Origin of the sequence: Anabaena sp. UHCC 0399 (assembly GCF_034931465.1) — a bacterium.
GTDB lineage: Bacteria > Cyanobacteriota > Cyanobacteriia > Cyanobacteriales > Nostocaceae > Trichormus > Trichormus minutissimus.
In genome coordinates, this window is record NZ_JAYGGZ010000016.1 from 1 (window position 1) to 57,671 (window position 57,671).

Genomic DNA, 57,671 nt, shown 5'->3' on the forward strand with positions numbered 1-57,671 from the left:
CACCCCTAAACCGTGCTTTTTACGTTCAGCAATGATAACTATTTTATCTCAGTTATATCTCCTATAATCCCTTCACAGTCAGCTTTTTATCTTTTATAGACAAGTCTAATAGATAAAAATTAGCCAGTTGTCAGATAAAAAACTTTCTGAATCCAAAAAATATATTGAAGTGATATTTATTCATGCAACTATAGTTTTTTAGCAAGTAAGTATTTATAAGTGACTTGGCTTACTTACTTCCATAGCATTACATATCAATGTTTGAATTTAAGTCTTATCTCCAGGTTGAGACGTATAAGATCAATGTATAACGTTTGATTTTGCTACAAATGTTAAAAAAATTGAGAGTAACTCTTGAATTTTGTATAATTTTAATCAAGGGAAAAGTTTTTATCACAGAAAAAGCTCTAAGATTAAAAGTGTTAATAAAACTTTAATTTGTTGATTTTATGATTAAGTTTTTGTCCTATGGTCAAGCGATCGCTACAAGCATCAATCAGTGGGATTCAAGAGGCTAAAAAAGCATTCGCTCGCAAGGGGTGGACACAAGAGAATCTAGCAGAAGAAGTCAACATCAAGACTAGACAACCAATTTGGCGGTTTTTCAGTGGTCGTCCGGTTGAGCGTCATACCTTTATGGAAATTTGTGCGGTATTGGAACTGAATTGGCGGGAGATTGCAACTAATCCCCCGGCAGAATTTGTTGACCGAGAAGAACTCACCCAGCCCCCTGTCTTGGATATTGAGGCATTAGTGCAGCAAGTGCGATCGCAACGCTTCGACAAAATTCAAGACCAGTGCGGTATTTTGCAGTTATTGGACATCAGCCGTCCTGTTGCGATCGATGACATATATATTGATGTGAATATTTTGGAGGAAATTGCCAGCTTTCAGTCGTTAGAAATTACTGATCTGCAAAACCTTGATCCCAAAGAATTTGACCGTTTTGGCTTAGGTGAGGTTGACCAAAAACATATACCCGGTATACGGGCAGTTGCAACATACTCCAAGCTCAGGGTACTTGGCAAACCAGGGGTAGGTAAAACCACCTTTTTGCAACATCTCGCTATTCAGTGTAACCAAGGCGCATTTGCAGAGAATCAAGTGCCAATCTTCATCACCCTGAAAAATTTTGCCCAAGAGTCTAAGTTGACTAACGAGTTCAACCTATTAAACTACATCCACCAAGAGTTTGTCTCATCTGGCATTACCGATCTCTCAATCATAGAAACCTTACTAAATGCCGGCAGAGTATTACTGTTGCTGGATGGGATGGATGAAGTTCTTCACCAACAAAGTAATGCTCTGTTAAGCGAAATTCGCAGATTTTCAGATAAGTATCACAAAAATCAGTTTGTAGCGACCTGTCGAACAGCAGCTCAAAGACTCAGACTCCGAGGCTTTACCGATGTTGAAATTGCCCCATTTACCTCAGAACAAATCCGAGCCTTCGCCCAAAAATGGTTTGTGGCTTTTACCAAGACTAACGCTCAAGATGGTCAATCCCAGTCCGTTGAGTTTATTCAGAAGCTGGACTTAGATGAAAACTGGCAATTTCGCCAACTTGTCGTCACACCCCTATTTCTGCATCTTGCCTGCTGGGTGTTTCACGGTCAAGAAAAATTTCCGACTAAGCGCACTGACTTTTATAAGCAAGGTCTAGACCTGCTGTTGGGTAAATGGGATGAAGCCAGAGGTGTTGAACGGGATGAGGTTTACCGGGGGTTTTTATTACCCCAAAAGCTCAAATTATTGAGTCAGATTGCAGCCGCAACATTTGAACAAGGGCAGTATTTTTTTGAGCAACGCATGGTTGAGCAATATATTGGTGACTACATTCAGAATCTGACAAACCTGCCAATGGATGCAGAGGAACTGCAAATAGAAAGTGAAGCCGCTCTGAAGGCCATCGAAGCCCAACATGGCCTACTTGCAGAACGGGCGCGGGGAATTTTCTCCTTTTCATATCTGGCGTTTCAAGAATACTTCACAGCGAGAAAAATCGTTGCTAGCCATAACCTAGAGGCATTAGAGCAAGCAATGGGAGGCCTGGTCAGTCACATCACTGACCCGCACTGGCGCGAAATCTTCTTGTTGACAGCTACCATGCTGCGGAGTGCAGATTCTTTGGTGCAGTTGATGAAGCAACAAATTGATGCACTAGTTGCCCAAGACCCTTATCTACAAGAGTTTTTGACCTGGGCTAGCCAAAAATCCCGCACTATTCCCACCCAACCAAAAGATGCGACAATTCGAGCATTTTACCTGGGCTTGAGTCAGAATCCTCGCGTAGCTCCTCACTTTGCTTTAGCCAGCAGCCTTGATCAAGGGATGTTTCTCGATGCAGCATTAGATAACCTCCTAGTGGAGTGTGCAATTGATAAGAGCCAGGACTTTGCCCACATCCACGTCTGTGGCGATGCTCTCTCGAACATTCTGGGTATTGTTCTAGATATTGGACTCTATAAATCCCTGCAACAACTCTCAGACCAATTACCAAATTCTCGTCAAAATCAAGAACGGTTTCGGCTATGGTGTCAAACGAGTTACTCAGCCTGGGCTGAACAGTTAAAAATGACGGTCATGAACTATCGCAATATTAATCACCAGTGGGAGTTTAGCCTTGAGCAACAGCAAGTGCTGCAACGCTACTACGATGCCAATCAGCTACTACTCGATTGTCTGCATAGCAATTGTGAAGTGACGGCTGCTATTAGGCAGGAAATTGAAGCCACATTATTATTGCCTCAGAAGGAACTTGAGGATAGGGAATGGCAATAGCTCTCTTGCTTAACTCCTCAAAGATGTTTGTATGGCAAAAATAATTTTTTAACTACATTTTATTTCGTAATTAATCAACTCATTCACGAAATGAAACAGTCCCAATTTATAGTACAAAGGATAGAATATTTCATCTGCACCTGATGGTAAACTTTCCACTTAGTTTAAACCGTAGCTTTATTTGCGACGTATCGTCATAGAAATGGAGAAAAAGACTGGATGATTTGGTATTTATAACTATTGTATATCAGTTTTTGTTGTTATCAATCAATTCATGCACCAAATCAAACAACACAAAATTTTACTATGGAAACAGAACATTCCATCTGCACCATTTTCAGTTATTTTCCCCTGCTGTTGATGCAAATACCCAATTATTCATCCTCCTTGTAATTACAGTTGTTTCAACCCCATTGTGTGCTTAAATACTAATCGCAGGTTTTGTTATGAATTTAACGATTGCTGGTACTTCTGAGGTTGAGATCCTCAAAGGTGTGCAAATACTAGTTGTAGATAACGATCTCGATAGTGGAGTGCTATATAGTATCTTTCTCGAAGATTTTGGTGCAAATGTCATAGCATCTGGTTCTATCAAAGAAGCTTTAGAAATTCTCAGTTGGTTTGTTCCCAACATGATAATTTGTGAAATTACTTTTTTAGGTGAAAGTATTTATACATTGCTTAACAAATTAAATGCTATGGAAGCAGACAATGGGAATCATATTCCAATTATTGTTACTTCAACGTGTACCAGAAGTAGTATCACCACAATTCCAGAGATAGAGTTTGAAAGATATTTACTGAAACCAATCGATCTTGATCAATTGATTTTAATCATTAATAACTTAGTATTGTCTAACGAAAATAATTCATCAGTTTCTGTGATAGAAAAACGATGTAGTAATTTGATGGCAGTTAAAGATGTCTTAGTGCTAGAAGCAGAGGTTGCATAAATACATAAAAATCATGAGGAATAGTAGCTATTTTCAGGGTGAGTTACGTTAAAGGCTAAGAGGATGTTAAAAAAGTCCCTGGTAGTTTAGCAAATACTTTTTTAACATCCTTTAATGCACTTTATTTTTTGTTCAAAAATCAAATATTAATCCTATATATATGCCCCAAAATTTTGAAATTGCAAATATTAGAAACGATATAAGAGACTTAGCTGTCTTGAAAGGATTTACAATCCTCGCAGTAGATAATGATCAAGATATCCTGGTATTAATTACTGATATTCTTGAAGCCTATGGTATTCAAGTGCTGACGGCATTATCAGCTATATCTGCCTTGGAGATGATTAAACAATTCCCCGTGGATCTTTTAATTAGCGATATTAATATGCCAGGAGAAGACGGCTATTGGTTAATACAGAAAGTCAGAATGCTTACGCCTCCTCAAAAAAGAGAAATTCCAGCGATCGCTTTTACTGGCAATGCCAAAGATAAGGTAGATCAGAAAGCTCGTGAGTCTGGGTTTCAAACTTATCTCCAAAAGCCTTCGACCGTGGATAAGTTAGTCACAGAAATAGCAAAATTGCTGCAATACTCTGGTAAAAGTAGTCCACTTTGACACTCACCGCACTTTTAGGGCGGTGATTCTTGGGCTGAATTAACTACTCTCATGAAAGCTACTCTTGAGAAAAACCAATCTTTAGTTCTCATGTCACCCTGACTGCTGGGTTATCTACAGTAATTCCTGAACCTGGTTCTAGTTTTGAAGAAATAATTGTGGCGGCGGATCTGGCATTGTATCAAGCCAAGACAGACGGGCGCGATCGCTTTTTACCGCATATAGGATGAAAACAACAGTAAAAATATCTATGCCTAATGACTAAGACAGTAGGCGGAGGTTCATTCTATCCCTAGAAATATCAGACTTTCTCACCATTTTTCTGTATTTTTCTGGATGAAATTATTTCCCAACCACAGTTATATTTGATTTCTACAAAACCGGTTGAAATTTCGTTATTTGTCTGTTTCTACCATGAAAAGATTAAGTTCTCACGACTGGACACGCCACTTAAAACTATTTCTGGCTGGTGCAGCATTGTCATTAAGTACAATTAGCATCAGTTCGGGTACAGTTTGGGCTAGTTCAATTAACCCCAAAATTGCTGAAAGTATCCAAACCCTACAAAAATCAGAGGAACGCTGGATTCAGATTAATCTCTCAACGCAGAGATTAATCGCTTGGGAAGGAAAAAAACCAGTGTATGCGATCGTTATTTCCTCTGGTAAAAAAGCCACACCTACGCGCATAGGTACTTTTAAAATTCAATCCAAGCACAAGTCTACCCGTATGCGTGGTAGAACTTATGATGTTCCCAACGTTCCCCATGCCATGTTTTATCAAGGTAATTACGGAATTCATGGTGCTTATTGGCATAAAAGATTTGGTACACCAGTCAGCCACGGCTGTGTAAATCTCGCCCCCAATCATGCTAAATGGCTATTTAATTGGGCTTCTTTAGGTACACCAGTCGTTATTCATAAGTGAAGGGGTGATGAGACGCAATAAATTGCGTCTCATCAAATGGGTTTTGAGCTTATTGAAACTGTATTAGCCAATCAGCATAAATTTTTATATATAAGTTTAAAAATAATTCTTGAGTATATAAGTAGCTATCATGTATTCTTCATTAGCATCTAATTGTTCATAGCTTTGGGCTAATTGCCGAGAGGATATTCATACACTTATACAATTATTTGACAACAGTATGATAACTGTATTAACGAGTGGAATCATCAATTAACCCTCTATGATATTTGGAAAGCTTGACTGACTATAAAAATATAGGGATTTTGCACAACTAGCGAACAATTTTAGCCGATTTAAAGTAATGCCTTTTACAGCATTCAAGACTGCTAATCATTTATTAGTAATTAAGAATGCGTAAATGAATAATAGGGGGAGATTGTGGATAAAAATCTAGTCAGCTTGATCAGTTTTATAGCTGCGATAGGTTTCAGTATTGGAGCAATCACCATAATTCAATCGATGAATGTACCTATTTTAATTACTCTTAGTGTTTCTATATTCACCAGTTTTGCTTTTATAATTTTTATTTTTATACATAGTTTAATATCTCATTTTAAATAATGAATGGCAAAAGTTAAGGTTATAGTCATGAACTTAGAAAGGCGATCGCTATAATTATTTACTATACTTAGGTGTAGCTAGTTTTAGGCGATCGCCTGGATTATTTGGGTGTAGAACTTAAACATTTAGCTGATTTTAATTATACCCCTATCAAAAACTCGATGATTAGTACCAATAGCACTAACCTCGATTCTATCGGGATACACTTCATAGGTAGCAAAGCTTAAATTACTAGTGGAATATTCCGTCCATTCTGAACGTCCTACAGGACGATTACCTGCACCTGCACCACAAATTAAGTAAGTTGTCCCATCTATAGCGCGGGTACGTTCGTAACTGTGTTCATGACCATTGATATACAATTGCACACCATATTTTTTAAACATTGGCGTGAAGGTTTTAATAAAAGCTTGATTATTACCGTAGACACCAGATGAATAAATTGGGTGATGTCCAAAAATCACTTTCCAAGTAGCATTACTACTACTTAACTCTTTTTCTAACCAAGTTAATTGATTTTGCCAATCAGCATTACTGTTAGTATCTAAAGCAAAAAATTGCACGCGATCACGGCGAAAAGTATAATATCTTTGCCCGTTCATATTAAAGCCTGGATATTTCAATTGTGGCTCACCGTTATCAGTGCGAATATCATGATTACCTAAACAAGCTTGAAATTTCACACCTCGTTTGAGTAAATCTTGATAGGGACGCTCAAAAACAGCCTGAATTTTCTCAATTTCGCCGTTGTTGTAAATATTGTCTCCAGCCAAAACTACCAAATCATAAGGATTTCGCTGGTGATGAAGCGTCATCGCCTTAGCTACAGCATACTGTCCTTTTGCTCCAGTCCCAGTATCGGCTACAGATATAAACCGCAAGAGTAAGTCTTTTTTAATCGGGGTGGCGGCGGTTGCTACATCTATGAGTTTACTTTGGCCATTTTGATGAATCAATGTCCAACTTAAAACACCAGTCCCAAGGGTGCTGACACTACTTAACAATAAAAATTGTCGGCGGGTTAGTTTCATCACTTTCTAAATTCAATAATTGATAATTCGTTATTGTATTCTGTAAGCACAGCTTTACCACAGGGTATTACATAATGCAATTACTCATGATTTTGCTCTACGAAGTGATACATTAAGGCACAAGAGGCAGTAGTAGCAATAATGCTCACCACTCGTCTTTGATTCTCTGTTGTTGGTGAAAGTTCCATGTCAGAAGACAATTCCCCTGAACCCCAAGCGAATCAACCAGAACCGACAAATGAATCGAGAAATCAACCCCGCCAAAGGAGAGTACAGCCTGTTTGGAAGGGGACAATCATTCAACTTCTCAGGGGAGCGATCGCAGTTTTAGAAACCACCGTAGACAAACTAGAGACAGCACCGCCTCCAGATACTGAAGCAACACCGGGATTTTGGCGATCGCTTCCATCTCAATGGAGTAGATTTTTACTTAGACAAGTTCGTCCTTTTTTACCATCTAATTTGTCTATCAAGTTGACGGATGACGCTTTGACAGGCATCATCGCTACCATCGCCGTGATTTTAGTGTGGACAACTGCAACTGTCTTCACTAATAAACCCACAGAGATAGCCACAGTTCCCCCAGTGGAAGAAGTTCCCGCACCAACGCCAACGCCAACAATAACTACGCCACCGGAATCACCCGCACCAACACCAGAGCCACCAGAGGAAATTACACCACCTCCTGAACCAGAACCAACACCGACTCCCACACCAACACCAACACCAAAACTAGAGCTAACCCCAGAACAAAGATTAATTGCAGCCATTGAAAATCAAGTCTCAGAAATTAGCGAGCGCATTGCCTCTGGCATCATAAAATCAATTCAAGCTAACTTCCGCACCAGTAGCCTGACTGTGAAAATCAATGATGATTGGTACACTCTCAAAGCATCTGAGCAAAATCAACTAGCAGCTGAAATATTACAACGTTCGCAAGAATTAGATTTTGCTCATTTAGAAATTATCGACTCTCAAGATAGGTTAGTAGCGCGTAACCCTGTTGTTGGTAATGAGATGATTATTTTTCAACGCAAGACAACTATTTAAATGGATTTGAGGGCAATTCTGATATAGAGACGTGATTTATTACCTCTAACAACAAACCGGATTTTATGGGAGCGATGGCGTAACCGCCCAGCGTAGCTGATGACCTCCGGTCGGTCGGAGACCATCGCCTACCGTAGCTAAAAATTTTATATTGATACTCATTTCGCATCCTGTTCAAGCAACACAAGTAGCTTACGCAGCATGGGGATAGATAGTTGCAATTCATCAGCTGTGAATTGAGATAACAGCTGTTTCTCTTTCTCAAACAAAATAGGCATCACAGTATCCGCAAGCTGTATTCCTTTGGGAGTCAGTTGCACCATGACGCTGCGCCGATCCTCTGCATCACGGACACGCGTTACTATGCCATCTTGTTCTAGGCGGTCAATCCGGTTTGTCATTGCGCCTGAAGACAGCATGAGCAAACTATAGAGTTCAGTCGGTTTCAATCGAAAAGGTTGTCCCTGTCGTCGCAGTGTGGCTAATACATCAAATGACCACACGTTCAAGCCATACTCAACCAGTATACTTTCTCGGTGCTTTTCCAGAAGACGGGCAATTCGTAGTATCCGCCCAATTATCCCTACGGCTGAGGTATCCAACTGCGGCAATTCCTGTTGCCATTCCTCAAGAATGATGTCAATTCGATCTTTGTTCATATTGCCATTTTATCTTGACATCGAGATTCTTGACTTTTACCTTTATCTTAAGTATCTTGATATAAAGATACTTTCTTGATCACCCTCTATCCTCCTCACAAAACAATAGCTATGACACCAATACGTCTAGGTTTCCAGGGGTCTGTCCCTAATAGTCCAAGCTACTTATATATTCTGCTGGCATTGGTAAATGGTGCTGTATTGCCGATTCAAAGCAATCTCAATGCTCAATTAGCGCGATCGCTCAATTCTGTACCCCTAGCCGCAGATATTTCTTACCTTGTTGGCTCAATTGCGTTGATTAGTTTGTTATGCACAGGTTGGTTTGGTCATCCAGATTGGTCTGCTTTAACCAAAGCTCCCCGATGGAGTCTGATGGGTGGTTTATTCGGAGTTTGGTATATTACCTCCAGTACTTACTTCACCTCTATTTTGGGGACTACTTTGACCCAGGGGTTAATTATCTGTGGACAAGCGATCGCTGGCTTGGTGACTGACCATTTTGGCTGGTTGGGAGTTAATCGTCGTCGCCTGACAGCTAATCGTCGCCTTGTGATGGGATTGTTAATTGTGGCAATTTTTTTGCTTTCGCTACCAACCTAATACTTTTCAGTATCATCTTATGGAAATCTTCTTAGCATTGCTTGGTGCTGGCTCGGCTGGTGGCTTTTCAACAATTGGCGCAGCTGCTAATGCTCGATTAAAGACAATACTCCACTCTCCAATAGCCGCAGCAACAATTAATTTCGTAGTTGGGTTTAGTATCCTTACATTGCTGCTAGTGCTTGGTATTTTCAAACCCTACAAGCTTGACTTACTTTCTATTACTCCTTGGTGGGCATTTTTAGGTGGTTTATTAGGTGCAATCTTCGTAACATTAAGTAGCTTAATAGTTCCTAAATTGGGTTTAACAACAACAACTTTAGTTGTCGTCTTTAGCCAGATGTTTATGTCACTGGTAATTGATCAGTTGGGATGGTTCGGTGCTATTAAATATCCGATTACCACACCCAAGATATTAGGTATAGCCACATTAGTAGTAGCAATTGTAATTAATCAATTGGACAAAAACTATTCTGATCAGAACTTCAATTAGTGCCTTAAATAAGGTTGAACAACTGGTATTTTTTTAAATCAGTTACTCACAGTGAAATTCCACAACCACACAGGAACATGGTTTCTCCCTCTATTCCCTTACATCTAAAATTGCAACAAAAACTATGGAATGGCTTAATGAACCTTCTAATTGGTCGCATTCGGATCAGCGAATCATCGTTACAACCGCCCCAAAAACCGATTTTTGGCGTATGACTCACTATGGTTTTATTCGTGATAGTGGACATTTCTACTTTGACCAAGTGAGTACAGATTTTGTTGTAGATGTCCAGATAAAAGGGAACTATAAAGACTTATACGATCAAGCAGGAATTATGATTCGTGCTGACGAGAAACATTGGATCAAAACTGGGATTGAGTATGTAGATGGAGTACAAAATCTGAGTGCTGTTGTCACTCACAACTATTCAGATTGGTCATTCACACCTCTGCTAAATCCTCCTAACATTTTTCAGCTACGGGTTGAGCGATGCCAAGAGGCAATTCATATTGCTTATTTAGATGAATATGACCGCTATGTTCCATTTAGAATGGCTTATTTTCCAGTCAAGCAAGACATTCAAGTCGGAATGATGTGTGCATCTCCACAAGGAAATGGATATGAGGTAATTTTTGATGATTATAAATTAACTAAAAAAGCGATCGGTAATGATGAATATTAAAGATTTAGCTGATTCTATTCTCCAAAAGCAATCAAAATTGTCAGTAGATAGAGGTTTTTTAGTTGCTGTCAGTGGTATTGATGGTTCTGGCAAAGGTTATATTACAGAAAAATTAATAACTGCTCTCAATGAGCAAAATATTCATGCTATCTCCATTAATTTAGATGCTTGGCATAAGCTCCCGACTGAGAGATTTAATTCTGAGCATCCAGCCCTACATTTTTACCATCATGCTTTTCATTTTGATGCTCTATTCCAGCAATTGATACTGCCGTTAAAAAGTCAGCGTATGATTAATTTAACGATGGTTTTAACAGGAATTACAGGTATACCACAAACCTATCATTATCAATTTCAAAGCGTGGATGTAATTGTTCTTGAAGGAATATTTTTGCTGAAGCGATCGCTGCAATATTGCTATGATTTTAAAATTTGGATTGATTGTTCATTTGAAACTGCTTTGGAAAGAGCCATCCAGCGAAACCAAGAAGGCATTTCACCAGAACAGATAATTGAGGATTACCAAAAAATTTATTTTCCTGCCCAGAAGGCTCATTTGGCAATTGACAATCCCAAATCAAGTACAGATGTGATTTATATTAATGATCCCAAGTTTGTTTAATTTTTATTTTAACAAGATAACTAGTCATGAATCAATTATTTTGGACGAATGATTAATGTAGAAATGTGATATATCTCATCTCTACTCAGCACTCAGCACTCTCATGGGTTGAGATGGTATCCAGACTGTAAAAATTGAGCCAATTCCTACTGTAGATTCTACTTCAATACGACCTCGATGTAGTTCTACTAATTGTTTAGTTAAAGCTAAACCTAACCCTGTACCTTCGTAACGGCGACGATAGGGTGTATCTAGTTGTTGAAATTTTTCAAATAATAGTGGTAATTTATTTTCGGGAATCCCAATACCTGTATCTTCAATTTGAAAAATAGCAGTGTCATCTTCAACCCACAAACGCAAAGTTACATTGCCACCTTCAGGGGTAAATTTAATTGCATTAGTTAATAAATTCCAGAGGACTTGTTCTACTCGTCCTACATCAGCAGTGAAGCGATCACGGCTTGGATCAATTTGCAAATCAAGTTTTAGACTAATTTGCTCAGTTTGAGCTTTGTCTAATAATGATTCTATTGTGTTTTCTGCAATTTTGACTAAAGAAAATTCTCCAATATTTAATACGGCTTTACCAGCCTCAATTTGAGATAAATCAAGGATGTCGTTAATCATTTCTAAGAGATGTTCGCCGCTATCGTGGATTGTTTGCAAATAATCCCGTTGGCGTTGACTCAATTCACCCAAAGGCCAGCGTAATAATGTAGATGACATCCCAATTACGTAAGTCAGAGGTGTGAGCAGTTCATGGCTAATAGTTGCTAAAAATTCATTTCTGAGGCGGCTAGCAACTTCCGCCGCGAGTAACGCATCCCGTAAGGCCATTGTGCGCTCAATGACACGTTGTTCGAGAGTTTGTTTCTCTTGAGTGAGCGATCGCATTAATTCGGACTGATGAATGGCGATCGCTAATTGTTCAGCTATTGAAGTCAACAAACTTTTTTCGCTCTCAGTCCATTGATGGGGACTGTAACATTGATGAGCAATTAGCAAACCCCATAGTTTATCTTCAAACACAATTGGTGCTACTAACTTGGCTCTGACTTGGCTTTGTTTTAAAAAATTCAATAAACACTCTTCGAGAGCGTAAGTTTTTTCAATATCGTCTACAACTAAAGTAAAACCTTGACGATATTTCTCCCAACATGAGGAAGTTATAGCAAAACAACTTTTTTCCTGGTAATGTAATATTGATGGCATCGTATCTGTGGCACGAGCTTCATAAACTATACAACCCCCATATTTTTGCAAGTCTGAAATTGAGGGGCGTAGGGAATTATGATTATTGACTCGTGAACTCTCAAATTTATATATTACTAATCTGTCTAATTGCAAAAATTCCCTGACTTGCGCAATTGCCGTCGTCATAATTACCGACAAGTCTAGGCTTTTGCGAATTTGGGTTGTTACCTGATTCAGTAGTCGCTCTTGGGAAATTTGTTTTTTTAAAGCATCTTCTACTGGTTGACAGCTATAAATTTCAGGCACACTAACAACGGTAGATGTTGCTAATTCCTCGGCTGGCTGTGGTAAGAGATATTCTAATAATAATAAAGAAAATTGACTTTGCAGAGTAGCATCATTAGGTTTGGGAATTTGACGATAGTGTTCCAGATGTTGGTAGGTGTCAGAATCACAACTAAACAAATCTTGCAATTTCGAGATAAAGGAGGCGATCGCTTCTGCATCAAATGTCAACCTAGTATAAAGTAATGAGTCTGTATAATTATCTCCTACCTGGTTTAAAGGAATAATTGTTTCCCACAACAGACTCTGTTGTTCTTGCTCACCTACCATCAGCGCACTAAATCGCTCAGAAACTACCAATGTAAATCTCTGCCTTTCCCACTCTACAGGTACACGAATCCTAGACAAAATGGTTTCTGTGAGTACCAAAGCAGCAGTTTCTACTGCATGAGCCATGTGCTGCAACAATTCCCCAAGTTGATTAAATACAACTAAAGGTAAATTTCGAGAAAAGCTCAAATCAGGAGAACTAAGCATTTTCAATGGTTTTCTAAGAAGGATAGGGTTCTGGGCTGAAATATTGTTTGATTATGTTCTAATTAACAGTTTAAAGCGGTAATACAGGATTATGCATCGTTTAAGTACCACATCGGTAGGATTAAATCAGTCAGAAGGTGTTATTTTTCTAGAACAAACTCCAGCTAGCTTTGTATTTATTACGGCTGCTGATACCGACATTCAAACCCTGGCTGCTACAGTCCCCCAATTACCTGCAACATTTCCTACCTTGAGAGTGGCGAATTTATTGCTGTTGCAGCAACAAATAAGCATTGATACTTACGCCGAACAAGTTTTAGAACTTGCCCAAGTCATCATTTTGCGCCTGATAGGAGGACGTTCCTATTGGGCTTATGGTTTAGAAATAGTGCAAGAAATTGTGCAACGTAACGGTATACACCTAATTGTAATGCCAGGGGACGATGCACTCGATCCTGAATTGTTTTCTCAGTCTACCTTGCCTGTGGCTACTGTTAACCAAATATGGCAGTATTTCAATGAAGGTGGTGTAGAGAACTTTGTTAACGCTCTCCAGTTTATCAGTGATAAATGTCTAGTAACTGCATATAACCCAGCACCACCGCAACGAGTTCCCCGTGTGGGGGTATATGTAGGGGACAGGTTACAGGTGACAGGTGACAGTGGTTTAGGGGAGCAGGGGAGCAGGGGAGCAGAGGAGCAGGGGAGCAGGGGAGCAGAGGAGCAGGGGAGTTTTTACCCCAATGCGCCATGTTCAATTCCCAAAGTTGGTATATTGTTTTACCGCGCCCACTATTTGGCAGGAAATACTAAAGTTATTGACGCGTTGTGTGCGGCTTTGGCGCAAAGAAACTTACAACCTTTGCCGGTGTTTGTTTCTTCTTTGCGTGACCCTGATGTGCAAACAGAGTTAATGGAGTTTTTTCAAGGTCAGAACTCGGAGCAAGTTGCAGTATTACTCAATACCACTAGCTTTTCCTTGGCACGATTAGATACAGAAACACCCCAGACTGAACTGTGGGAAAAATTAGATGTGCCTGTATTGCAAGTTATCCTCAGTGGCGGATTTTTAGAGCAGTGGGAAGAACTATCACAAGGACTTTCTCCCCGCGACATTGCGATGAATGTTGCTCTACCGGAAGTAGATGGCAGAATTATTAGTCGTGCTGTGTCCTTTAAGGCGGTACAAACACATCATCCTGACTTAGAAACAGATGTGGTAGTTTATGAACCAGTGAGCGATCGCATTGAGTTTGTTGCTGAACTGGCAGCGAATTGGGTTAAACTACGCGCCAAACCACCCCAGGAGCGCAAAATAGCCCTGATATTAGCTAATTACCCCAACCGCGATGGACGTTTAGCCAACGGTGTGGGACTAGATACCCCAGCTAGTTGTATCGAAATCCTCAAAGCATTACAAGCAGAAGGGTATTTAGTAGAAAATCCCCCCACTAATAGCGATGAATTAATCGCACGTTTGACTGCTGGTGTTACCAATGATCCAGAAGGTAGAGACTGGCGACAAGTACAGCAAAGTTTATCAACTGCTGAATATCAAGAATATTTTGCCTCTTTACCAGAAGCAATACAGCAGGGTATTGGGGAACGTTGGGGACTGGGGACTGGGGACTGGGGATTGGGGAGACAAGAAAGCAATTCCCAATTCCCAATTCCCGGTATTCAACTAGGTAACGTATTTGTAGGTATTCAACCATCACGGGGTTATGACCTTGACCCTAGTTTGAATTATCATGCACCGGATTTAGAGCCAACCCATAACTATTTAGCTTTTTATTATTGGGTGCGGGAATGTTTTGGATCTGATGCGATTGTCCACGTGGGGAAACATGGAAATTTGGAATGGCTTCCCGGTAAGAGTTTAGCTTTATCTAGCACTTGCTATCCCGAAGTAGCCTTTGGTGCAATGCCGCACTTATACCCATTTATTGTCAATGACCCCGGTGAAGGTTCACAAGCCAAGCGTCGCGCCCAAGCGGTGATCATAGATCATCTTACTCCACCGATGACCCGCGCAGAACTCTATGGGGCTTTGCAAAAGCTAGAAAATTTAATTGATGAATATTATGAAGCGGAAAGTTTAGATCCTTCCCGCTTACCAGCCTTGCGCGATCGCATCCGAGAATTAGTCATCCAAGAAAATCTTTACAAAGATTTAGGCATTCAGGACGAGCAAGAAATTTTGAATTTTGAGTCTTTAATTTTAAATTCCTTAGATGGCTATCTATGCGAATTAAAAGAAGCACAAATTCGGGATGGGTTGCACATTTTTGGACAATGTCCCCAAGATAGACAATTACGGGACTTAATTGTGGCGATCGCCCGCATTCCCAACCGCTATTCTCCAGGAATTACCAGAGCCTTAGCCGATGATTGGGGTTTAGACCTCGATCCGCTCACCGCCGATTTCAGCAGTGAATTATCCCCAAACGACAAACAAATTTTAGCCCAAAAAACTCAAAATCCCTGTTACACCGCAGGCGATGCCGTCACCACCTTAGAAGAAAACGCAGCCTCACTAGTAGAACAACTCATTACAAATTTAAAATTAATTCCCCCAATCCCCAGTCCCCAATCCCCAGTTCCCAACTTCCTCAACTGGATTAACGCCAAACTCCTCCCTGCACTGCAACAAACCGAGATGGAAATCACCCATCTGTTGCGGGGACTTAATGGGAAATACATCCCCAGCGCACCATCAGGCGCACCCACACGGGGAAGACCAGAAGTTTTACCCACAGGGAGGAATTTTTACTCAGTAGATATTCGCGCTATTCCTACAGAAACCGCTTGGGATGTGGGTAGAAAAGCAGCCGAAAACCTGATTGAATGCTACACCCAAGAACATGGCGAGTATCCCAAGACCCTAGGCTTATCTGTCTGGGGAACGGCGACAATGCGGACAGGTGGAGACGACATTGCTGAGGCGTTAGCGTTACTGGGTGTAAGACCCGTGTGGGATGGCGCAGCGCGGCGCGTCATCGATTTAGAAATTTTGCCTTTGAGCATTTTGGCAAGACCTCGTGTAGATGTCACCTTACGCATTTCAGGATTTTTCCGCGATGCTTTTCCTAATTTGATGGATTTATTTGAGCAAGCCGTCAACGCAGTCGCCGCCCTAGATGAACCACCAGATCAAAACCCCATAGCAGCGCAAGTTAGGCAAGATACTGATTTTTGGTTGCAACAAGGTTTAACTTCAGAAACGGCTTTAGCGCGATCGCTTTATCGTATCTTTGGCTCAAAACCAGGTGCTTACGGTGCTGGACTCCAAGGCTTAGTGGAATCACAAAACTGGCAAGATGACCAAGATTTAGCCCAAGCCTATATTAATTGGAGTTGTTACGCCTATTCTTCAGGTGACAGGTTACAGGTGACAGGTGACAGAAGAGCAGGGAGCAGGGAGCAGGAAGCAGGGAGCAGGGAGCAAGGTAGAATTTCTCAGCACTCAGCACTCACCACTCAGCACTCAGCACTCACCACTCCCCACTCCCCACTCCCCAATCCCGAAGCCTTCACCCAGCGATTAGCCCAAATGCAAATCGTCCTGCAAAACCAAGACAACCGCGAACATGATTTGCTGGATTCTGATGATTATTATCAATTTCAGGGTGGTCTAACGGCGGCGGTGCGGTCTATTCAAGGTAAAAATCCTGAAACTTATTTTGGTGATAATTCCATTCCATCTCAACCACGCGTCCGCCAACTCAAATCAGAAATTGCACGGGTGTATCGTTCTCGTGTGGTGAATCCTAAATGGATTGAGGGTATGATGCGCCACGGCTATAAAGGTGCATTTGAAATGTCAGCAACCGTAGATTTTTTATTTGCCTATGATGCTACGGCCAGATGTGTGGAAAACTATATGTATCAGGGCGTAATGCAAGCTTATTTGCTTGATTCAGTGGTTTGTGACTTTATTCAAGAGAAAAATCCCCATGCTCTACGTGATATTGCGGAAAAATTATTAGAAGCACACAAGCGCGGTTTATGGCAGGATGTAAATATACAAACATTAGATACTTTACGCAACTTAGTACATCAAGCTGAAGCAGCTATTGAAGAAAAGTAAGTGGTGTAGGAAATATGGACAACATCGCGTATTTACATCTAGCTTTCGCCTACGAAGGTAGCGAAGCCAATGAGTTAGTTTCTTTTGACCCGTTATTAGATCAAGCTACCCTACCAGACTGGAAACGTCTCTCTAGTAAGGCTTGGAAGTATATGCTACCCCTTGCTCTCACACTATCAGTCCTCGGTAGCGTTAGTAGTGTTTGGGCATTAGAAAGAGGAGATCAAGGCCCCTCTGTCAGAAATCTCCAACAAAAACTGCAAAATGCAGGTTTTTATCAAGCACCCATTACTCAAGTCTATGATTTCCCCACAGAAGACGCTGTGCGGCGTTTTCAAGCAGCTGCTGGGTTACCTGTAGATGGTATTGTCGGGGCTAGCACGTTAGAAAAATTAGATAGTTGGCGTGGAGCTACTGTAATTAGCCAACCGCCAACAGCTACTCTTGTCAGTAATCAAACAACACTGAGACAAACTAGCACGAACGCTACTACCAGTACAAAACCGAAACAAACTAGCACTACTAATACACAGCCCAGACAAACTAGCACTGCTAATACACAAACGCGTACCAACGCTACTACCAGCACACAACCCAGACAAACGGTAGCGGCTAATTCAGTTGACAAGAAGCGTCAAAGCCCTGACTATCTAGCTAAAGGCGATGAAGGTGAACAGGTGAGAGTTTTGCAAGAACGCTTGCGAGTGGCAGGGTTTTATTACGGTAACGCTACCGGAATCTTTGGGCCGATCACTGAAGAATCTGTAAAAAGGTTTCAAACTGCTTATAAATTGGATAGTGACGGCATTGTTGGCCCTGCAACAATGGCAAAATTACCCCCATTGGGTATAGGTGGAAGAACTTCTCAGCCTCAGCAAGCAGCTAATAAAGATCAACTCCGTCTAGGCGATCGCGGCGAAGCTGTGCGAGTGCTACAAGAACAATTAATCAAAGCGGGGTATTTACAAGGACAACCCAACGGCTATTTTGGCTCTTACACAGCAGATGCAGTCAAAAGATTTCAAGCCGGTAATTATTTAGCCGTCAGTGGAATTGCTGGGCCTACTACTAGGGCTAAATTACATAGCTTAGTTAGTAAAACACCCAAAAGCGATTTCAATGTTTTAGAGATCCAAAGACGACTGCAAGTAAGAGGATTTTATAAAGGGCAATTAAATGGCTTAATGGCAGAAGATACTAAAAAAGCCATCAAGCAAGCACAGGAATTTTACGGTATCAGCCTGACTGATATTAGAAGCGGAAGCTTTTAGCCCCCGCTTCAGCATTTGCTCAGTGTAATTCAGTAACAGGTAATTTACCTCCCAATAGCAGCAACCATTCCAAATAAGCGAAAAGCCTATGCTATAAGCTTTCTAACTTTTGACTTCATGATGAGACTAGTATGGCGTGGCGGAAATAAAGATATCATTTTCAATTGTTCAAAGCCTGAAAATACAGGTACTTTTGACTTTTGACTTTGACCTTTTGACTTCCGCGTAGCGATACTTGGGGTTAAAGTGGCATCAACGCCCGTTGGCATTTAGGACATACTGCATGGATTGTCATTTGACAGTCAAGTAGATGGAAACCTTCTTTTTGAGCAGTTTTAGCCCCAATTTTTAAAATCGAGTCATTTTTGAACTCAATGGTTGAGTTGCAACGCACACAAATCAAGTGATGATGGTGATGGGGATAAGGTTGGTTAATTTCGTAGTGCTTATGCCCTTCTCCGAGTTCAAGTTCCCTTAATATCCCCATCCGCGCCATCAATTTCAAAGTCCGGTAGATAGTTGAAAGGCTAATTCCTTCACCTTCACCTTCTAAGCGGTGATATAAATCCTCAGCACTCAGATGTTCGCCTTGAGGCAGTTCTTGAAAAATGTGTAATATAGTTTCTCTTTGGGGAGTTAAACGCCAACCACGTTCGTTTAATTCAGCCTTGAGTGAAGTATTTGTGTAGACAGTCATACTAATTTTTCTCAACAAAGCTTATTAATTGAGAATATAGCAAATATTTGGACTCATTGGCAACAACTGTTGCTTATTGCGAATATTTATTAAATTTTAAAAATAATTGATGAGCTTAGAAAGATGGATCTAATAATTTACGATCTCTACTTTGATAATGTCTGCCAAAATGGCTCATAAGATAATGCTATCACTAATTGCCAAAATTTCTTATAAAGAATAGATGTCTGGAGTAGTAGTGATCAAACAATTGGTAAGCAAATAAATAGTCCAGAGTCAACAATCTATAGTTGAGATTTTGTTTACTATTAACCATTAACTATTGACTGTTGACTATTGACTATTTCAACTAGCTCAACGACTCTAAATAGTCGCGGATGAGGTTGCGACGCTTGGGTTGGCGCAGCTTCTGTAAAGCCTTTGATTCAATTTGGCGAACTCGTTCCCGTGATAAATCAAGAGCGCGGCCAATTTCTGCTAATGAGTAGGGATGACCATCAGCCAAACCAAACCGCATCAGAATCACATCCCGTTCACGGGTGGTTAAATCTGCTAACAAATTTTGCAAGTCTCTTTGTAAAGATTCTCGCATTAGCATTTCTTCAGGGGTAACACCGTCGGTCTCTAATAATTCGCCTAACTCGGTATCTTTATCTTTACCGACTTTAGTTTCTAAAGAAACAGAACGAGGTACTCTCAACAAAACTTCCCGTACTTGAGTCGGTGTCATTTCTAACTCAATTGCTAGGTCTTCTAAAGTAGGAGTGCGACCTTTTTCTTGAGCAATTTTGCGTTGAGCTTTTTTAATTTTGTTAAGTTTTTCTGTGATATGGACAGGAAGGCGAATCGTGCGGCTAGAAGTTGCGATCGCTCTCGTAATTCCCTGACGAATCCACCAGTAAGCATAGGTACTAAAACGGTATCCCTTGGTAGGATCAAATTTTTCTACAGCCCTTTCTAAACCAAGAGTTCCTTCTTGAACTAAATCCAATAATTCCAAACCGCGATTTTGATACTTCTTAGCAACGGACACAACCAAGCGCAAATTCGCCTTGATCATGTGTTCTTTTGCGTGTAAACCGTTGGATTGAACTTTCTCTAATTCTTCTACAGTCAATTTGGCAATTTCTGCCCAACGACGCTTACCTTCTGACAAAATCGGCTTAAGGTCAGATAACTGAACACCAGCCGTACTAGCCCACCGTTCCAAAGAAGGGCGATGTCCTAACTCTGATGCTAAACGTTCCTGAACTTCAATTAAGTTGAGATAAGGGGTAGCTACTGCATCTCCTTGTTTAGCTGCATTGGCTAGCACTATCCGCAATCTTAGATAACGCTGGACTTTTTGGGCTTCGGAAACCTCTTCATCGCGTCCTAACAACCGAACTCGGCCTATTTCCTGAAGATATAGACGTACTAAGTCTGTACTGCGACGGTTGCCATTAGCGGCAAAGTTATTGGGATCAGCCGCAGCGATTTCCAACTCTTGGAGATCATCCACCGAAAATTCACCGTCATCAGCAGTAAGATCAGGGTCTAAAACCTGGCGGGATTTTTGGGTATTGTAGGCGGCATCTGCATAAAAAGAAGTTGCTGGCATAAAATCGTCTCTATGGCTCCAGGTAACAATAGATTGCGGTCAGCTATTTAACTGTTGCTATTATTCCCGTGATTTTAGATGAACTAACACGGTTGAGAATTCCAGTAATGTTTTTTTGCAAAACAATTTACTGGTTCTGTGTCAAGCATTAAAACCGAACTAGGCTCGGCTGCCGAACTTTTGATTGAACCAATAGCTATTTAAGTACACAATTAGGATTTAAATTCCGAACTACCGAGTCAGCATTTCAAAATTGATAGATATTAATTGCTACTTTGGTATTTTGTATAAACATATTTCAGTGGAAATCATGTTCCTCATCGGTATAGTCACATCTACATGGATATGAAACTGATTTCCTGACGATTTTCTAATTTTTTCTAGGGATTTTTGGGAATAATTCGAGGTATATAGATGATCATAGGTGGTTGGGTGGTCTGTTACAAGTGATACTTTCAACTATTAAATTGTTCACAATTAGCACTTTTTCATCAACACTTCACACTTAGTTAGCATTCGCTCAACCTGTCTTCATATTTCCGACTAGGGATGTAGGGGTCTAAGGGTATAGAGATATAAAAAAATACAAATGTACGGCTATGCGGGTATAAGTGTGTGGCTTATATATGATCTGTCACCTGTCACCTGTCACCTGTCACCTATCACCTGTCACCTATTCACTGGTACTCTGGTTTGATATCTCTTAGCATAAGTTCATCAAGGGCTTGTTTAGGAGTGACTTCACCTTGTAATAATCGATAAACTTGCTCGGTAATCGGGATAACTATATTTTTTTGCCTCGCCAGTTGTACTAATACCTGACAAGTATTGACCCCTTCGGCAGTTCCTGGTAACTTAGCCAGAATTTCTACAAGTGACTTACCACCAGCTAGCTGATAGCCAACTTGGTAATTACGACTTAAAGGACTATTACAGGTAGCTAACAAATCTCCTAGACCCGATAAACCATAAAAGGTTTCCGTTTTCGCACCCCAGCAGTTGCCAATGCGAACCATTTCTGTGAGTCCGCGAGTTACTAAAGCGGCTTTGGCATTAGTGCCTAAATGTAAGCCATCACACACACCAGATGCGATCGCCATCACGTTCTTGAGTGTCCCACCTAGTTCCACTCCCACCGGATCAGGATTTGTATAGACTCGAAACCGAGAGGAAGAAAATACTAGTTGCACCGTTTCGGCGGCTGTAGATTCATGACTGGCTACCACCGTGGCGGCTGGTAATGACTGTTCAATTTCTTTAGATAAATTTGGCCCTGACAGCACAACTACTGCATTGTCGGAAAATGTTGATTGCCAAATTTGTGACGGCGTACAGATAGTTTGTGGTTCTAATCCTTTTGTTGCTGTCACAAATATAGTTTCTGATGAAGGGGTGAAAGAATGTACTTGAGATGCAACTTCTCTCACCCCTTTCATGGAGATAGCAGACAGAACTATTTGAGCATCTTGTACAACATTTGCCAATGTTGTAGATCCTTGGCGTGACCACACACGCACCCTATGACCATTCTCTGCTGCTAGCTTTGCCAAAGCTGCACCCCAAGCACCTGCACCCAAAATTGCTACTATATTTCCTTGCACCACTCAAAAATTCAAAATTCAAATTAAAACTACTCACTACTCACCACTCACTACTCAGCACTCACCACTCTCTTTCGTGGGTAAAGTTTCATGAGTTCTCGCACTTGTTCAGCATGGTAAGAACTTCTAGTTAAAGGTGAGGAAACCACTTGTAAATATCCTAACCCTTCACCGTAAGCTTGCCATGCAGCAAATTGTTCTGGAGTAATAAAACTTTGTACTTGTAAATGTTTTTGGCTGGGTTGGAGATATTGCCCGATGGTCAAGATATCACAATCTACAGAGCGTAGGTCTTGCATAACTTGCCGAATTTCGGCATCGGTTTCACCAAGCCCAACCATAATCCCGGATTTAGTGTACACCCAAGGGGCTATTTGGCGGCTTAGTTTGAGTAATTCGATACTGCGATCGTAGTTCCCTTGGGGTCGCACCCGTCGATATAAACTTGGTACTGTTTCGGTATTGTGGTTTAATACCTCTGGAGCAGCTTGCAAAATTATCTCTAAAGCATCCCAGTTACCACATAAATCAGGAATCAGTACCTCGATTGTAGTGTGTGGTGAAACTGTCCGCACTGCTTCAATGCACCGCACAAATTGAGTAGCACCACCATCTACTAAGTCATCTCTGTTAACAGAGGTAATCACTACATGATTAAGTTTCATCCGGCGTACAGCTTCTGCTAACCGTGATGGTTCTGTGGGGTCTAAAGCTTTGGGTTTTTTGTCAAAATCAATATCACAGTAAGGACAAGCACGAGTGCAAGCTGGCCCCATAATCAAAAATGTAGCTGTACCTGCTTGGAAGCATTCCCCAATATTTGGACAGGACGCTTCTTCGCAAACTGTGTTCAGTGCTAAATCGCGTAAAATCTCTTTAACATTACCAACGCGCTCCCATTGAGGTGCTTTAACTCGTAACCAGTCTGGTTTAACAGTCACAATCCACTCTTACCACTGAAGGTTGTACAAATCTAATCCTAGCAAGCAAATCCTTCGCTGAATTAATCAGCTTTCAGAGCTAAGAACTTGGGTTAATCAAATTTTTAGCATGGCTCATAATTTGTGCTATGTTTAGGCATATGTGTAAATTTACGGGATGTGGCGCAGCTTGGTAGCGCACTTCGTTCGGGACGAAGGGGCCGCTGGTTCGAATCCAGTCATCCCGATTTGTTGTTGTAGAGCGACAAATAATTTGTCGCTCTACACTCGTTCTGAGACACTTCATGATCGCAGTTTAGTATAACTAGATGTTAAGACGATAATTGACACTTTTGCTCCGCAATGCTAGCACAAACAGCACGCTACACTTATTTTTTGGTAAAGTCTGGGGATTATTAGTTTCACTATCTCACCTAAGCTAGACCATTTACTATTTTTTTGTGTTGCTAAATACACAAAAATAACAAGATTTTATTTGAAATATCAAACAATAAAAACGAACACAATAGATCCATATTTGTGTTTTCAATTACTGCATGGGTTCTTTTTTCAGAGATAGAATATGTGTCTCAGCAGTTCGTAACAACGGATAAATATATTGTTAATGCTTTTGTAGCTAAAGTTTCAAAACTCACTTCATTCTCCCAGCTATTTTTGCACCGTCTTAGGTATTTATATGACTTACAACTCAGAACAAATGCAACAGATTCTCCAAAAAGCTTTTGCTCGTCAGCAACAGGGAGAAATTTCCCGGCAGCAGATTATAGAAATCGCCTCAGAACTAGGAGTTTCATCGGCATCGCTCCAAGCTGCTGAACAAGAATGGTTGACCCAAGAAATAGGAGAAAAAAAGCGGCAGAGATTTCATGCCCAACGACGTGATGATTTTAAATCACACCTAATTGCTTTTATTGGTGTCAATGGATTTTTGATTGTATTAAATCTTTGGACAAGCCCTTCATATTTCTGGGCTATTTTTCCCCTATTGGGTTGGGGATTAGGTTTGTTCTTTTCTGGTATGAAGGCTTATAAAACTAGTGGAGAAGCATATGAAAATGATTTTTATGAATGGTCTAAAAAACTGCCGAAATAGATTACCCACACATAACTAAAAATTTAAGGGGTAGTTTTACAACCACCCCTATATTCCCCTCATATTTAGAATTTACTTTTCGTTCCCTGATTGGGACGTATATTTACTTTGAAATATTAACTAAACTTTCAACTTGAGCCGAAGCTAGTGTTGGTGCAGTGAAAATCTGTGAGTAAAGACTTGTTGGTTGTTGTCCACCCACAACTGGTAATACTTGACGAGCATGGGCTGCAACTTCTACTGTCTTCACATCATAGGTCTGTGTTACCAACTTGGGATACAAACCGATACCAATGATGGGAAGAATCAAACAAGCGGTGATGAACAACTCGCGGGGATTCACATCAGCAATTACAGCATCTAAATGTAATTCTTCACTTTGCTTACCGTAGAACACTTGACGCAGCATGGACAGTAGGTAAATCGGTGTCAGAATCACACCCACTGCTGACAGCAGGATAACTACAACTTTGAAGCTGGAACTGTAAACATCACTGCTAGCAATACCGAGGAATACCATCAACTCACCTACAAAGCCACTCATACCAGGTAAGGCGAGAGAAGCCATTGCGCCGGCGGTGTAGAGTGCGAAGGTTTTGGGCATTACTTTACCCATACCGCCTATTTTGTCCATCAACAAGGTGTGGGTACGTTCGTAAGTCACACCAGTTAAGAAGAATAAGCTAGCAGCAATTAAACCGTGGGAAACCATCTGTAGCATAGCTCCACTGACACCAATTTCTGTGTAGGAAGCTAGACCAATGAGTACAAAACCCATGTGGGCGATTGAAGAGTAAGCTAGGCGGCGTTTGAGGTTGGTTTGAGCAAAGGCACAACAAGCACCGTAGACAATGTTAACTACACCCAAGATTGCTAAAACTGGCGCAAAGTAAACATGGGCATCAGGTAACATCTCCATATTGAAGCGGATGAGAGAATAACCACCCATTTTCAACAACACACCAGCCAAAATCATTGAACCAGGTGCAGACGCTTCACCGTGAGCATCAGGTAGCCAGGTATGTAGAGGGAAAATTGGCAGTTTTACACCGAAGGCAATTAAGAATCCTGCATAAGCTAATAATTCAACCGCTTTGGGATATTCTTTCATTCCCAAGGATGCAATGTCGAAAGTAAATGTATCTCCAGAGAATGCTAGTGCAAAACCGGCGATGAGAATAAATATAGAGGCAGCAGCTGTGTAAAGAATAAACTTGGTAGCTGCATAACGGCGTTTTGGGCCTCCCCAGATGGCAATCAGCAAGTATACGGGAACTAGCTCGATTTCCCACATCAGGAAGAATAACAGCAAGTCTTGGGCAAGAAACACACCCAACTGTGCGCTGTACATCGCCAACATCAAACCATAAAATAATCGCGGCTTGTTGGTTACTTTCCAAGCCGCGAAGATTGCTAGTGTGTTAATTAAGCCTGTGAGCAAGATGAGAGGCATTGATAAGCCGTCAACGGCTACAGACCAATTCAAGCCTATTTGGGGTATCCAAGAATATTTTTCTACAAATTGGTAAGTTGAGTTTTGAAAATCGTAATGTTGCCAAAAGGCGTAAATCATTAAGGCAAAATCAGCGATCGCAACTCCTAAACCATACCAACGAACTGTTTTACCTTCTTTATCTGGAATTATCGGGATGGCTAGGGATGCCACCAACGGTAAGGCAATTATGGCTGTTAGCCAGGGAAATTCAACTGGATTCATCACTTCTAACAATCTTTTTTTGTGTCCGCTTTTGATTACATTATATTAAGGAATTCGTACTTTTGTAAACGTTATTTATCCCTATAAAAATAAAATTCCGGTGATTTATAGGAATATATACTCAGCAAAATCACGATGATCAGCATAAAACAGAATAAATACTTATACAATTTGGCTGCCAGTCCATCCTAAATGTAAACTTTTGCAACGTCAATAAAAAACGGCAACTTTAAATGCCGTTACAAAAGTTGATGGAATTGGGGAAAAGAAAGCAGGGGGAGCAGGGGGAGAAAAATACAATGCCCACTCACTACTCCCAACTCATTACTCAGCACTCCTGCACTCCCCCACTTCTAAATAATGCGATTGACAATCATCCATACTTCCCCATCTGAACGTACATAAGGGACTGAGATGGTTTTAAATCCAGTGATGAATGGTTTGTAATACACCTGCCAATACAAAGGACTTAGATGATCAGCACAAGCTTTTAAGCTGCGGATTTCTTTTGCTAGTTCGCCGGCGAGTTCATTAATGCGTTCAGCATGGATTTGCGCCAGTTCTTTGGCTTCTTCTAACTGTTGTTGTTGCCTAATTAGTTGTGTTTTCCTAGGTAACTGGGCTAATTCAGTTTGTTTATGCTGTACCTGTGAATTTAAAGCCGCGATCGCATCATCTATACCTTTGAGTTCCGCCGATAATTGGGGATTTTCTCTGGCTTGCAGACGGTAAGCTTGTACCATAGCCAAAGGTGAATCATATTCACTAGCCATGACATTATTATTAATAGTCAGGTCAGCACGTTCTTGCTGAAGCACTTGAATTTCCGAGTTGAGTGCTGTGATCTCCGACTGAATTTGCTCCAAAGGCCAGCCAGGGTTAAGTTGTTTCATTTTTAATTTTTAATTTTTAATTTTCAAATTGCGCCTTGGGTATCGAGACAAAGCGATCGCACTACAGCATTAATTCCTGTTTCTTTCCAGGCTGTAGACATCGCTGCTTCCACTGCTGGGGCGTGAGACACATCTGCTAAAGCCAACAGTGTCGGGCCCGCACCACTAATCACCATCCCGTAAGCACCAGCCGCCACCGCCGCCGCATTCACAGCATCGTAACCAGGAATTAAAGCTTGACGATAAGGCTGATGTAACTTATCTTGCAGGGCTGCCTTTAACCATTGTCCCTTACCAGTTTCCAAGCCGCGTAACAATAACCCTAAATGAGCCGTGTTGAAAATTGCATCTGCACGACTAAATTCTGTGGGTAAAACTCGCCGCGCCTCCGCAGTTGATAATTCAAAATCAGGAATTGCTACCACTGGGACAATATCACTATGCCAAGGAACATCACAAATTTCCCAACCTGTTTGACTAGTAGCCGCCAGCCGACATCCCCCCAACAAAGCTGGAACTACATTATCAGGATGTCCTTCCATTGCGATCGCTAATTCCATCACCTGCGTTTGAGATAAAGGCTCACCCGCCAATTGATTTCCTGCAACTAAACCACCAACAATCGCTGTGGCGGAACTCCCCAAACCCCTGGACAGGGGTACACCTAAATTAATCTCAATTTTCACAGGTGGCGGTGTCTGATCTATATATTGATATAACTTGACAAACGCCTGATAAAGTAAATTACTCTCATCAGTTTGTACTCGTTCTGCTTCCGCCCCTGTGACATGAATAATGAAGCCACCTGCTTCCAGGCGAGTGAAGTTGAACTGATTATATATAGTCAAAGCTGCACCAATGCAGTCAAAACCAGGCCCCAAATTAGCAGTTGTGCCAGGAACGTTAAGCGTAACAGAAGTAACAATAGACATTTACAAATACTCACCTAACCAATCAACCAGCATCCCATGTAAATGCACGCCCTTGAAATTTGCTGGCTGACATTCACAGCGAGGAAACATGATTATTTACAAATCTTAGTATAAAAGTCCGCGATCGCCTACGGTGGGGCGCAGCCCATCGCTACCTGCATTGACAAGTCACACTAAAAGTGAATGGAAGTGACATTCCACTCTCAATTCCATTCACCTTGTAAAGTGAAAGCTGCCCAATAGTAAGGTGCAGCGTATTTCTGATTACGCCAAATTTCTATTTGTGCTGCTCGCAGCGCGGCGGCTGGCTTTAATCCTATTTGGAGCATATTTTTATAGAATATCTTCATTAGTTCAGCTGTGGCTTGATCATCCACACTCCACAAACTCACCACAACTCGCGGACTACCTGCATACATAAACCCTCTAGTTAACCCTACTAATCCTTCTCCCTTGACTTCCTCTCCCAGTCCAGTTTTACAGGCACTGAGTACCACTAATTCTGCTTGTAGATTGAGGTTGAAAACATCATGCAAGCGCAAAAAGCCATTTTGAGGTCTTCCCTGCTCATCAAATAACGATAATACAATTCCTGATAGTTCTGGATGCTTGCTGTTGAGAATGCCATGAGTAGCAAAATGTATGATGCGATATTGGCTTAACTCTTTACTAGTGGCGGTAGCGCGACTAGCAGTAAAGTCAACAGCTTGTTTACTTTGATTAGCTGGAACAAGAGAAAGGATTTCTTCAGCTTCTTGGCGTGTAAAACGTAAACGCTCAAAGCTGATGTCTGAGTCTATTGCGGTTCTGGTTAAAGCCAGACTGTCTAAGTTACTTTCTAAACCAAGTGGGCGCGACAGTTGAACCTTACCACGCAGACGCTCATCATTATTGCTAAAGATAGGATCTGCTAATACAACTAATGTTTTGGGAGGCGATTTACGTTCTTTGTGTTCACGTCGAAGGATAGCTAGTGTAGATGCTGAGGGTAAAGTAATGACTTCGTGGTTGAGCAATAAGGGTTCATATTTGCTACTTCCTGATAAACTGGGTGTATTTAAAGCAGCAAATGGCACATACTGCAAAGCTCCATCACTGACAATCACTAGACGTTTCTTTCGCAGTTGCTGGGCTACTGGCGAAAGTATTAACTGAGACAGAACATCTATGGATGGGCTATGTCTAAGATATGGGGTAGTTATCTCTTGACGGAACTTTTGAACAGCTGCTTCAATGTCTGCGCGCTTGGGTAGTTCATAACTAGTCATGTTCTTATTCGTAACTACCCAAAGATAACTACGCTTTTCTCCTAAAGAATATTCTAAAAGCAGGGTATCCTCATCAAGCACTTGCTGTTGAATCTGTGTTAGTGAAAGCGGTTGTGGTTGAGTCAGTGCTGCATAACGTGGACTAGTCGCGCGGATCTTTGCTTGAACTTGCTGATATTGTTCTAAAACTGTCTCATTTTCTATTTCTAAAGCCTGTATCTGTGCTGGGGTACGATTGCCGCTTAATAGCTGTATCCGGCTTTTTTCTAAAGTGTCGAGTTGTTGCTGCAAGTTGCGTTCTTGAGAAAGTAACTTTGGCTCTATACCTTGGCGAAGATCAGCATTAGCTTCATTAAGCAGTTCTAAAAGACTGCGGGCGCGAGCGTGTTCACTAGCTTGCAATGCCTGAGCATCATATCCTTGAGATGGTTGTTTTTTGTGCAACTGCATCAACAAGTCGATGTAAAACTGATAATAGTCCTGTACTGTAGCAAAATAGGAAGAGCGAAGTTCTTGAGAGTGAATTTTGGTACGCAACTCTTCTACAATTTTGATGACTATTTTAATCTGAGTCAAGGCAGCGTTCAAATTCCCTTGATGACGTTGAACAGAGGCTAAATGATAAAGAGTCTGAGCTTCTCCTCCCCTATTACGCACCTGTTGATATAAAGGCAGGGAAGGGATTTGTTGAAATGATCTAGTGCCTTCTGCTTTTCTCCCCAAGCTAAGTAGACTTTACCAATATTGTTCAAGGTGGCTGCTAACCCTAATTTATTTTCCACAGATTCAAATAGAGGTAGAGCTTGCTGGAAATAATCCCGCGCCTTTTGGTGTTCTCCTAAATCTAAGTAAACTGCACCTATGTTATTCAGGGTAAGAGCCTCTCCCAGTTTATCTCCTATCTGTCGTCTGATTGCGAGGGATTGCTGAAAATAATCCAGTGCTTTTTGCGTTTCTCCTAAATCTAAGTAACCTGCACCGATGTTGTTGAGAGTACGAGATTCTGCTGGCTTGTCTTCTATTTGTGCATATAAAGGTAGGGATTGGCGGAAATAATCCAGTGCCTTTTGTTTTTCGCCTAAATCTAAGTAAACTATGCCAATATTGTTGAGAGTACGAACTTCCCCTAGTTTGTCTTTTACCTGTCGCCGTAGAGGAAGAGATTGCTGGAAGTAATCCAGTGCTTTTTGCGGTTCGCCTAAATCTAAGTAGACATTGCCAATATTGTTGATACTTAGAGCTTCCCCTGCTTTATCTCCCATTTGTCGCTTGAGTAACAGGGCTTGTTGGAAATACTCTAGTGCCTTTTGCAGTTCTCCTAACTCTGAGTAAACATTGCCAATATTGTTGAGGGTGATAGTTTCCCCTTTTTTATCTCCCACCTGTCGTCTGAGTAATAAGGCTTGATGCAAATTTTCTAGTGCTTGACGCTGTTGTCCTAAATCTGAGTAGATTTTGCCAATGTGACCAAGGGCGAATGCTTCTGATGAAAGATCGCCTAATATTCGATATAGTGAACGTGCTTTTTCAAAAAAACCTAATGCCTGTAACACAGATGCTGCTGTTCCTTGCTGATATAGTTGCTTTCCTTTGTGATAAGCTTCTTCAGCCGCAGCAAGAGTTGTATCTGGCACATTTGTCTGTGCTACCTGTGTAATCTCTAATGAATAATCCGCAGTTATTGCAACACTTGATTTGGAAAGTAATCCGATACTGCTCAAGATAACTATAGTGCCATTGACTACAAATAGAAAAGAGTGCCATTTTGTTGACTTACATATCTTCCATTTGTTCATAAAAGTACCTTGATTCTCTGAGAGATTGAAAGTTGCTTAAACTTAATATTTCCCAAAATCAGGTAAAAAATTTGTCAATGATCGCATCCCAAGTTTAAAGATTGCCCTCCAATTCATCAAACCCCATACTCAAGATGTGTCCAGGAGCAATCCCAAAGTTTGCCACCAAGCCATATGTACAACTACAATCAGTCTTCTGTTTCTTCCCAAGCTTCTACCCCTAGATCAATAGAAATCCGGTACAGAAAGTACTTTAAATATATAGTACCGAGTAGTCGGTGAGTAGCCGAAGATGGACAATTTGCCGTTGTCTTTTATATATTAATTAGTATAGGAAGCCTAGTTTGATTTTTCTGAAAATACTAACAAGGAAACCTTTATACAACAAACTTCTAGTCAAATTGGTTATTAAAAAAGTAAATATAATTCCTATATTTTTTAATATTTCTGTTGAATGTAAATTTTCAAACTAACTGATCTGTCTAAAGTAGGAAAAATTATCTATTCAAAAATATTTTGCCAATTTGCCTCTTATATTAATAAGAAATACAAATAAAAAACGATTTGATTTTTGTTGCATAGAGGTTGAAATTATGTATAAATATATTTAGTATATTCGATATAATTATGTCGAATATACTGTTGCTCATATATAGTGACAGATACAGAGGTAAGGATAGTTTACATATAAATATTCTTAATTACCTCATGACTCTATTAGCTATAAATGACGCAGTATTTTGATGCGACTTCTATTTGATGATACCGTTTTGCATGAAGCCTGCTGTTTAATTTAATTTACCTAGACTATAAGGGCTTGCTGGCATGAGACTATCTGCGTTAGATCCACTCATACCGCTTAACTGTTTAAAAGATGAACTGATCAAGTTGCCAAAAGGTTACTCATTTTATGAAGAAGAAGTAATAGATTTTCTATCACGTCGAAGATGGCCTGAGAGCGATCGCCGTATTGACCGCACAACTTTCTGGCGTTGGAGAAATGATAATGGAATAGAACGCCAAAAGGTATTCAGCCGCTTGGATCTGCTCAAACTTTGTCAAATCTGCGACCACTACCGAATAGATGGAACTCGCAATGAATATTTGGAAATCATGAAAAGGAAAAAAGAATTAGCACTCAATAGATAAGAATTTATGTGTAATTTATGTTGCTAGTTATCTAATCAGTGATAGTAATGGGTCATGAGTTATAATTTTGCCCATACCAATTACTTAAAGGAAAGACCACATTTACCTAAATACATACTGGCTTAATATTTGTTTAGTTTCCTCAAAGGTTTCTCTGATTTTGATTAGCTAGTACTATCAAAATGAGTGCATATATTCTTTTTCCAAGCAATTGAGATTTTTTCACATACCTGCATTTCTAGAAGTGCAGGTTTTTTATTTATACAAGTATTGATAATACTATATGAAAACCAAGATAAACCTACTAAGTTAATATAAAAAATAAAAAAATCTTATATCCTAGGGAATAGATTGAGCATTGACAAGTTATTTCTAAAGTGAAAAATAAAATTCTCTAGAAGGATGAAGTTTTTATTTATCTACTTACAGAGAATAAATAGGTGTAGTTGATTTATTCCTAAATGTTGAAGTGCTGTTATGTTATCCATTGGAGATTATGTGATTAACCAACAAACAGGCCATCTAGGCAAAGTGGTTGGTTACGGCAACTACCTCATCAATAATGTATACACAGTCACATTGAAAGTGCTTGTAGCTGAAACTGCTAATTCCCAAAAGCGAGTGTTTGTAGTGGAAGATAAAGTATCAGCATGGATTAGGTGGTCTGTAGCATAATATTACCTTTTTTTAAGGATAAACACGATGGTACGTGATTGTATTTTTTGTCTACAAGAAGCAGCTTTACAATTGATATTTAAAAAATATTTACCGCCTCAAAATCCATCTGAATGTTTTGTTAATCCCCCTTGTGGTTGTCCCAATCCTGGACAAGAACTACAGTGTGAAGACTGTGTTTATCTGGAAGCTTGTTTGTCTAATTTTAGGCAATTGGAAAGTAGGAACAAGGGGAAAACTAACGACTAATGACTAAAACAGTAAACTAGCAGAATTGACATCTAAAAATAAATCCGCCTGTAGTTGTTGACGCAGGATAGAAGCTGGACAGTCTGTAGTGACTGAACTTTGTAGCATATTTTGTACTATCTGTGCTTTACGTTGTTGTGGTGCTAGACAAAGGATTTTTTTGGCTGAACAAATCAAAGGCAAGGTTACAGTAAAAGCGTACTGGGGAACACTATCAAGATTGGGGAATTGTCCTGTACTTACTTGTTGTTGGCGATTAGCTGTATCTAGTTTTACTAATTTAACGCTGTAAGGATCTTGGAAATTGGCTACAGAGGGGTCGTTAAAAGCTAAGTGTCCATTTTCGCCAATACCAAGACAGCAGAGGTCAATAGGTTGTGCTTGCAGTAGTTTGGTGTAGCGATCGCACTCTGTCAATGGTTCTAAAGTATCACCTTCAATATAGTGAAACGTTTGGGGACATATTCGCTTTTCTACACGTTCTCGCATATAGTGCCGAAAACTAGCAGGATGATCGGCACTAATTCCCAAATATTCATCTAGATGAAATAAAGTAATTCGTGACCAATCTACACCACCCAAAGCAATCAACGCCTCTAAAAATTTGAGTTGAGAATTGCCTGTAGCGAATAAAACAGCAGCTATCTGCTGATGTTGCAGAATAGATTGTAAATACTTCTGGGTGATACCTGCAACGTCTTGAGCCATGTCTGATTCAGATTTGTAAATCTGTACCGAGAGGCGATCAACATGAAAAGATTTTGTAGGGGCTATCATTTGCTCTTCTCCCTGTTCCCTTTTCCTCAAAAGTTTGGTGTAGAGGCTTCCTCTACTCTCACTTCTCTCTGTTCCTGATTAACTACATCATTAGTTAATTCCATGATTTTCTCAAATTGAAAATCATGGGCTAAACAACTGAAATACTCTTGTAAAATTGTATTTTCCCAGGTGAGTTGCTGGATTAATTCTAAAATTAGGTCATCACTACCTTGGGCAGCAGCTTGATAGATTTTTGCCACCCATTCTTGAGGCATTTGAGATAGTAAAGACAATAAATCATCAATTTTTGGAATTTTTTCTAGAGATTTTTGCCTAATATGGAATGTTTGGCGAATATCTTTTTGGTAAAGATAGCGAACACCTAAATATTGACTGAGTTTTTCGAGAATTTGTGCTTTCTGGAAGGGCTTGTTAATCAAATCGTCACAACCAGCTGTCATCATTGCTTCCCGTTGTTCTTCAAAAGCGTTAGCAGTCAGGGCAATAATAATTGTATGGTGTTGATAGGAACAAGACATGGGGCGATTTTCGTTCCGAGACACTTCATGAACGTATGTTGTCAGTTGCAAACAAGTTTCTGCTAGGGTTGCTCCGACTGTGGTCATCGACATCATACTGCATTTTTCCTGATGCTCTAATTCACGGGAACGAATCAAGCGAGTAGCTTGATAACCATCCATTGCAGGCATTCGCATATCCATGAAAATGAGGTGAGGATGCCATTGTTCCCATAAAGCAACAGCCTCGTGACCATTTGCAGCTTCTTGTACCGCAAAACCAATAGATGAAAGGAGTTTCACTAGTAAGAGACGACTATCGGGTATATCATCTACAACCAAGATTCGATATTGTGCTTGCTGCGGTGCTAAACCAGTTACCCAATGAGATACTGATGACATGGGCATATCAGCAGCAGAGATTAAAGCGACTTGAATATCAAAGGTAAATTGACTCCCCATCCCTAAACTGCTAGTAACGCTAATTTCTCCCCCCATCATTTGCACGTATTTACGGCTAATTGCTAATCCTAAGCCTGTTCCCTGTTGCGATTGTCTACCGCTTTGAGTTTGTCCAAAAGCTTCAAATAACAACTCAAGTTCTTGTGGTGCAATTCCTGTACCAGTATCTTGTATCTCAAAGATGAGAGATTGGGGATGGGAAATAGACAAGCTAGAAGGGGAAGACACGGGAGATGCAGTATTACTTTCTTGTCCCCCTTGTTTCCTTGTCCCCTTGTCCCCAGTCCCTAACCTTACTTTAAGTATCACATTGCCAGATGCTGTAAATTTAATGGCATTTCCTACAATGTTGAGTAAAACTTGACGTATTTTGCTTTCATCGCTTTGTACGTATTGGGGCAAATGAGGATCATATTCAAATATCAGCTTTAAGCCTTTGGCTTTTGCCCGAACTTGCAACAGTTCTTGGAGGTTATCCAATAGATGAATTAAATCAAAACTACTGAGATTTAAGGTGGTTTTGCCTGCTTCGATTTTGGACATTTCCAGAATGTCGTTGATGAGGTTGAGCAGGTGTTCTCCGGCGCGGTTCATGATGCCTAAGTTTTGTTGATGTTCACGAGAGAGGGTGTTGTCATGGCTCATTAGTTGCGTAAATCCCAAGATGGCGTTTAGGGGTGTTCGCAATTCGTGGCTCATGTTGGCTAGAAATTCGCTCTTGGCTCGATTGGCAGCATCAGCTGCTGTCACCGCCGCTTGTAAGGCTTCTGATTGCTGTTGAGTTTGGGCTAACAATTGTGCCTGCTGTAAAGCCACTCCCAACTGATTACCAATCTGGACTACGATGTTGATTTCCCCTGTTTTCCACTGGCGAGGCTGGGAATTTTGATAGGTGGCTAATAACCCCCAAACTTGATTACCACATAAGATGGGGACAGTAATATAGGCTTGGGCTTGAAACTGCTCCAAAAGATTGATGTAATGAGGGTCTAGACCAGCTTGGTAGATGTTCGACACACAACAAAAACTTGTGCCTGTATTCGCTGGTATCTGATTATCTTGTAATTCGATTTCTTGACCATCCAACATTTTTAGGATACAGCGACCATTTTCTAAAGCATCTTTGGTGAGATTGAGGTTTTGTTGGTGCATTTCGATGAGTGACACCCACTCCGTACCTACAGATTCGGCGACAAATTCGCCACTCCAATCGGGATGAAAGCGATAAACAACGACGCGATCGCAATGCAAAACTTGCCGTAATTCTGCGGTGGTGGCGGTAAAAATAGTTTCTAAATCTAGGGTCTGGCGCATCCTTTGAATGACTTGAGCGATCGCTCTTTCCCGTTCTATACTTTCGCGTAAAGCTGCTTCTGCCTGTTTGAGTCCACTAATTTCTAGCATCACAGTGCCGACACCAGAGGGGCGATGATCTTCTCCAGGAATGGGAAAATAGGAAACTAAGAAATGACGTAGATGCTCCCGCGACTCGGAAACGGCAATACTTAGTTCCCGGTTCAGAATTGCTTGACCGGTCAATAGTACGTGTTGACAAAATGGTGTCAGCAAAGGGTCGATGTGGGGTGCTATTTCATCGAGTGTCTTGCCGATATGGTCTTTTGCTGGTTGACCAGAAATCTCTGCCATCAATTCGTTAATTTGGACAAATCGCAGATGGTGGTCTAAGATGTTCATGCCTACAGGCGCACCACTGAAAAAAGCATTGAGATGAGCTTCCCGCAGTTCTAGCTGTTTTTCTAGGGTTTTGCGCTCTGTAATGTCTTTATTAGTGCCGGTCATCCGTAAAGGCGCACCTTGTTCGTCACGTTCCACAATCTGACCGCGAGATTGTAGCCATTTCCATTCCCCAGAGGCACAGCGTATCCGAAATTCCATTTCATATACAGATGTCATCCCATGTAGATGAGCATGAATAGCTGATTTAACGGCGGGTAAGTCTTGTGGATGGATTAATTGTTGGCTCAGTAATTGATTTTGATCGACTTCAGATTCTGTATACCCTAGTAGATTTTGCCATTGCCAGTCACGATAGATTTTCCCTGTGTGGAGATTCCAATCCCACAAACCCAACTCGCTGGCTTCTAGGGCTAGTTGTAATCGTTCTTCGCTTTGTCTGTGGGCTGCTTCTATCATTTGGCGTTGAATTAAACTGCCTAATTGCGTGGCTACAGCACCCACCAACATCAGTAACCGCTTATCTACTGAGACAGCACTGCGCTTAAAAAATACTAAAACAGCTACTACTTCGCGACCGGCAAGAATGGGAACACCAAAACCCGTTTTAAAGCCGATTTTCGCAGCTTGCGAAGAGCGTAAAAATACTGACTGGGTTAGCTGAGAAATATCTTCTATCCATTCTGGTTTTTTCGTTTGCCATACTCGCCCCGGTAGTCCCACACCTACAGCAAATGTCATTGTCTGGCTGCGATCGCAAAATTCTTCCAGATGGTTTTCTTCACAGTAGCAGACTAAACTATGTTCCAATACACTACCATCATCATTGGGTATCCATGCTTCCCCAAAGTCCCAACCGATAGTTTGGCAAATCAAACGCAAGACTAATGTTAAAGCACTTTTGAGATCAATGGCGCGGGTGATGCCCTGTGTAGTCAACAGCAATAAACGGCTTTCAGTTTCTGCTTGTTTGCGTTCGGTGATATCTTTAGCTGTTGCAAGTAGATACTTTTGACTCTCTATTTCGATCATTTCTGCACTGAGCAATACCGTTTTGATTTCACCGCTTACAGTACGAAAATCAACTTCATGGTTGCGAATAGTTTTTGTTTGTTGCAGGATTTTGGACAGAAAATGACATTCCTGGGGATTTACCCAAATGTTTAATTCTGTATTAGTGCTACCAATGACTTGCGATCGAGAATAACCAAAGAGCCGACAAAAGCTGTCGTTAACTTCAATGTAGCGTGTTTCTGGAAAAGTACACAGAGCGATGGGGTCAGGGGAGGCTCTAAAGGCTGAGGCTAACTTCTGTTCGGAAGCTCGATGAGCTGCTTCAGCTCGTTGACGTTCTCGTGCTTCTAGTGCCAAAGAGACTAAATTACTTAAAGAACGGGCAAAATTTTGCTCTTCCAGTGTCCAGTGATGTACTATTCCCACAGTTTCTAAGCACAAAACTCCTACTGTTTTTCCCCCTAAACGAATGGGTGTATCGAGCATGGAAGTAATATTGCAGGGGGTAAGATAAGTCTCAGATAGTTGTTGTGTGCGGGGATCTTTATAGGCATCATCGGCGGCGATCGCTTCATTTTGATGCAAAATTTGAAAATATGCTAGATGCTCGGCTACTGATAGGGCCAATCCTGTACTGTGCTGATGGTGACTTTGCTCAAATAAATCGCAGCATTCAATTTCAGTACCTGTGACTTTATACAGCCAAATACTAGCTCTTTCTACGTCAATATGTTTTGCTCCAGCTTCTGTAATTTCCCTCAAAACAGCTGGCAATTCTCCTTGATATAATGCCTGATGTTTCGCTAGCTGGCTTAACACTGAGTTATAGTTGCATAGCTTGATGGTACTTGCCGCCGGGTTGGTATTTTGATGGTAATTTTGCAGATTACTCTCCGCTTGCACAGTATTGCATATTGTCTCTAGCTGCTGTGTTTGCTTTGCTAACTCAACGGCTAGTTGTTGATATTTTGCCTGCTCTACAAGTAATTGTTGCCGTAGTTCTTGAGTCTTAAGTTGATTCTTTACTCGAATTAAAACTTCTTTTTCTCTTAATGGTTTAGTAATATAGTCGGCGAAATCTAATTTAATATGATTCAATGTTTGAGATAGTTTTTCTAAATCAATCAGTAAAATTATGGGTATATCTATTTTGTTTTGATTACTCTTTAATCGTTGAGCGATTTTTGACCCCTTGAGGTTAGCTATAGAACTGTCCAGTAAAATTAGATCAGGAATAAAGTCTATTGCTAAATTAACTTCTATTTCCTTAGAAGATAATTTTTGTAAATTATAATTAATCGCATCAAATATTCTTAATAAACAATTCCAATTTTCTAGACCGTTCTCAATTAAGAGAATCTTGATTTGCTGATCATCTATCTTCATAGCATGATTTTTTGTGAAAAAATTTCAACACACCTTGATTAACTGGCAATTAAAACAAAATATTTTTGTCCGTACTATGTTGGCAGAGAATTGTAGATTAATTATTCATATGGCTTGAAGTATTACGGTTAAATATAACTCATATATGCTACAGTCACAGCAATAAAATTACCCAGGCTATTCATTAACTGAACATCTTGCACTAGCGTCGAAAACCGCAATGCTGGAGTACATTTGAGGCTAAAACCGTTGATGATTAGTTGAAACCCTGGTTTTTAGTCTTTGCTGAGAATACTCGAAGATGTGATTTGAAAATCTTTCCATACCGCAACTTTTGCGTCTCTATATCTTTGTATACTTGTATAATTATCTATATTTTTATTGGCAGAGAAATCGTATTATTACTTATATTTAGATTTAGACGGAAAATCGGATCAAGAAACCATAAAATCGAGAAAATATAGGAGATACAGCGTTTTGTAAGTAAATTAGGTACACCCCATTTACTTGCAAAACGCTGTATTTTCATTATGCTGAGTGGTGGTGCTGTTAGCGGTAGCGCGGCGTTTAGCCGGTGCTGAGTGCTGAGTGGTGAATAAGTGTATACTTACTCACCACTCTTGATGTAAATGACCAGCTAGATCAAAAAGGCTAATGAGTAGGGACTTTTGGCTTCACAACTTCCTCATCTTCTAATTGTAAATTGTGGATGCTCCCGACGATCGCCACGCCAGCGAAAGAATAAGTATGAACGCCATACAATCTACACAAAATTCCCGCCATTCATTAGTCTACGGGCCAGTCAAATCTTGGCGATTTGGGTCATCGCTGGGTATTGATCCAATTGGGGAAGTTTCTATTTGCTCGTTTAATTGCGTCTACTGTCAATTAGGGCAAATTCAAGTACATACTACTGAACGCCGGATTTTTGTACCTACAGCCCAAATATTTGAGGATTTGCGATCGCTATCACCAGATGAAAAAATAGATGTAGTTACCCTCAGTGGTAGTGGTGAACCGACTTTAGCCTTAAATTTAGATGAAATTTTAGCGATCGCCAAACAGTTGACAAAACTGCCAACGGTAGTTTTAACTAACAGCTCACTCTTAGGCGATCGCATGGTACGCGACGCTTTGCAACTAGCTGATATTGTATCTGTTAAATTAGATGCCATTTCGTCACATCAATGGCAGCGCATTAATCAGCCTATAGGGACAATGAATCTACCTGATATTTTGGCAGGTATTGCCCAATTTCGCGGGGAATATACAGGACATCTCGCTATCCAAACAATGGTTTTGTCTTCCTGGACAACAGAAATGCTAGAAGATTACATCCAACTAGTACAGCGTCTTAGTCCTGATGAAATTCAACTCAACATTCCATCTCGACCCCGTGCGTTGGTTCGTCAGTTAGATGCTAGGGGAAATAATGCCTTTGAATCTGACTGTGGTGATTTTCGCCAAATCAATTGCATCAGCGTTGATGTCCTCAATGCTTTAGCTGATGCTATTTACTTTGCAACCAAAATTCCTGTGCGTTGCGCCCCGATAGCTTTGTCATAGTTCACTGTTTACAAGGAATCAACAGATGGAAACCGAACAAACCAACCTATCACTAATACGCCCAAAAATTCCCTCTGGTCATCTTAACATCATGGGTTACATTGATGAATCAGAAGTGAATGGCCCTGGTTGTCGTGCTGTTGTCTGGGTTCAAGGGTGTCCGAGGGAATGTCCTGGCTGCTTTAATCCCGATTCCTGGACATTTGAGATTAACCAACTAGTAACTGTTGATAGTCTAGTTGAGCAAATTTTAAGCAAACCCCAAAATACCGGCGTGACATTCTCAGGAGGAGAACCATTTTGGCAAGCATCCGCCTTAGCTGATTTAGCCCGTAAGCTAAAAGCGGCTGGTTTAAATGTCATGTCTTTTAGTGGTTTTACCCTCAAGCAACTCCAATCAGAATCTGCACCGCCAGGTTCTCAAGAATTATTAGCACAATTAGATATTTTGATTGATGGGCCGTTTGTAGAAACTTTAGCAATTAATTCTCCAGATTCCCCTGTTTCCTCGCGAAATCAAAAGGTTCGCGTATTTAACCCAGCCTTTGCTGACAAAATTTCTTGGGCTAGCGACCAGATAGAAGTTCACATCCTCAAAGATGGAAATCGTATTGTCACCGGTTATCAAGGTTGGTTGGAATTGACTTAAATCAGTTAACAGTTATAGCACTTCTCGTTTGTATACAATACACTCTAACCTCTCTCCTACAAGGAGAGAGGCTTTGAGGCTTACTCCCCTTCCCTGTCTCCGACACGCTGCGCGAATGTAGGGAAGGGGTTGGGGGTTAGGTCTAGGGTGTTGACTTTGTGGGAAAATTCCTCAAAAAATTTCATGCAAATTCTGTTACGAGAGAAGTCCTACAATACCGTAATATACACAGGCACTAGCACCAGTAATGTAAACTAACCACGTTAGGAAAAAACCAAATGCGCGACCCGGTGAGGGACCATAGGTGATATTCAGCCCCCACGCATGAGCAACTCGTCCTATCGTGAGTACACTGCCAAGCAACCAGAGTATCCAAGACGATGAACGCATCAACTCTAATGTGATGACAAACAACAGCCCCAACGGGACATATTCTGTAAAATTGCCATAGGCACGTACTCTGCGCTGAAGAACGCCATCATCGGCAGTTTTTGTAATCACAGATTTCTGAGTATAGCTTTCGACAAAAGCTGCCCACGGATTGGGGTGTTCAAGGTAATTGGGCTGATTAATAATGTCTGTCTCCGTTTCTCCGTGCCAAATACGCGTTCGGGTGCGCTCTGTAACGACAAGGTAAGACAAAACAAGCGCAATCAAACCATTTAGTCCCACAAACAAGGTTGAAATAGGGATAGGCATAACAGATGTGAATTGTAGATCAATTTTATACAATAAGGACTCATAGTCACCGAACCAAGTCCTCAACTGGGTACAAGTCTATGAAATTTGCTCCTCTGATTGAAAAAATCACTATAGTATCCAATGAAGTAGACTTGCGCTCTTGCTTCATGGACTATGCTGGCGAACTGGTGGGAGCTACGGCTTGGGGATTGGATTTACTGGATAGTCGTCTTCGAGTGTTGGAGTCAGACCTTTGGGGAGTGCCGGATACCTTTCGCGATCGCTATCAAGAAGTTGGACAAAGTGAAGATCGAGTAAGCCAACGCATGATTCAGCAGCAAATTCCAGTTCATCATCTATCGGTTCAGTCTTTAAAAGCTTGGCATCAGAGCGCACTTTACCAGGATGTATTTCGCAATTACGGGCTTGAACATGGCATGGTTGCACCCCTCATCGGTGTTAGTCGCTTGATCGGTGGGATCTATTTTTTGCGTGGGAAGGAGTTTCCCACCTTTAACGATAGCGACCTTATTCATGTGAGTTCTCTATGCCAACACTTATCCGTTCGTTTAGCAACTTTACGTTTTGCGATCTCTCCTTCTTTAATCAATTGTCTAACACCACGAGAAGTTGACGTTGCGGAATTAGTTGCTCAAGGATTGAGTAATCGAGAAATTGCTTTGAAGTTGTATATTAGCCGTGATGCTGTCAAACAAGTTCTCAAACGGATGTTTCAGAAGTTAGACGTTTCTGCACGGGCAGAAATGGTTGCAAGATTGAAGGCTTGAGTTTGCTGATCTAACTTTAATTCTGAACCAATTAATGACACAGAAACACCATGATTTTTTACTCTCCAAAAAGGCACAGAGTCAACAGCCTAGGTTAGGTCTGTATTAGACTCAACTGCAAACTGCTATATCAAGATTAAAATTTCTGGATGGTATACCTTTAGGGAGTAGAAAATATTAATTTCTACTCCCTATTTTCTTGTATCTTAATTACGAATTACGAATTACATAATTATGCTCACCTTGACGCAAAGGCAACCACCAAACCCTGAGATAACAGTCACTTTTACTTTGGCACTGACAGCAGAAGAACGTACCCGCAGCCGTCACCGCTTTGAGGCAGAAGACGGTAAGGTGGTGTTTTTACGTTTACCTAGGGGGACGGTGTTGTGGGATGGGGATATTCTACAAGATGAAACCAATGGCAATTTGATTAGAATTACCGCTAAACCAGAACAGGTTTTAACTGTTGTCGCCCCTACACCAATTTTATTAATGCGGGCTGCATACCATTTGGGGAATCGTCATGTACCTGTAGAAATTACCTGCAATTATTTACGTTTATCTCCAGACCCAGTTTTACGCACCTTGTTAGAACAGATGGGGCTGGAAATCACAGAAGAAATTATCCCATTTCAGCCGGAGGTCGGTGCTTATGGACACCATCACCCTCACGGATAGTCATTTATTGCATCTCTTGCAGCTAGCCAGTTCCGCCTTACCTGTGGGAGCATACAGCTATTCGGAAGGAATAGAAACCTTAGTAGAACATGGCACAATTACCAACAAAGATACCCTCAAGCATTGGTTAGAGGCAGAATTGCGTTATGGGGCAATTCGGTTAGAAACGGCGGTAATAGTCAGAGTGCATGAGGCTGTGACTACAGGTGATCTGGAAAAATTACGCTATTGGAATTTGTGGTTATCGGCTGCTAGGGAAACCCAAGAATTACGTAATTCTAGCTGGCAAATGGGGCGATCGCTCATGCAATTACTTGCTAAAATACAACCGCAAGTATTAGATTTAGCCAACGCTGTGGGTAATCCTTGCAATTATGCGATCGCTTTTGGCATTGCTGCTGCCCATTGGCAAATCCATCCTCAAGCCGCTTTGTTAGCATATCTGCATAGCTGGGCAACTAATTTAATGACGGCTGGAGTAAAACTTATCCCCCTAGGACAAACAGCCGGACAAGAAATATTACTAAATTTACAACCATTAATTACTTCTGCCACACTAGAAATAATGGCTTTAGAAGATGATGACCTGAGTTGTTGTAGCTGGGGTTTATCTTTAGCAAGTATGCAGCATGAAACGCAGTATACAAGATTGTTTAGAAGTTGAGAGATTAGTTAGCGTTTGACACTAGTTATCGGGCGTTGCTGAGTGAGAATATGAATTTGTCGGGCTACGCCCCGCTAACGCTAACACGCAGAGGCGCAGAGACGCAGAGAGTAAGAGTTTAAGAGAGGGAATCTTTGATTTTCACATCTGGATTCAGCAACGCCAGTTATGGGATGCTTGAACCGAGTGTAAACCTGCTACTCTTTTACAAGAGTGCTTGATTGAGGTGCAACTATTTTACCAACTGCCGAACAAGGTATCATGTGCGTCACACTATGCCAATCCCTAACAAATACATTTACACCCATTTTTATCGTCCGATTAGATGAACGCACAGGCAATGTCTTCATTTTGTCTGGCGATAATATACAAATAGAGCTAATCACTAGTAACCAATTTACTAGACATAAATAGACAATCCTAGTCAACTGTTTATTGTTTTCTAGACATTTGCTCGATAGCATCACTTAAGCTATTAGCGTTTAATTCCAGGGAGCATCCCCTGAAGGGGTGCAGTAGGGGCGGGTTTACCAGAATCATCGTGAATAATTGAGGATATTTGTGAACCCACCCCTACTAAAATCTCAAATCCAAAATCTAAAATAGGTTGACTTGCTTATATAATACGTGTATTGTGCGATGCTCCCACATTTGAAAAGGTCGTGTCAAATGCTTTTATCTATCAAAACAAAGCTCAAACTAAGTCAAGAGCAAAAAATAATCATGAGTAAACACGCGGGAATTGCGAGATTTACTTATAATTGGGGTCTTGCTACTTGGAATAGCTTTGTTAAAGATGGATTAAAGCCTAACAAATACCTGCTCAAAAAATTCTTTAATAATCACGTAAAACCTGAATTTACATGGATTAAAGAAAAGGGAATTTGTCAGAAAATAACTCAATACTCTTTTGATAATTTAGGTTCAGCATTTGGTAGGTTATTTTCTGGCAAGAGTGGTTATCCTAATTTCAAAAAGAAAGGTAAACATGATTCTTTTACTATAGATGCTAGCGGTCAAACTATTCCTGTAGGCGGGACATCCATTAAGTTACCTACAATTGGATGGGTAAAAACTCATGAAAGTTTACCACATACAACTTGTAAATTAATCACTATATCTCGAATTGCTGATAGTTGGTATATTTCTTTTGCTTACGAGCAGGAAAATGAAATAACTCAAAAGCAGCACCAAGTTGTAGGTGTTGATTTAGGGGTGAAAGAATTAGCTACATTATCAACTGGGGTAGTATTTCCTAACCCAAAATACTATCAAGCTAATTTAAGAAAGCTCAAAAGACTTTCTAGAAAACTTTCTCAAAAAGTTAAAGGCTCTAACAATAGACATAAAACCAAACTTAAACTAGCCAGACATCATGCTAGGGTAGCAAATCTCAGAAATAATACTCTTCATCAAATTACTACTTTCTTATGCAAAAACCACGCAAAAATAGTAGTAGAAGATTTAAATATTTCTGGGATGTTGTCTAACCATAAATTGGCCCAAGTCATTGCTGATTGCGGTTTCCATGAGTTCAAAAGGCAGTTGGAATATAAAGCTAAAAAGTTTGGTTGTGAAATAATTATTGCAGATCGCTGGTATCCATCGAGTAAAACCTGTTCAAATTGTGGTCATATTCAAGATATGCCACTCCAAGAAAGAACCTATAACTGTGGTAGTTGTGGTCATTCAATCGACAGAGATTTAAACGCTGCAATAAATTTATCGAGGTTGGCTAAACCTTGAAAGCTTATTGAGGGATAACCGCTCCCATGCTCCCAGTGAAGTAAGAAATAAATGTCTAGACTTGTCTAGGATTTATATAGCAGATATATCGTAATGGTCGTTGGAGATTTCTTTAGTGAAGATTGACTTTAACAAGATGACAAAAGCTGAACTAAGAGCTTATGTAGTTGCTCATCCGCAAGATAAAGCAGCATTTTATGCCTTTGTTGATCGTTTCACATCTGTAGCATCTCCAGAAACATTTACTATGCTCCAGTCACCAGCAGAGATTGCAGAAATTGATCACTTAATTCGGGAGAAAGTAGAACAAATGCAGACCGAATAATTAAGAATTGATTTGTATTAACTTATGACCACATTTCGTATAGGTGTAGCAGGCCCTGTTGGTTCAGGGAAGACGGCTTTAGTGGATGCTTTATGTAAAGCATTGCGCGATCGCTATCAAATTGCCGTAGTGACCAATGACATTTATACTCAAGAAGACGCTCAGTTTTTGGTACGTTCTCAAGCCTTAACTAGCGATCGCATTTTGGGTGTAGAAACTGGTGGGTGTCCCCATACTGCCATCCGAGAAGACGCTTCGATGAATTTGGCAGCTATTGAACAACTAGAACAGCGTTTCACTCAGCTAGATTTAGTCTTTTTAGAAAGTGGTGGTGATAATTTAGCCGCTACCTTTAGTCCTGAATTGGTAGATTTAACTATTTACGTTATTGATGTGGCGGCTGGTGATAAAATCCCCCGCAAAGGCGGCCCCGGTATTACTAAATCTGATTTATTGGTGATTAATAAAACTGATCTTGCACCCTATGTTGGTGCAGATTTAAGTGTCATGGAACGAGATGCAAAAAAAATGCGGGTTGATAAACCTTTTATTTTTACCAATTTGAAAACTCAACAAGGGTTGGCTGATGTGATTGAATTTGTTTGTACCCATATTTAAGTAATGTAGGATGGGCTTCCTTGCATCAACGCGTCAAATTTCATTCCCATAGATCAAAATAGAAATATAGCCTGTTGTTTCTCTCACCTTGAATCAAACTAACTCCGTGCGTAATTTGCAAGAAACTCACCTCAACCGCGCCCGTGCTAGTCTCAGACAAGCAATGTCCTGGTATGGATATCTTCGGAAACCAGGGCATTTATCATCTAATCCAGAATTGTCAGCTTTAGTCAAACCCGAAATAGAAGCTTTAACTGCTACACTCAGCAAGCTTGACGCTAACGTAATTAGAATTGCCGCCTTTGGTTTGGTGAGTCGTGGTAAGTCGGCGATCTTAAATGCTGTGTTGGGAAGCAAGATTTTGCAAACTGGCCCCCTCAATGGTGTAACTCAATGGCCTCGTTCTGTACGCTGGCAACCAGGGGGAAAGGTCATAGTAGAGTTAATTGATACCCCTGGATTAGATGAAATTCAAGGTGAGTCACGCGCACAAATGGCCAAAGATGTAGCGCGTCAAGCTGATTTAATTTTGTTTGTAGTATCTGGAGATATTACCCGCACTGAATATCAGGCACTTTTGGAATTACGACAAGCACAAAAACCCCTGATTTTAGTATTCAATAAAATTGATTTATACCCAGATACAGATAGGGCAGCTATTTATGAAAACTTACAGCAATTAGGTGCAGCAAATCCCCATACCCAGCCTCTGTTACCTGATGAAATTGTGATGGTGGCGGCAGAACCCGCACCAATGGAAGTCCGGGTGGAATGGCCTGATGGGAATGTGAGTTATGAATGGGAAACACCCCCGCCACAGGTAGACGAACTCAAGGAAACTATTTTAAATATTCTCAATCGGGAAGGGCGATCGCTATTGGCATTAAATGCACTGATTCAAGCACGGGAAGCCGAAGCTGCGATCGCTCAAAAAACTATCGATATCCGCGAACAAGAAGCAGAAGATATCATTTGGAAATTTACCAAATATAAAGCCTTAGCCGTCGGTTTAAATCCCATAGCTTTCTTCGATATTCTCGGTGGTAGTGTGGCTGATTTAGCTTTAATTCGCGCCTTAGCTAGATTGTATGGTTTACCCATGACTAGCTATGAAGCCGGGAGAATTTTAAAAACGATTTTATTAAGTTCAGGGAGTTTATTATTAGGAGAATTAGGTAGCAGTTTTCTATTAGGATTAGGTAAGAGTACGGCAGCATTAACTAGTGGTGATAACCCGATTAATATTACGGCATTTGCTGGTAGTGCGATCGCTCAAGCAGGCATTGCTGGTTATGGTGCATATTCTGTAGGTAAAGCGGCTCAAGTCTATCTAGAAAAAGGCTGCACTTGGGGACAATTGGGTGCTGATACCGTTATTCAAGAAATTCTCTCTCAAGTTGACAAAAATACTATTCTGTATCGGCTGCAACAAGAATTAAACATGAAATATTGAGATTAAATAAAAGATATTGGCTGAATTGTTGTTGTGATTGATAGTTGGTCAATTAATATCAAATTCCTCTGATAATCGCCCATAAATCCAATTTTGAGTGCAACATAAAAGAAATGGCAATTATTAGCTAATGACCAGACAGGAATTACTAAGAAAAGGTGTTGAAAACTAGAACGGTATTCACCACTACATCTTTTAGTCAGCCTATCTAAACTAGGAATATCAGCTTTTAATCACATTTTGATATCAGTCAACAGAGGCGATAAAGATCATGGCAGGAACTTTCAGCATAGGTTTAAATACTGTTAACTCTGACCACAATGGGATTACAGATTTAGAGAAAGCTATTTTAACAGCGATAGTCGAAGCCCGCGCCACCTGTGAGCAAAGTGGTGATAGTTCTTCTAATTGTGCTGTAGCCTGGGATATTGTGGAAGAATTACAAGCCGAAAAATCTCACCAAGCACAGGCTCAAAAATACAAAACCTCTCTAGATGAATACTGTGAATTACACCCAGAAGCTTTAGAGTGTCTCATCTATGACGTTTAAAGTGCTAACGATTGATGGTTGACTGTTAACTGTTGATTGCACTTTTTCGGTGAAAATCAGCTGCGGCTGATTGCGTCATTTGTTTGATACTACTTAAATCTGGCGGTGGTGTTTCGCTTTCTGTTCCCAACCACAAGAGGTATTCGATATTTCCCGCCGGGCCAGTAATAGGCGACCAAGTTAAACCTTTGTATCTCCAACTTAGTTCGTTAGCTACTCGCAACACCTGGAAAATAGCATCAGCTTGGTCATCGGGGTCGCGTACCACACCTTTTTTACCCACACGAGATTTCCCAACTTCAAACTGAGGCTTAACCAACAACACCGCTTCACGAGGGTGTTGAGTTAGTCGCCAGACAGCAGGCAAAATCTTGGTTAAGGAAATAAAAGAGACATCAACCACCGCCAAATCAGGAATCGGGTCATCTTCATCATATAAATCCCCAGGTTCTAGTTGTCGTAAATTGGTACGTTCCCGCAACTTAACCTGGGGATTGTTTCGTAAACCCCAGTCGGTTTGTCCATAACCAACATCAACGCCGTAAACTAATTTAGCTCCAGCTTGTAGTAAACAATCAGTAAAGCCGCCTGTAGAAATCCCACCATCCAAGCAAACACGCCCTGCAATGGGAATAGCAAATACATCTAAAGCCTTAGCGAGTTTATCACCACCACGAGAGACAAACCGCGATCGCTTTTTAATCTTAATTTGAGCCGCAATATCAACCTCTGTCCCAGGCTTATCAATTACCTGTTGATTAACCATCACTTCCCCCGCCTGAATTAGCCTCTGTGCTAAAGCGCGAGAAGTACATAAATCTAACTCTACTAATAAGGTATCAAGTCGCTGCTTAACCAATCTCACCTGCCAAAAACATTTTTAAAATAGTATTACCACTCAAAACTCATTACTCAAAACTCATTACTCATTACTCATTACTCAGCACTCACCACTATCTAAATCCTCCAAAAACAGCTAACCCGTAATACTTCCAAGGTACTGCTACAGTCTTAAATCCAGCCTGAATCAGCATTTGCAGATGAGTGTCTAAAGTAGCAAGTTTGTCTTGGCCAGAATATCCTTGTTGGCTACTGTTGCCAACTTTAGCGCAAATCTCTGTCAAACTAGTACCCTGTTGGTTTGCCCATTCCTCTCGCACCTCTTGATAAATTTCCGCTAGGGCTGGTGATTCGAGTAAGATGGGGTCTGCATTCCAAAAACAACCATCTTGTTTGAGACTGGCAGCAATACGCTCAAATAATTTTAGCTTCATCTCATCCTGAAGATGGTGAATTGCTAAAGATGAGACACAAGCATCAAATTCACTACGAATATTTAATTTTTCTGGATTAATAGCCCATTCACCGAAATCTGCTTGTATTCCAGTCCATCTTTGTTCGTATCCAGCTGCGGCGATTTTATCTTGGGCAAATTGCAGCATCCGGGGTGAGTAATCTAAGGCAATAATTTGCGCCTCTGGACAGCGTTTGAGTACCTTGAGACTAACCTCACCTGTACCGCAACCTAATTCTAAAATGTAACGACTAGTAGAAGGCAGACAACGTGTAAGAACATCTAGTATTTCATCATATCGTGGCAATAAACTACGAATCCCGTGATCAAAATCAGCAGTATTGGCGAATACTTCTCCAGGAAATAGCTGTGACATAGTTGCTCTAATCAGGTACTCCGCCTATTTTTTCTCAAACATTGAACACTTACACAAACAATAGCTGAAAATCAGAGTAGTCTGACCTCAGTTTCTACTATTTCTACTCTCATTTTGACTAGCAATGTGGATATTAACTCATAATTAGAGGTAGCCACTCATGAGGAGATTCTCGATTCCCATTCTTGGGAAACAATATGCTACAGCTAATCACTATCATCTTTGTTGTAATTCTAGGTTCAGCGTTGTGTTCTAGTATAGAAACCGCGCTGTTTTCTGTTTCTACCCTCAGGGTCAGACAATTAGCACAATCAAATAACCCGTCAGCCGTTGCACTATTGGCGATTCGGGAAAATATGAATCGCCCAATTGCAACCATTGTGATTCTCAATAACATCTTTAATATTATTGGCAGTATCGTCACAGGTGGCGTTGCAACTCAAGCATTAGGATCACAGTGGTTGGGTATATTTTCAGCTGTCTTGACTTTCTTGATTATCATTTTTGGTGAAATTATTCCCAAAACAGTAGGAGAAAGGTATTGTGAACCACTGGCGATGCTAGCTGCTATACCCATTACTGGGCTTTCTATTGTCTTTACACCCCTAGTATGGATTTTAGAAAACGTCACTGCACCCTTTTCTAAAGGTAAAAAAAGACCTACTACTAATGAGGCAGAAATCAAGCTACTTGCAAATATCGGTCAGCAAGAAGGGATCATTGAAAGTAATGAAGCGGAAATGATTCAGAGGGTGTTTAAACTCAATGATGTCACAGCTGCTGATCTGATGACCCCCCGCATTATGCTGACACATATCGACGGACATCTCACGATCGCTGAGGCGACAGCAGACATTATCGCTTCCCAGCATACCCGAATTATTGTGACGGATGACTCGATTGATCAAGTCATGGGTTTTACTTTAAAACAGGAATTACTCACTGCGATCGTTCAAGGGAATCAAAATAACCAAATTTCTACACTGACTCGCAAAGTTCGCTTCGTCCCTGAAGTCATTCAAGCAGATAGACTGCTAAAAAACTTCATCGAAGCCCGTGAACATCTAGCTGTAGTAGTAGATGAATATGGTAGTGTCGCCGGTGTAATCACTTTAGAAGATGTGCTGGAAGTGATCACTGGTGAGATTGTTGATGAGACTGATAGAAGTGTTGATTTGCAAGAAATCGCCCGTAAAAAGCGAGAAAAAATGTTGCAATCTATTAGTAACAGTAATTCCTCTTGGAAATAATTTGTTGGTGATTGGTGATTGGTAATTAACGCGAGCTTTTAATGAATTGCATTCCTGAAAAGCTCACGTTAAAATACCTTTCTGGTGGTAAATTGGGTAGATAAATTTCTTCAAGCCTGGTAATTGCCTATAGAAAATCATAGACCCAATAATACAAGCAATACCATCAATCATTAATGTGTTAGGCGCACCTATATGACTTGCTAAGACACCACCTAATAAATTACCTACAGGTATCATTCCTAAAAACGACATTGTATACAAACTCATTAATCTGCCACGCTTATCTTCTTCTACAATTGTTTGTAAAAATGTATTACTAGCAGCTATTTGTAGAATTGTGCCTAAGCCGACAAATAACATAGTAAATAGAGAAAATGGTAAAAATCTAGAGTTAGCAAAGGCAATCAAACCAACACCTAAAATTGCTGGTGCTATAGCAATTAATTTACCAATCCCTAAAATTGTTCTCCGTGTAGCTAAGTAAATGCCTCCAGATAATGCTCCTAGTCCGGAAGCTGCCATTAAAAATCCTAATGTTTCTGCGTTACCTGCTAATATTTTTTCAGCGAAAATAGGTACAATAATAGTATTTTGTAGTCCCATTAAACTGACTAAACTTGATAGTATTAAAATAGAACGAATGGGTGGAAAACTAAAGGCATATACAAATCCCTCGTGAATTTTTTGTAAGGGATTTCCTGGACTGACTGAGATTGTCCAAGGTTTGATAGTCATCGCTAATAACCCAGCGATAACTGCAATATAGCTCAACCCATCAATTAAAAAACAGTAGGCTATCCCAAACTGAGCAATTAATAAACCACCTACAGCCGGGCCAATTAACCGCGCACCATTAACCATCGTTGAATTGACAGCGATCGCATTAGCTAAATCGTCTCTATGTTCTACTAGTTCTGGTACAAATGCTTGTCTAGCTGGTGCATCTAAAGCATTAATAAATCCTTGCAACAAGCTTAAGGCAATAATCTGCCAAATTTGGATCACACCAGTAAATGTTAATGTAGCAAGCACTAACGACTGGATCATAGATAGTATCTGTGTACCAATTAAAGTACGATAGCGCGAAAAGCGATCTACAAAGACTCCGGCAAAGGGAGCAAGAAAAAAGTTAGGAATTTGGCTAGAAAACCCTACAATTCCCAGCATTAAAGGTGATTTTGTTAAATCGTAAACTAGCCAAACTGTCGCTAGTTGCGTCATCCATGTGCCAATTAAAGAAATTCCCTGTCCTGCAAAAAACAACCGATAGTTTCTTGAGCTAAATACAGGTATTAGCCGCCATTTCTGATGATTCATGAATTATAAATATTTAGAGTACGTAATATATACGCCTAGAGTTTACACATCTTTTTTATGTACGTAGGATTATCTGCAAAAAATTAAGGCATTCCTTCATCCAAGTGGATGATTCAGGAATCATATTTAAGAGAGGTTAGCGATCGCGCGATTGAGAAGTTGGGAAAAAATGTCGCGATCAGCGATAGAAATACCTTGCATGGCTTCCTCACGCACCTCAGCTGCGATCGGTGGTAATACAGTTTCTAACTCCTTACCAGCATCAGTCAGCCAGATTCGCCAGATACGGCGATCGTGATTATCCCGTTCTCGACGCACTAAACCACGTTCTTCCATACGATCTAGTACACCAGTCAGTGTACCTCCCACTTGTTGAAGTTTCTCCCCAATACTGGAAGTAGGCAAACCATCTTCTTGCCACAAACAGCATAAAACCAGCCAATGAAATGGTGTTAAGCCAAAGGGTTCTAGCTTGTCAGTAAACTTGCGGGTAAGTAACTGTGAAAGTAGTTTGATTCTATAACCCAAGTTATAAGGAGCTAGGTTATGCTGCCATGACTCTGTAGTTAGAGAATGATCGGGTTCAACAATCATCGAAATATTTAGCGTGCGTAATATTTATTTTAAATTGATTTAATGTTTTTGGCAATAAAGAGTGCTGAGTTAAAATTGCTGTTAGCGTAGCGAGCCATAAGCCATACTTTTTAATACTCACCACTCACTCAAAACTCAGCACTCAGCACTCAGCACTCAAAACTCAGCACTCAAAACTCAGCACTCAGCACTCAGCACTCAGCACTCAGCACTCAGCACTCAGCACTCTTCCGCTTCTAATTCACTCCCTTGAGTTTGCGAGTGTTGTCAACTAAACTCTGAGCGAATTGATCAAATCTTTGAGAAAGTTTTTCATCTAAAATTTTGCCTTCGGGACTGAAAGCACCATAAGCTTGTCCGATCGCAATTTGTTCTGGAATTACCCAACCGTGTACCCAACGCATAATCAACCGCAGATCATTTAAGGCGTTGCTGTTGGATTGACCACCCAGGACACTAATTAGTCCTGTGACTTTTCCAGACAATTCTTCAAAACTCATTAAATCCAGAGAATTTTTGATGACACCGCTAACACCGCCATGATATTCAGGGGTTGCTAAAACTAATCCATCGCTGTTGCGTACAGTATCACGCAACTTTTGAACATCAGGATATTCTGAATATTCTTTAGCTCCCGTGCAGAATGGTAATTGCAACTGTCGTAAATCAAGAATTTCTACCTCAGCACCTATTGCTTCTAGCCGTTGTGCTGCTACTTGTAAAGCCAACTGGGTGTAGGAGTTGGGTCTTAAACTACCGCCGATACCAACAATTTTTACCATAATTCACCCATCATTAAGTATTTATAAAATACGAAGTCATTACGACTATGCTGATCATCTTAACGATTTATTTTGCCACAGTCAAATTATTAGGGATTGGGGATTTTCTCTGCCTGCATCTTCTACCTTCCCTGCTCCCCCTGCTCTCTTACACCCCTGGCTCTTTTGGGAGTTAGACTAGATTAGATAAGTAGTAATTTCCAGTTATTGCAATTTTTGCGAGAAGAGTAGTCAAAAAAATATGCTCGGCCTACGGCAGCAGACAAAGGGTAATTTTTATGAAAAATCTTGCTAAGAAGGCATTGATGAAACAGCAATCACCAAAGCGCGTTGCATGGACTGGTGCGCTAGTAGCCAGTTTGATTATGTTACCGAGTATGTTTGGAGGTAATCTTGCTTTGGCAGAAAAGACAGAGCGCGATTCTTTAACATATGGAAAATTAATCGAAAAAGTTAATCAAGATCAAGTCAGAAAGGTCGAACTGGATGAAACCGAACAAATAGCAAAGGTTTATTTAAAAGGTCAAAAGCCAGATGCGCCACCAATACAGGTGAGGCTTTTGGAGCAAAATACAGAGTTAATTAATAGACTCAAAGAAAAAAACGTTGATTTTGGTCAAGTATCTTCTGCCAATAGTAGGGCTGCGGTGGGGTTATTGATTAACCTCATGTGGATTTTGCCTCTGGTGGCTTTAATGCTGCTGTTTCTGCGTCGCTCTACCAATGCTTCTAGTCAAGCTATGAACTTTGGTAAATCGAGAGCGCGTTTCCAAATGGAAGCCAAAACTGGGGTGAAGTTTGATGATGTAGCTGGTATTGAAGAAGCTAAAGAAGAATTACAAGAAGTTGTTACCTTCTTAAAACAGCCAGAAAGATTTACAGCTGTTGGCGCACGCATTCCCAAGGGGGTGCTGTTGGTAGGCCCTCCAGGTACAGGTAAAACTTTACTAGCAAAAGCGATCGCCGGGGAAGCATCTGTACCATTCTTTAGTATTTCCGGTTCTGAGTTTGTGGAAATGTTCGTGGGTGTGGGTGCTTCCCGCGTCCGTGATTTATTTAAAAAAGCCAAAGAAAATGCCCCCTGTCTAATATTTATTGATGAAATCGATGCGGTAGGTAGACAACGGGGTACAGGTATCGGCGGCGGTAACGATGAGAGAGAGCAAACCCTCAACCAGTTACTAACTGAGATGGATGGGTTTGAAGGTAACACTGGCATCATTATTATTGCTGCTACCAATCGTCCTGATGTATTAGACGCAGCATTACTCAGACCGGGACGCTTTGACCGCCAGGTGATAGTTGATGCACCTGACCTAAAAGGGCGTGCGGAAATTTTGAAAGTTCATGCCAAGAATAAGAAAGTTGATCCTAGTGTATCTTTAGATGCGATCGCGCGGCGCACACCAGGATTCACTGGCGCAGATTTAGCCAACCTACTCAACGAAGCAGCCATTCTCACCGCCAGAAGACGCAAAGAAGCCATCACCATCCTCGAAATTGATAATGCTGTAGACCGGGTTGTCGCTGGGATGGAAAGAACACCACTAGTAGACAGCAAGAACAAACGCCTGATTGCTTACCACGAAGTCGGACACGCTTTAGTCGGGACTTTACTAAAAGACCATGACCCAGTGCAGAAAGTTACCATAATGCCACGGGGGCAAGCACTAGGATTAACTTGGTTTACCCCCGGCGAAGAACAAGGTTTAATTTCCCGTTCTCAACTCAAAGCGAGAATTACAGCAACTTTAGGGGGACGAGCCGCCGAGGAAATTGTGTTTGGTCAGCCGGAAGTAACTACAGGTGCAGGCGGTGACTTACAACAAGTCACATCAATGGCACGCCAAATGGTCACACGTTTTGGTATGTCTGAATTAGGGCCATTATCCCTAGAAACTCAGAATAGCGAGGTATTTTTAGGTCGTGACTGGATGAATAAATCAGAATATTCTGAGGAAATTGCCGCCAAGATTGATTTACAAGTCCGCGAAATTGTCAAGGCTTGTTATCAAAAAGCTAAAGAACTCTTACAAGAAAACCGGGCGTTATTGGAACGGCTAGTAGATTTGTTGGCAGACGAAGAAACGATTGATGGTGACTTATTCCGCAAAATTGTGGCTGAGAATAATACACAATTAATTGATGAAAAGGTAGCTGTGTCTTATTAAGAAGGTGACAGGTGACAGGTGAGCCAGCGCGGTCTTGGGGGTTTCCCCCATGAGCGACTGGCTCACCCGAAGGGTGACAGGTGACAAAATATTTCCTGTTATCTGTTATCTGTTCCCTACTCCCTACTACCTGTTTCTTTGTTCGAGAGGTGAACGATTATTGCCTCCGGCACGCTACGCGATCGCACTCTACCTTAGTACATTTTCTGTCTCTAAAGTCGATTATGCTGTCATTATTTACCCGATTCACCACTCTTCATCAACTAAAAATTAAGCAATGTCAATCTCTGGCTGAAGAAACAATTTAGCTTCTGCTAGTCGTCGCCGCTTTAACCCTTCCTCAACTTGACTACCAGGGTTTCTATACAAAGCTAATGTCGTTTCTATCCCATCCCATAGCTGATTTTGTAAGACTCTTGTGATAGTCTCGAAATTCTTAGCACCAAAGAAGTTAGCTCCCAAATTGTAGGCAAAACTTAATATAGCTCCCTTTTGGTATGCGTTCAAATCTTGCCATCCAGGTATTTTCTCTAGAGGTGGGAGATAATCACGTTCTAACTGCAAAATCAATAGTTCGTCAGCTTCTTGCTGCGTGATTTTCTCACCCAGTTTCCACTCACTACCATCTTTTTTGCGAGTAGAACCCCAGCCAATAGTATATGGTTTACCCTTAGTCCGAGGATCTGGATAGACTTGTAATTTACAGCCTTCAAATTCTTTAATGATAGCTACTCCTGGAAGTGGTAATTTCCCCGACTTACCCCCATACCAGCTTTTTTCTAACTCTGCTAATTTTTGAATTAACTTATTAATAGCATTCTGAGTGTCTGTTCCCACTACCCCATCAGGTTGAAGACCTTGCTGTTGTTGAAATTGCTTAATGGATGCTTCAGTCTTGTCACCAAAAATACCATCTATTCTACCTGGATCTAATTTGAGTTTAGTTAATATTTCTTGTATTTGCTTGACTTGTGAACCTTGTGAGCCTTTCCTGAGACTCTCCGTGATACTCATAATTTATGTGTTTATTTTTATTAGTAATTATTCAATTACTAATAAAATATTATTTCCGTTTATACGCAATTGCTCCGTAACAAATATTGATTAGCTGCTACCAGACAAAAAAGCAAACTCTGAGTGAATATTCCAGCGTCTACCGTCGTGAATCAGTAACGTTAACTTGTCTACAAGAAACTCAAAGTACAACTGACGATTTGCAAACTCTGTCCAAGCAGCATGAAAGTTTTGTCTTGTTAAGTCCCGAAACGCAACTGTCATGTGAGGCGCGAAAGGACGCTTTTTACCTACTTCATCAATAATT

The 57,671-nt window shown here is 40.8% G+C and carries 52 protein-coding genes and 1 tRNA gene (1 of these 53 running past the window's edge); 31 read left to right on the forward strand and 22 right to left on the reverse strand.

Going from position 1 to position 57,671, the window contains the following annotated elements; genetic code table 11:
- The first annotated feature begins 468 nt into the window (after positions 1-468).
- The 5 genes from VB693_RS10975 to VB693_RS10995 all read left to right on the forward strand — a co-directional run bounded on the left by VB693_RS10975 (position 469) and on the right by VB693_RS10995 (position 5,277).
- Positions 469-2,781, forward strand: coding sequence for an NACHT domain-containing NTPase (locus VB693_RS10975; protein WP_323266295.1), 2,313 nt, complete (start codon positions 469-471; stop codon positions 2,779-2,781).
- Positions 2,782-3,227: 446 nt separating this feature from the next.
- Complete coding sequence (locus VB693_RS10980; RefSeq protein WP_323266296.1) at positions 3,228-3,734, forward strand: response regulator; 507 nt, start codon at positions 3,228-3,230, stop codon at positions 3,732-3,734.
- Positions 3,735-3,894: 160 nt separating this feature from the next.
- A complete protein-coding gene (locus VB693_RS10985) occupies positions 3,895-4,350 on the forward strand; it encodes a response regulator (protein ID WP_323266297.1) in 456 nt (151 codons plus the stop codon).
- 98 nt (positions 4,351-4,448) lie between these two features.
- A complete protein-coding gene (locus tag VB693_RS10990; RefSeq protein WP_323266366.1) occupies positions 4,449-4,580 on the forward strand; it encodes a hypothetical protein in 132 nt (43 codons plus the stop codon).
- A gap of 184 nt (positions 4,581-4,764) precedes the next feature.
- Complete coding sequence (locus VB693_RS10995) at positions 4,765-5,277, forward strand: L,D-transpeptidase (RefSeq protein ID WP_323266298.1); 513 nt, start codon at positions 4,765-4,767, stop codon at positions 5,275-5,277.
- Positions 5,278-6,005: 728 nt separating this feature from the next.
- Here VB693_RS10995 and VB693_RS11000 read toward each other — a convergent pair.
- A complete protein-coding gene (locus tag VB693_RS11000) occupies positions 6,006-6,911 on the reverse strand; it encodes a metallophosphoesterase family protein (protein WP_323266367.1) in 906 nt (301 codons plus the stop codon).
- Positions 6,912-7,097: 186 nt separating this feature from the next.
- Here VB693_RS11000 and VB693_RS11005 point away from each other — a divergent pair, with 186 nt between their 5' ends.
- Positions 7,098-7,961, forward strand: a complete 864-nt coding sequence (locus tag VB693_RS11005) for a hypothetical protein (RefSeq protein WP_323266299.1) — start codon at positions 7,098-7,100, stop codon at positions 7,959-7,961.
- 158 nt (positions 7,962-8,119) lie between these two features.
- Here the strand turns inward: VB693_RS11005 and VB693_RS11010 are convergent, their stop codons facing one another.
- On the reverse strand, positions 8,120-8,620 hold the full coding sequence (locus tag VB693_RS11010; protein WP_323266300.1) for a MarR family transcriptional regulator: 501 nt from the start codon (positions 8,618-8,620) through the stop codon (positions 8,120-8,122).
- 111 nt (positions 8,621-8,731) lie between these two features.
- On the opposite strand from VB693_RS11010, the gene VB693_RS11015 reads away from it, so the two are divergent.
- From VB693_RS11015 to VB693_RS11030, 4 genes are all read left to right on the forward strand, one after another.
- Positions 8,732-9,223, forward strand: a complete 492-nt coding sequence (locus VB693_RS11015) for a DMT family transporter (protein WP_323266301.1) — start codon at positions 8,732-8,734, stop codon at positions 9,221-9,223.
- Positions 9,224-9,242: 19 nt separating this feature from the next.
- The gene (locus VB693_RS11020; RefSeq protein ID WP_323266302.1) at positions 9,243-9,716 is read left to right on the forward strand and encodes a DMT family transporter; all 474 of its coding nucleotides are present in this window, start codon (positions 9,243-9,245) and stop codon (positions 9,714-9,716) included.
- A gap of 124 nt (positions 9,717-9,840) precedes the next feature.
- The gene (locus VB693_RS11025; protein WP_323266303.1) at positions 9,841-10,398 is read left to right on the forward strand and encodes a DUF1349 domain-containing protein; all 558 of its coding nucleotides are present in this window, start codon (positions 9,841-9,843) and stop codon (positions 10,396-10,398) included.
- Entirely contained in the window at positions 10,385-11,020 is a 636-nt protein-coding gene (locus VB693_RS11030) for a uridine kinase (RefSeq protein WP_323266304.1), read from the forward strand. Before VB693_RS11025 ends, VB693_RS11030 begins: the two co-directional genes overlap by 14 nt.
- Before the next feature lie 81 nt (positions 11,021-11,101).
- On the opposite strand, the gene VB693_RS11035 is transcribed toward VB693_RS11030, so the two are convergent.
- Complete coding sequence (locus VB693_RS11035) at positions 11,102-13,036, reverse strand: GAF domain-containing sensor histidine kinase (RefSeq protein WP_323266305.1); 1,935 nt, start codon at positions 13,034-13,036, stop codon at positions 11,102-11,104.
- 91 nt (positions 13,037-13,127) lie between these two features.
- On the opposite strand from VB693_RS11035, the gene cobN reads away from it, so the two are divergent.
- Complete coding sequence (gene cobN / locus VB693_RS11040; RefSeq protein ID WP_323266306.1) at positions 13,128-17,126, forward strand: cobaltochelatase subunit CobN; 3,999 nt, start codon at positions 13,128-13,130, stop codon at positions 17,124-17,126.
- Between the two features lie 14 nt (positions 17,127-17,140).
- The gene (locus tag VB693_RS11045) at positions 17,141-18,397 is read left to right on the forward strand and encodes a peptidoglycan-binding protein (protein WP_323266307.1); all 1,257 of its coding nucleotides are present in this window, start codon (positions 17,141-17,143) and stop codon (positions 18,395-18,397) included.
- A 241-nt stretch (positions 18,398-18,638) separates the two neighbouring features.
- On the opposite strand, the gene VB693_RS11050 is transcribed toward VB693_RS11045, so the two are convergent.
- From VB693_RS11050 to lipA, 4 genes are all read right to left on the reverse strand, one after another.
- The gene (locus VB693_RS11050) at positions 18,639-19,094 is read right to left on the reverse strand and encodes a Fur family transcriptional regulator (protein ID WP_190703469.1); all 456 of its coding nucleotides are present in this window, start codon (positions 19,092-19,094) and stop codon (positions 18,639-18,641) included.
- A gap of 349 nt (positions 19,095-19,443) precedes the next feature.
- Positions 19,444-20,694 carry an RNA polymerase sigma factor SigC gene (gene sigC, locus VB693_RS11055; protein WP_323266308.1) on the reverse strand — a complete coding sequence of 417 codons (1,251 nt, stop codon included), beginning with the start codon at positions 20,692-20,694 and terminating at the stop codon, positions 19,444-19,446.
- A 677-nt stretch (positions 20,695-21,371) separates the two neighbouring features.
- Positions 21,372-22,295 (reverse strand): NAD(P)H-dependent glycerol-3-phosphate dehydrogenase, encoded by a 924-nt coding sequence (locus VB693_RS11060; RefSeq protein WP_323266309.1) that lies wholly within the window; start codon positions 22,293-22,295, stop codon positions 21,372-21,374.
- Positions 22,296-22,345: 50 nt separating this feature from the next.
- Positions 22,346-23,236, reverse strand: coding sequence for a lipoyl synthase (gene lipA, locus VB693_RS11065; RefSeq protein WP_323266310.1), 891 nt, complete (start codon positions 23,234-23,236; stop codon positions 22,346-22,348).
- 153 nt (positions 23,237-23,389) lie between these two features.
- Here lipA and VB693_RS11070 point away from each other — a divergent pair.
- A tRNA-Pro gene (locus VB693_RS11070) sits at positions 23,390-23,463 on the forward strand.
- Between the two features lie 449 nt (positions 23,464-23,912).
- A complete protein-coding gene (locus tag VB693_RS11075; RefSeq protein WP_323266311.1) occupies positions 23,913-24,329 on the forward strand; it encodes a 2TM domain-containing protein in 417 nt (138 codons plus the stop codon).
- A gap of 103 nt (positions 24,330-24,432) precedes the next feature.
- On the opposite strand, the gene VB693_RS11080 is transcribed toward VB693_RS11075, so the two are convergent.
- The 5 genes from VB693_RS11080 to VB693_RS11100 form a co-directional block, all read right to left on the reverse strand.
- Positions 24,433-26,046 carry an NAD(P)H-quinone oxidoreductase subunit 4 gene (locus tag VB693_RS11080; protein WP_323266312.1) on the reverse strand — a complete coding sequence of 538 codons (1,614 nt, stop codon included), beginning with the start codon at positions 26,044-26,046 and terminating at the stop codon, positions 24,433-24,435.
- A 353-nt stretch (positions 26,047-26,399) separates the two neighbouring features.
- Entirely contained in the window at positions 26,400-26,939 is a 540-nt protein-coding gene (locus VB693_RS11085) for a hypothetical protein (RefSeq protein ID WP_323266313.1), read from the reverse strand.
- 23 nt (positions 26,940-26,962) lie between these two features.
- Complete coding sequence (gene thrB / locus VB693_RS11090) at positions 26,963-27,871, reverse strand: homoserine kinase (RefSeq protein WP_323266314.1); 909 nt, start codon at positions 27,869-27,871, stop codon at positions 26,963-26,965.
- A gap of 203 nt (positions 27,872-28,074) precedes the next feature.
- Positions 28,075-29,715 carry a CHAT domain-containing protein gene (locus VB693_RS11095; protein WP_323266315.1) on the reverse strand — a complete coding sequence of 547 codons (1,641 nt, stop codon included), beginning with the start codon at positions 29,713-29,715 and terminating at the stop codon, positions 28,075-28,077.
- A 38-nt stretch (positions 29,716-29,753) separates the two neighbouring features.
- On the reverse strand, positions 29,754-30,935 hold the full coding sequence (locus VB693_RS11100; RefSeq protein WP_323266316.1) for a tetratricopeptide repeat protein: 1,182 nt from the start codon (positions 30,933-30,935) through the stop codon (positions 29,754-29,756).
- 825 nt (positions 30,936-31,760) lie between these two features.
- Here VB693_RS11100 and VB693_RS11105 point away from each other — a divergent pair.
- From VB693_RS11105 to VB693_RS11115, 3 genes are all read left to right on the forward strand, one after another.
- A complete protein-coding gene (locus tag VB693_RS11105; protein WP_190706787.1) occupies positions 31,761-32,084 on the forward strand; it encodes a hypothetical protein in 324 nt (107 codons plus the stop codon).
- 477 nt (positions 32,085-32,561) lie between these two features.
- Positions 32,562-32,759, forward strand: coding sequence for a hypothetical protein (locus VB693_RS11110; protein ID WP_190706790.1), 198 nt, complete (start codon positions 32,562-32,564; stop codon positions 32,757-32,759).
- Positions 32,760-32,786: 27 nt separating this feature from the next.
- Positions 32,787-33,008, forward strand: a complete 222-nt coding sequence (locus VB693_RS11115) for a hypothetical protein (protein ID WP_323266317.1) — start codon at positions 32,787-32,789, stop codon at positions 33,006-33,008.
- Positions 33,009-33,011: 3 nt separating this feature from the next.
- Here the strand turns inward: VB693_RS11115 and VB693_RS11120 are convergent, their stop codons facing one another.
- Together VB693_RS11120 and VB693_RS11125 are read right to left on the reverse strand one after the other, a co-directional pair.
- A complete protein-coding gene (locus VB693_RS11120) occupies positions 33,012-33,785 on the reverse strand; it encodes a glucosamine-6-phosphate deaminase (RefSeq protein WP_323266318.1) in 774 nt (257 codons plus the stop codon).
- A gap of 26 nt (positions 33,786-33,811) precedes the next feature.
- Positions 33,812-38,842, reverse strand: a complete 5,031-nt coding sequence (locus VB693_RS11125) for a GAF domain-containing protein (RefSeq protein WP_323266319.1) — start codon at positions 38,840-38,842, stop codon at positions 33,812-33,814.
- A 705-nt stretch (positions 38,843-39,547) separates the two neighbouring features.
- Between VB693_RS11125 and VB693_RS11130 the strand changes: the two genes are divergently transcribed.
- The gene (locus VB693_RS11130) at positions 39,548-40,408 is read left to right on the forward strand and encodes a radical SAM protein (RefSeq protein WP_323266320.1); all 861 of its coding nucleotides are present in this window, start codon (positions 39,548-39,550) and stop codon (positions 40,406-40,408) included.
- A 25-nt stretch (positions 40,409-40,433) separates the two neighbouring features.
- Complete coding sequence (locus VB693_RS11135; protein WP_323266321.1) at positions 40,434-41,057, forward strand: 4Fe-4S single cluster domain-containing protein; 624 nt, start codon at positions 40,434-40,436, stop codon at positions 41,055-41,057.
- Positions 41,058-41,252: 195 nt separating this feature from the next.
- On the opposite strand, the gene VB693_RS11140 is transcribed toward VB693_RS11135, so the two are convergent.
- Positions 41,253-41,789 (reverse strand): MAPEG family protein, encoded by a 537-nt coding sequence (locus tag VB693_RS11140; protein WP_323266322.1) that lies wholly within the window; start codon positions 41,787-41,789, stop codon positions 41,253-41,255.
- Positions 41,790-41,836: 47 nt separating this feature from the next.
- Here VB693_RS11140 and VB693_RS11145 point away from each other — a divergent pair, with 47 nt between their 5' ends.
- The 9 genes from VB693_RS11145 (at position 41,837) to VB693_RS11180 (ending at position 48,563) form a co-directional block, all read left to right on the forward strand.
- Entirely contained in the window at positions 41,837-42,526 is a 690-nt protein-coding gene (locus tag VB693_RS11145; RefSeq protein ID WP_323266323.1) for a helix-turn-helix transcriptional regulator, read from the forward strand.
- A gap of 234 nt (positions 42,527-42,760) precedes the next feature.
- On the forward strand, positions 42,761-43,207 hold the full coding sequence (ureE, locus tag VB693_RS11150; protein ID WP_323266324.1) for an urease accessory protein UreE: 447 nt from the start codon (positions 42,761-42,763) through the stop codon (positions 43,205-43,207).
- A complete protein-coding gene (locus tag VB693_RS11155) occupies positions 43,182-43,871 on the forward strand; it encodes an urease accessory protein UreF (protein ID WP_323266325.1) in 690 nt (229 codons plus the stop codon). The genes ureE and VB693_RS11155 overlap by 26 nt, the downstream gene beginning before the upstream one ends.
- Before the next feature lie 234 nt (positions 43,872-44,105).
- A complete protein-coding gene (locus VB693_RS29015) occupies positions 44,106-44,285 on the forward strand; it encodes a DUF6888 family protein (RefSeq protein WP_416233383.1) in 180 nt (59 codons plus the stop codon).
- 255 nt (positions 44,286-44,540) lie between these two features.
- On the forward strand, positions 44,541-45,617 hold the full coding sequence (locus VB693_RS11160; protein WP_323266326.1) for an RNA-guided endonuclease TnpB family protein: 1,077 nt from the start codon (positions 44,541-44,543) through the stop codon (positions 45,615-45,617).
- Positions 45,618-45,732: 115 nt separating this feature from the next.
- Entirely contained in the window at positions 45,733-45,942 is a 210-nt protein-coding gene (locus tag VB693_RS11165; protein ID WP_323266327.1) for a DUF6887 family protein, read from the forward strand.
- 24 nt (positions 45,943-45,966) lie between these two features.
- The gene (gene ureG, locus VB693_RS11170) at positions 45,967-46,560 is read left to right on the forward strand and encodes an urease accessory protein UreG (RefSeq protein WP_323266328.1); all 594 of its coding nucleotides are present in this window, start codon (positions 45,967-45,969) and stop codon (positions 46,558-46,560) included.
- Between the two features lie 106 nt (positions 46,561-46,666).
- Positions 46,667-48,013, forward strand: coding sequence for a GTP-binding protein (locus VB693_RS11175; protein ID WP_323266368.1), 1,347 nt, complete (start codon positions 46,667-46,669; stop codon positions 48,011-48,013).
- 271 nt (positions 48,014-48,284) lie between these two features.
- Positions 48,285-48,563: a Calvin cycle protein CP12 gene (locus VB693_RS11180; protein ID WP_323266329.1), complete on the forward strand. Its 279-nt coding sequence runs from the start codon at positions 48,285-48,287 to the stop codon at positions 48,561-48,563.
- Positions 48,564-48,588: 25 nt separating this feature from the next.
- On the opposite strand, the gene VB693_RS11185 is transcribed toward VB693_RS11180, so the two are convergent.
- Both VB693_RS11185 and VB693_RS11190 read right to left on the reverse strand, forming a co-directional pair.
- Positions 48,589-49,422, reverse strand: coding sequence for a TlyA family RNA methyltransferase (locus tag VB693_RS11185; protein ID WP_323266330.1), 834 nt, complete (start codon positions 49,420-49,422; stop codon positions 48,589-48,591).
- Positions 49,423-49,516: 94 nt separating this feature from the next.
- The gene (locus VB693_RS11190; protein WP_323266331.1) at positions 49,517-50,233 is read right to left on the reverse strand and encodes a class I SAM-dependent methyltransferase; all 717 of its coding nucleotides are present in this window, start codon (positions 50,231-50,233) and stop codon (positions 49,517-49,519) included.
- Positions 50,234-50,430: 197 nt separating this feature from the next.
- On the opposite strand from VB693_RS11190, the gene VB693_RS11195 reads away from it, so the two are divergent.
- Positions 50,431-51,483, forward strand: coding sequence for a hemolysin family protein (locus VB693_RS11195; protein WP_190706834.1), 1,053 nt, complete (start codon positions 50,431-50,433; stop codon positions 51,481-51,483).
- Positions 51,484-51,546: 63 nt separating this feature from the next.
- Here VB693_RS11195 and VB693_RS11200 read toward each other — a convergent pair whose 3' ends face one another.
- The 3 genes from VB693_RS11200 to VB693_RS11210 all read right to left on the reverse strand — a co-directional run bounded on the left by VB693_RS11200 (position 51,547) and on the right by VB693_RS11210 (position 54,179).
- Complete coding sequence (locus VB693_RS11200; protein WP_323266332.1) at positions 51,547-52,803, reverse strand: MFS transporter; 1,257 nt, start codon at positions 52,801-52,803, stop codon at positions 51,547-51,549.
- Positions 52,804-52,929: 126 nt separating this feature from the next.
- Positions 52,930-53,397 (reverse strand): MarR family transcriptional regulator, encoded by a 468-nt coding sequence (locus VB693_RS11205; RefSeq protein ID WP_323266333.1) that lies wholly within the window; start codon positions 53,395-53,397, stop codon positions 52,930-52,932.
- A 236-nt stretch (positions 53,398-53,633) separates the two neighbouring features.
- Positions 53,634-54,179, reverse strand: coding sequence for an NADPH-dependent FMN reductase (locus VB693_RS11210; RefSeq protein WP_190706839.1), 546 nt, complete (start codon positions 54,177-54,179; stop codon positions 53,634-53,636).
- Positions 54,180-54,457: 278 nt separating this feature from the next.
- On the opposite strand from VB693_RS11210, the gene ftsH reads away from it, so the two are divergent.
- Both ftsH and VB693_RS11220 read left to right on the forward strand, forming a co-directional pair.
- Positions 54,458-56,350 carry an ATP-dependent zinc metalloprotease FtsH gene (gene ftsH, locus VB693_RS11215; protein ID WP_323266334.1) on the forward strand — a complete coding sequence of 631 codons (1,893 nt, stop codon included), beginning with the start codon at positions 54,458-54,460 and terminating at the stop codon, positions 56,348-56,350.
- Between the two features lie 49 nt (positions 56,351-56,399).
- Positions 56,400-56,624, forward strand: coding sequence for a hypothetical protein (locus VB693_RS11220; RefSeq protein ID WP_323266335.1), 225 nt, complete (start codon positions 56,400-56,402; stop codon positions 56,622-56,624).
- On the opposite strand, the gene VB693_RS11225 is transcribed toward VB693_RS11220, so the two are convergent.
- Together VB693_RS11225 and VB693_RS11230 are read right to left on the reverse strand one after the other, a co-directional pair.
- Entirely contained in the window at positions 56,621-57,364 is a 744-nt protein-coding gene (locus tag VB693_RS11225) for a glycoside hydrolase family protein (protein ID WP_323266336.1), read from the reverse strand. The genes VB693_RS11220 and VB693_RS11225 overlap by 4 nt on opposite strands.
- 90 nt (positions 57,365-57,454) lie before the next feature.
- Positions 57,455-57,671, reverse strand: partial view of a 2'-5' RNA ligase family protein gene (locus tag VB693_RS11230; protein WP_323266337.1) — the end only. 350 nt of this gene lie beyond the right edge of the window; 217 of the gene's 567 nt are visible here — the last part of the coding sequence; its start codon lies off the right edge, out of view; it ends in the stop codon at positions 57,455-57,457.

What these genes read in the sequence shown, in the direction of transcription:
- VB693_RS11160 (WP_323266326.1), top strand. Translation starts at nt 44,541, where the DNA reads ATGCTTTTATCTATCAAAACAAAGCTCAAACTAAGTCAAGAGCAAAAA.
- VB693_RS11030 (WP_323266304.1), top strand. Translation starts at nt 10,385, where the DNA reads ATGATGAATATTAAAGATTTAGCTGATTCTATTCTCCAAAAGCAATCA.
- VB693_RS10975 (WP_323266295.1), top strand. Translation starts at nt 469, where the DNA reads ATGGTCAAGCGATCGCTACAAGCATCAATCAGTGGGATTCAAGAGGCT.
- VB693_RS11145 (WP_323266323.1), top strand. Translation starts at nt 41,837, where the DNA reads ATGAAATTTGCTCCTCTGATTGAAAAAATCACTATAGTATCCAATGAA.
- VB693_RS10980 (WP_323266296.1), top strand. Translation starts at nt 3,228, where the DNA reads ATGAATTTAACGATTGCTGGTACTTCTGAGGTTGAGATCCTCAAAGGT.
- VB693_RS11035 (WP_323266305.1), bottom strand. Translation starts at nt 13,036, where the DNA reads ATGCTTAGTTCTCCTGATTTGAGCTTTTCTCGAAATTTACCTTTAGTT.
- VB693_RS11190 (WP_323266331.1), bottom strand. Translation starts at nt 50,233, where the DNA reads ATGTCACAGCTATTTCCTGGAGAAGTATTCGCCAATACTGCTGATTTT.
- VB693_RS11045 (WP_323266307.1), top strand. Translation starts at nt 17,141, where the DNA reads ATGGACAACATCGCGTATTTACATCTAGCTTTCGCCTACGAAGGTAGC.
- cobN (WP_323266306.1), top strand. Translation starts at nt 13,128, where the DNA reads ATGCATCGTTTAAGTACCACATCGGTAGGATTAAATCAGTCAGAAGGT.
- VB693_RS11025 (WP_323266303.1), top strand. Translation starts at nt 9,841, where the DNA reads ATGGAATGGCTTAATGAACCTTCTAATTGGTCGCATTCGGATCAGCGA.
- VB693_RS11220 (WP_323266335.1), top strand. Translation starts at nt 56,400, where the DNA reads ATGAGCGACTGGCTCACCCGAAGGGTGACAGGTGACAAAATATTTCCT.
- VB693_RS11210 (WP_190706839.1), bottom strand. Translation starts at nt 54,179, where the DNA reads ATGGTAAAAATTGTTGGTATCGGCGGTAGTTTAAGACCCAACTCCTAC.
- VB693_RS11105 (WP_190706787.1), top strand. Translation starts at nt 31,761, where the DNA reads ATGAGACTATCTGCGTTAGATCCACTCATACCGCTTAACTGTTTAAAA.
- VB693_RS11115 (WP_323266317.1), top strand. Translation starts at nt 32,787, where the DNA reads ATGGTACGTGATTGTATTTTTTGTCTACAAGAAGCAGCTTTACAATTG.
- VB693_RS11200 (WP_323266332.1), bottom strand. Translation starts at nt 52,803, where the DNA reads ATGAATCATCAGAAATGGCGGCTAATACCTGTATTTAGCTCAAGAAAC.
- ureE (WP_323266324.1), top strand. Translation starts at nt 42,761, where the DNA reads ATGCTCACCTTGACGCAAAGGCAACCACCAAACCCTGAGATAACAGTC.
- VB693_RS11225 (WP_323266336.1), bottom strand. Translation starts at nt 57,364, where the DNA reads ATGAGTATCACGGAGAGTCTCAGGAAAGGCTCACAAGGTTCACAAGTC.
- ftsH (WP_323266334.1), top strand. Translation starts at nt 54,458, where the DNA reads ATGAAAAATCTTGCTAAGAAGGCATTGATGAAACAGCAATCACCAAAG.
- VB693_RS11075 (WP_323266311.1), top strand. Translation starts at nt 23,913, where the DNA reads ATGACTTACAACTCAGAACAAATGCAACAGATTCTCCAAAAAGCTTTT.
- VB693_RS11195 (WP_190706834.1), top strand. Translation starts at nt 50,431, where the DNA reads ATGCTACAGCTAATCACTATCATCTTTGTTGTAATTCTAGGTTCAGCG.
- VB693_RS11100 (WP_323266316.1), bottom strand. Translation starts at nt 30,935, where the DNA reads ATGAACAAATGGAAGATATGTAAGTCAACAAAATGGCACTCTTTTCTA.
- VB693_RS11205 (WP_323266333.1), bottom strand. Translation starts at nt 53,397, where the DNA reads ATGATTGTTGAACCCGATCATTCTCTAACTACAGAGTCATGGCAGCAT.
- VB693_RS11125 (WP_323266319.1), bottom strand. Translation starts at nt 38,842, where the DNA reads ATGAAGATAGATGATCAGCAAATCAAGATTCTCTTAATTGAGAACGGT.
- VB693_RS11000 (WP_323266367.1), bottom strand. Translation starts at nt 6,911, where the DNA reads ATGAAACTAACCCGCCGACAATTTTTATTGTTAAGTAGTGTCAGCACC.
- VB693_RS11050 (WP_190703469.1), bottom strand. Translation starts at nt 19,094, where the DNA reads ATGACTGTCTACACAAATACTTCACTCAAGGCTGAATTAAACGAACGT.
- VB693_RS11110 (WP_190706790.1), top strand. Translation starts at nt 32,562, where the DNA reads ATGTTATCCATTGGAGATTATGTGATTAACCAACAAACAGGCCATCTA.
- VB693_RS11020 (WP_323266302.1), top strand. Translation starts at nt 9,243, where the DNA reads ATGGAAATCTTCTTAGCATTGCTTGGTGCTGGCTCGGCTGGTGGCTTT.
- VB693_RS11015 (WP_323266301.1), top strand. Translation starts at nt 8,732, where the DNA reads ATGACACCAATACGTCTAGGTTTCCAGGGGTCTGTCCCTAATAGTCCA.
- VB693_RS11180 (WP_323266329.1), top strand. Translation starts at nt 48,285, where the DNA reads ATGGCAGGAACTTTCAGCATAGGTTTAAATACTGTTAACTCTGACCAC.
- VB693_RS11155 (WP_323266325.1), top strand. Translation starts at nt 43,182, where the DNA reads ATGGACACCATCACCCTCACGGATAGTCATTTATTGCATCTCTTGCAG.
- VB693_RS11080 (WP_323266312.1), bottom strand. Translation starts at nt 26,046, where the DNA reads ATGAATCCAGTTGAATTTCCCTGGCTAACAGCCATAATTGCCTTACCG.
- VB693_RS10995 (WP_323266298.1), top strand. Translation starts at nt 4,765, where the DNA reads ATGAAAAGATTAAGTTCTCACGACTGGACACGCCACTTAAAACTATTT.
- VB693_RS11005 (WP_323266299.1), top strand. Translation starts at nt 7,098, where the DNA reads ATGTCAGAAGACAATTCCCCTGAACCCCAAGCGAATCAACCAGAACCG.
- VB693_RS10985 (WP_323266297.1), top strand. Translation starts at nt 3,895, where the DNA reads ATGCCCCAAAATTTTGAAATTGCAAATATTAGAAACGATATAAGAGAC.
- VB693_RS11010 (WP_323266300.1), bottom strand. Translation starts at nt 8,620, where the DNA reads ATGAACAAAGATCGAATTGACATCATTCTTGAGGAATGGCAACAGGAA.
- VB693_RS11085 (WP_323266313.1), bottom strand. Translation starts at nt 26,939, where the DNA reads ATGAAACAACTTAACCCTGGCTGGCCTTTGGAGCAAATTCAGTCGGAG.
- thrB (WP_323266314.1), bottom strand. Translation starts at nt 27,871, where the DNA reads ATGTCTATTGTTACTTCTGTTACGCTTAACGTTCCTGGCACAACTGCT.
- ureG (WP_323266328.1), top strand. Translation starts at nt 45,967, where the DNA reads ATGACCACATTTCGTATAGGTGTAGCAGGCCCTGTTGGTTCAGGGAAG.
- VB693_RS11120 (WP_323266318.1), bottom strand. Translation starts at nt 33,785, where the DNA reads ATGATAGCCCCTACAAAATCTTTTCATGTTGATCGCCTCTCGGTACAG.
- VB693_RS11135 (WP_323266321.1), top strand. Translation starts at nt 40,434, where the DNA reads ATGGAAACCGAACAAACCAACCTATCACTAATACGCCCAAAAATTCCC.
- sigC (WP_323266308.1), bottom strand. Translation starts at nt 20,694, where the DNA reads ATGCCAGCAACTTCTTTTTATGCAGATGCCGCCTACAATACCCAAAAA.